This window comes from Burkholderia sp. NLJ2, from assembly GCF_049487195.1.
In the GTDB taxonomy this organism is placed as follows: domain Bacteria; phylum Pseudomonadota; class Gammaproteobacteria; order Burkholderiales; family Burkholderiaceae; genus Burkholderia; species Burkholderia pyrrocinia.
Genome location: NZ_CP137809.1, coordinates 1,032,632 through 1,089,744, shown reverse-complemented (window position 1 = coordinate 1,089,744; position 57,113 = coordinate 1,032,632). Strand labels below are relative to the sequence as shown.

Below are 57,113 nucleotides of genomic sequence, written 5' to 3'. Positions count from 1 at the left end.
TGCCGTCGCCGAGTGTCCGGCCGAACAGCTTCGTGTACAGGCTCAGCTTCACGTCGGCCGGCAACGCCGGATCGATCGCCCGCATGGCTGCGAGGACTTCGTCGCTGTACGCCGCCACCGCTTCCAGCACGAGATCGTCCTTCGACGGGAAGTAGTAGTGGATGCTCGACGTCTTCACGCCCACCAGGTCGGACAGGTCTCGATAGCTGAAGCCGTTGTAACCGCGCAGCATCATCAGCGTGATCGCGTGGTCGAGAATCTGTTCGCGGACGGTCGGTTTCGTTTCCATGGATCGAACTTTATCTACTCATAGATAGACAGTCAAGGACTTTTTTTGGGGGCGGGATGCGCCACCTATCCGCGCTCGTCTGGCTATCGCCGTCGCAGGCGCTCGCCCGGATGGTGTAACGCTCGAATCGCGTCATGCCGGCGCCACCGAGCTCACTGCGACCTCAGCATCCGCTGAATGATCGTCCGCAACATCGCGCGGTGTGCGCGCGGCTTGAACCCCGGCTCGAACACGACGCGCCCGACCGCGCCTTCGGCAAGCGCGAGCAGCCATGTCGCGACCAGGTCGGGCTTCAGGCTCCCGTCTATCCGCCCTTGCGCGATGCCGCGCTTGATCAGTGCGACCATCCGCCCCTTCACCTGCGCCTCGTTCGCCGCGAACAGCGCGGCGACTTCCGGATTGCGCGTCGCCTCCGCCGCAGTCTCGATGCTGATGCGCGCATAGACGGGATCGCTCGACAGCTCCATCAACGCCAGCGCGATCTCCTCGATCGCGACCAGCGCGTCGTCCGCTTGAGCGTGCTGCGCGAACAGTTCGGCCATCTCGCGCTGGTCTTCCTGCGCAACCGCCTCGATGATCGCCGCCTTCGTCGGGAAATAGTGAAACAGGTTGCCGGGGCTCATGCCGGCCGCCTTGCATATCGCGGCCGTGGACGTCGCATGGAAGCCGTCGCGCGCAAAACAGTCGATCGCGGCATCCAGGATCTGGCGCCGCTTCGCTTCCACTCTTTCAGGATCGATCTTTCTCAACGGGAACTCCAGGCTCGACGATGGCTCAAATATTTATTAGACTGATCAGTCGATCTATTATCATCGTGATGTCCCGTTGGCGTCAAGGCGCGGTGCTCAAGCACGTGCCGCCAGCGGGTTCGCATTGTCCGCTTCACACCACCGGTCAGAAGGCCCCTTGAAACGAATCGTCATCACCAGCATCGCACTCGTCCTGCTCGTGCTCGTCGCGCTCACCGCGCTTGTGCTGCGCGGCCTGTCCGATTTCGAGCTGAGGAGTGCAAGCGTGTCGACGCTCACATTCCACGCCGGCGGCGCCGATCTCGTCGGCACGCTCGCGCTGCCGGCCCATGCACCCGACGCGCCGATCGTGCTGCTCGTCCACGGCGACGGGCCGCGCACGCGCTTCTCGGACGACGCGATGCTGCCGCTCGTCAACAGCCTGCTCGACGCCGGCATCGGTGTGTTCGCGTGGGACAAACAGGGCACCGGCCGCAGCGGCGGCGACTGGCTCACACAATCGATGCAGGACCGCGCGAACGAAACGATCGCGGCGATGGCGCGTGTGAGCGCGGCCGCCGGCCCCGCGCACAAGGTCGGCCTGCTCGGCTTCTCGCAGGGCGGCTGGGTCATTCCGCGCGTCGCCAATGCGGTGCGGCCCGCGTTCTCGGTGATCGTCGGCGGCGCCGTCAGCTGGCGCCGACAAGGCACCTACCTGACGCGGCAGCAGCTCCAGGCAACCGGCCTGCAGCCGGATCGAATCGATGCGACACTGGCCGCCGAGCGACGCGACAACGACGCAATCTTCGGCCGGGCGGACGTGCCGGCCGATCCGGGCCGGCGGCCCGACGTCGAGCCGCGTCGCTTCGGCTTCATCGCGCGCAACTATCTGGAAGACGCGTCGCAGGCGCTCGCGACGATGCAAGGGCCCGTGCTGGCAGTGTGGGGCGCGATGGACCGCAATGTCGATCCGGTCGACGAGGCCAACACCTATGCGCACGCGTTCGCGAACCGGCCCGACCGGCGCGTCGTGGTCGTGCCCGGTGCGACGCACGCGTTGCTGCGCGCCGGCTGGTTCGACTACCAGCTCGAGTCCGACTGGCCGAAGTGGAAGACGTGGCTGTACGTGGCGCTCGGGCGCCACGCGTATGCGCCGGGAACGCTCGACCCGATCGAGGCCTGGATCCGGTCGCAATGAACACGCGTGCAGCACGGCCGCGACGCGGATCGCGCCGCGCATGAAACAGGCAATAACGGCCACGCCGATCGGCGCGGCCGCATCAAGGAGAAGTTCCAATGTACTCGTGGTTTGAACGGCGCCTGCCGACTTTCCCGCTCGAAGATCCCGTCACGCCGCCGAGGGGATTCTTCTCGTTCGTCTGGGCGTGCACGAAAGGCGCGCGAAGCTGGATCCTGCTGATCGCGCTGACGTCCGCCGCGCTGGCCGCATACGAAGCCGCGCTGTTCGCGATGATGGGGCGCGTGGTCGACTGGCTGTCGTCGGCGACGCCGGCGGAGTTCGGCGGCCGCCACGTCGGCACGCTTGCCGGCTTCGCGGCGATCCTCGCCGGCAGCGCGCTGCTGATCGCGCTGCATACGATGGTCAAGCACCAGGTGCTCGCGATCAACTTCCCGATGCGGCTGCGCTGGCTGTTTCACCGGCTGATGCTCGACCAGAGCCTGTCGTTCTATGCGAACGAGTTCGCGGGCCGCGTGACGACCAAGATCATGCAGACCGCGCTCGCCGTGCGCGACGCGTTGTTCATGTCGGTCGACGTCGTGATCGGCGTCGCCGCGTACCTGATCGGCGTCCTCGCGCTCGCGGCGAGCTTCAACTGGCGGCTGATGATTCCGCTCGCGTTGTGGGCGCTCGGTTACGGCGCGGCGTGCGCGTTTTTCGTGCCGCGCCTGGGCGCCGTCGGCAGCCGGCAGGCCGACGCGCGCGCGCTGATGACGGGCCGCATCACCGACGCGTATTCGAACATCACGACCGTGAAGCTGTTCTCGCATACGCGACGGGAAGCCGATCACGCACGTCGTGCGATGGAAGCGTTCAAGGCGACCGGCGATGCGCAGATGCGGCTCGTCAGCGCGTTCGAGATCGCCAATCACCTGCTGTCGACGCTGCTGCTGATCGGTTCGACCGGCCTCGCGCTGTATCTGTGGATGCAAGGCGAGGTGAGCGCGGGCGTCGTCGCGGCCGTGATCGCGATGGCGCTGCGCCTGTCGAGCTATTCGCACTGGATCATGTGGGAGATGACCGAGCTGTTCGAGAACGTCGGCACGATCCAGGACGGCATCAACACGCTGACGAAGGTGCGCAGCGTGGTCGACGCGCCCGATGCGAAGCCGCTCGCGGTGCAGCGCGGCGGAATCGTGTTCGACAACGTGCAGTTCGCGCACGAGGACAATGATCGCGCGGTGTTCGACGGGCTGAACCTGACGATCCGGCCGGGCGAGCGGATCGGGCTGATCGGCCGCTCGGGCGCCGGCAAGTCGACGCTCGTGAACCTGCTGCTGCGTTTCTACGACGTGGGCGGCGGCACGATCCGGATCGACGGGCAGGACATCGCGCACGTGACACAGGACAGCCTGCGCAGCGCGATCGGGATGGTCACGCAGGATACGTCGCTGCTGCACCGGACGATGCGCGAGAACCTGCTGTACGGTCGCCCCGATGCAACCGAGCGCGACATGCAGGACGCGGCCGTGCGCGCGGAAGCGTCCGAGTTCATCGACCGGCTGCGCGACCGCCACGGGCGCAGCGGCTACGACGTCGAGGTCGGCGAGCGCGGCGTGAAGCTGTCGGGCGGCCAGCGGCAGCGCGTCGCGATCGCGCGCGTGATGCTCAAGGACGCGCCGATCCTCGTGCTCGACGAAGCGACCAGCGCGCTCGATTCCGAAGTCGAAGTCGCGATCCAGCGCAGCCTCGACAGCCTGATGAGCGGCAAGACGGTGATCGCGATCGCGCACCGGCTGTCGACGATCGCGGCGATGGACCGGCTGATCGTGCTCGACGAAGGGCGCATCGTCGAGGAAGGCACGCACCAGCAACTGCTGCAGGCGGGTGGCATCTATGCGGCGCTGTGGGCGCACCAGAGCGGCGGGTTCCTCGGCGAAACGGCGGAGGCGGAAGGCGCGGAGCAGTAGGCCGCTCGTCAGGACGTGTGCGGCGCGCAGCCTCGTTGCGGAGGCCGCGCACCGCGCCGGACGCTACAACCGCACAACCGTCGATTTCAGCTCGGTGTATTTGTCGAGCGCATGCAGCGACTTGTCGCGCCCGTTGCCCGACTGCTTGTAGCCGCCGAACGGGAAGTTCAGGTCGTCGCTGCCGTCGCCATAGCAGTTGACCCACACGGTGCCCGCGCGCAGTCGCCGCGCAACCTGGTGCGCCGTCGCGAGATCGCCCGACCATACGGCCGCGGCCAGCCCGTACTCGGTGTCATTGGCAATGCGAACGGCCTCGTCGACATCGTCGAACACGATCACCGACAGCACGGGCCCGAAGATCTCCTCGCGCGCGAGCGTTGCGTCGGGCTGCACCTCGAACACCGTCGGTTCGACGTAGAACCCGCCCGTCTCCTCCCGTACACGCGCGCCGCCCGTCACGAGGCGACCTTCGTCACGCCCGAGGCCGATATAACCCATCACGCGATCGAGCTGCACGCGATCGACGATCGCGCCCATCGTTACCGAAGGATCGAGCGGATGCCCGGGCGCGAAACGCCGCGACGCGTCGACCATCTTCGCGACGAATACATCCTTGATGTCGCGATGCACGAGCAGGCGCGAGCCGGCCGTACACACTTCGCCCATGTTGAAGAAGATCGCATCGGCCGCCGCCTGCGCGGCACGGTCGAGATCGGGGCAATCGGGCAGCACGATGTTCGGCGACTTGCCGCCCAGTTCGAGCCACACGCGCTTCAGGTTCGACTGCGCGGCGCACGCCATGATCTGCTGCCCGGTGCGCGTCGACCCGGTAAACGCGATGCAGTCGACGTCGCGATGCAGCGCCAGCGCCCTGCCCGGCTCCGCGCCACCCGGCACGACGCTAAACACGCCGGGCGGCACGCCGGCGTCGCACGCGAGCTGCGCGACGCGGATCGCGGTCAGCGGCGATTTCTCCGACGGTTTCAGCACGACGCTGTTGCCGGCGGCGAGCGCCGGCGCGAACTTCCATGCGGCCATCAGCAGCGGGAAATTCCATGGAACGACCGCCGCGACGACGCCGATCGGCTCGCGCGTGACGAACCCGACGAGATGATGGTCCGCCGGCACGACCTCGCCGCCGACCTTGTCGATCGCTTCCGCATACCATTCGACGCAATGTGCGGCCGCCGGCACGTCGATCGCCGTGGTGTCGGCGATCGGCTTGCCGGTGTCGAGCGTCTCGAGCAGCGCGAGTTCGTCGAGATGCTCGCGCATCAGCGCGGCCCAGCGTTGCAAAACGGCCTTGCGGGCGCGCGGGTTCATGCCGGCCCAGACCTGCGCGTCGAACGCGCGGCGCGCAGCCGCGACCGCAGCGTCGACATCGTCGCCGCCGCAATCGGCCACGTGCGCGAGCACGCAGCCATCGATCGGGCTCACGCAGGCGAAGCTCGCGCCGGCGTGCGCGTGGCGCGCTTCGCCGTCGATGAACGCGCGCCCTTCGATCCGCAGCACGGCCGCGCGGGCCTGCCAGTCTTCGAATGTCCGTTGATTCATTTGGATTCCTGTAAAATTTTTCGCATCATGATCCGATAACCGGATCGATCGGCGTGAAGATGCCCGCGCGCGCCTCGATCGCCTCGCCCGCGGCGAGACACAGCGCCTCCTGGAAGCGTCCGGCGACGAGCTGCACGCCGGTCGGCACGCCGTTGCGAATGCCGGTCGGCACCGACAGCCCCGGCAGCCCGAGCAGCGCCGTCGCGAGCAGCGGCCCCTGCCGGTCGACGATCTCGCGCATCGCGTCGGCGCCGTGCTGGTCGGCGTCGATCGCGAACGGCCGCGCGCACGATACGGGCATCAGCAGCAGCGGATAGCGCGTAAAGTACTGCTGCCAGTCGCGCAGCAGCGCGGTGCGCCGCGCGAGACCGTTCATGTAGCCGGCGAGATCCAGCGGCGCCGCGAGAATGCGCTGGCTCGCGAACGCGGTGCGGATCGCCGCGTCGCCGTGCTGCATGATCACGTCGCCGAGCCCGCTGCGCGCTTCGTTGGTCACGAGGTCGAGCCACAGTTCGCACGCTTCGGCGATCCGCGGCGGTTCCGCTTCCTCGACGATGCAGCCGGCATCCTCGAGCCAGCGCGCGGCCAGCTGGATCGCGTCGACGACCACCGGATCGGACGGCACGCCCGGCAGCGCCGGGCACACGGCCACGCGCGCGGGGAACGCTGCCTCGCGCGCGGCCGGCGCGACCGGCATCCACCATGCGTCGCGCGCGTCGCCGGCCGCCATCGCGTCGAGTGCGAGGCGCAGGTCGCCGACCGTGCGCGCGAGCGGCCCCTGCACGGACGCGAGCTGCACCGCGAGCGTGCGGTCCTTCGCCTGGGTCGGGTTGTACGCGGGGACGCGCCCGGTGCTCGGCCGCAGCCCGGCGACACCGCACGCATACGCCGGGTAGCGGATCGAGCCGCCCAGGTCGTTGCCGTGCGCGATCGCGCCGATGCCGGTGGCCACCGCCGCGGCCGCGCCGCCGCTGGAACCGCCCGGCGTCAGCGCCGGATTCCACGGATTCGACGTGCGGCCATGCAGCTCGTTGTCGGTGAACCAGCGATACGAAAACGCCGGCGCGTTGCTGCGCCCGATCACGATCGCGCCGGCCTTGCGCAGGTTCGCGGTCACCGGGCTGTCCTCGTGCGCGATCAGGTCCGAAAACGCGCGCACGCCGTTGGTCGTCGCGCATCCGGCCGTGTCGACGTTGATCTTCACGGTCACCGGCACACCGTGCAGCGGGCCGAGCGGCGCGCCGCGCGCGATCGCTGCATCGGCGACGGACGCCGCCTGTAACGCGCTGTCGGCCAGCACGTCGACGATCGCGTTGATGACGGGGTTCACCTGTTCGAGCCGCCGCAGGCAGCTACGCGTGAGTTCCGTCGCCGACACGTCGCGCCGCGCGACATGCACGGCCATCTCGGCCGCGCTGAGACGCCACAATTCCTGGGTCATGGGTTGCTCCTCGTTGATCTCGATGGTTGGATTGATCCGGCCTCGCACTACGCGCTCAACGGTCCGGCCTGCGGGGCGTGCGACGCATAGATCTTGCGGCACGTTTCGACGACTTCCCACGTGCCGCGAAAACCCGGCGGGATCACGAACCGGTCGCCGGCGCGCAACACGCGTTCGTGGCCGTCCGCATCGCGCACGATCGCGACGCCGCTCAGCATCTCGCAATACTCCGACTCGTCGTACTCGATCGTCCAGCGGCCGGGCGTGCATTCCCAGATCCCGCAACTGAACTGCCCGCACGGGCTGATGTAGTGATGCGACAGCGTCTGCATCGGGTTGCCGTCGAGCAGCAGGCCGCTCGGCACGCGGCTCTGCGTGAGCTTCGCCGGCGCCCGCATCAGGTCGACAAGATTCGTGATGTCGGTCATGTGTGCCTCCAGGGCATGAGTGGTTCGAAACGTTTCGGTGCCGCGCGGCCGTGCGAGCCGGCCCGCACGGGTCAGAGCAGGTCCATCGTCCGGTGCCACGCCATCGCGAGCGCCAGCATCGGCGTGCGCAACAGGCGTCCGCCCGGGAAGTCGCGATGGCGAATCCGGCCGAACAGGTCGAAGCGCGCGGCCTGCGTGTCGATCGCTTCCGCGATCAGCCGCCCCGCGAGGCCGGTCACGTTGACGCCGTGCCCGGAGAAGCCCTGCGCGAAATACACGGTCGGCTCGAGCCGGCCGAAATGCGGCGCGCGATTCATCGTCGCGTCGATCAGGCCGCCCCACGCGTAGTCGACCCGCACGTCGGCAAGCTGCGGAAACGTCTTCAGCATGTCGCGCCGCATCGCGGCTGCGAGGTCGCGCGGCGTGTTGGTCGAGCTGCTGGCCTTGCCGCCCCACAGCAGCCGGCGGTCGCGCGTCAGCCGGAAATAGTCGAGCGCCGAATTGCTGTCGCAGACCGCCGCGTCGGCCGGCATCGTCTCGGCCGCGCGCGTGTCGCCGAGCGGCTCCGTCGCGATCAGGTAGGTCGCCACCGGGATGATCTTGCGCGCGAGCGCCGGCGCAAGCTGCCCGAGGTACGCATTGCCTGCCAGCACGACATAGCGGGCGTCCACATGCCCGCTCGCGCACCTGACGCGGTGGTGCGGCGCGGCGCGATCGAGCGCAAGCGCGGGCGTGTCCTCGTGGATCGTCACGCCGGCCTCGCGTGCCGCCCGCGCGAGGCCGAGCGTGTAGTTCAGCGGATGCAGGTGGCCGCTGCCGTCGTGACGCAGGCCGCCGACGTAACGGTCCGACGCGACGAAGTGCTGCATGTCGGCACGCTCGACGATCTCGTAGCCGCGATAGCCGAAGCGGCTCGCCGCGGTATCGCGCCACTTGCGCAGCCCGTCGAGATGGCGCGGCTTGTTCGCGGCGGTCAGGTAGCCGAACGTCAGGTCGCAATCGATGCCGTGCCGCTCGACCCGCTGCCTGACGATATCGACCGACTCCAGCCCCATCGCCCACACGCGCCGCACGTCGTCGTCCGACAGGTACGCCGAGAACGTATCGATGTCGCACGCGTACCCGGCAATCAACTGGCCGCCGTTGCGGCCGCTCGCGCCCCAGCCGATCTTCGACGCCTCGACGAGCACGACCGAATGGCCGCGCTCGGCGAGATCGAGCGCCGCGGACAGGCCGGTGAGCCCGCCGCCGATCACGCAGACATCGGCGGTAACGGCGCCGTCGAGCGACGGGTGACGCACCCGGTTGTTGGCCGTCACTGCATAGTATGACTGAACATGTTGCTGGTTTTTGAACTTGAGCATGAGTGAGACTCGCGAACGGCGTCGCGTCAGAATGCGTAGATGAGCTGGGTCGCGAGCAGGTCGTTCGACTTCGCATACGACCCGTCGTGACGCAGGAAGACCTTGTTGCTCGCCCAGTCGTGCCGGTATTCGACCTTCACCGTCACCTGCTGGGTCGGGTAGAACAGCAGGTCGAACGCGGCGGCCTGCCGTGTCGCGCCCTTGCACTCGAAGCCGACGCCGCCGTTCGACTTCGACAGCGCGAGGCAGTCCGCGTCGATGCCGAAGCCGTTGTTCGGATCCATCCCGTTGCCGTTCAGGCCGATCGACGAACCACCGCCGCCGTTCTTCCGGTTCACGAGCAGGTCGTAGCGCAGCGTCGCGCCCATCCGGCCGACCACCGGCGCGTTGAACTTGCGGTGCGCGAGCAGCGACAGCCCGAACCACTGCGCGAGCCCGCCGTTGAACGCGCCGTGCTGCTGCTGGCCGTAATCGATCTCGGCGTTGTACTGCGCGTCGGCGAGCGTGTAGGTTGCGTCGGCTTCGCCGAAGAAGAACGCGCCGTACGCGCTCGGCGCGTTGCCGCCGACGCCGTAGCGCACGTTGCCGGTCGCCGGATCGATCGCGCTCGGCAACGTCTGGCGGCCGATGTTGATCGAACCGCCGATATCGAGCGCGCTGCCGTGCATATAGTCGACGCGCGCGGTAAAGGTCGGCACCTTGTTGCTCGTCGTGATCGGGTCGCCGAGCGCGTTGACGCCCGTCTGCGTGACCGCGCCCGCGCTGCGGAACTGCTCGTTGCCGACGAAGAACTTCCACGCCCAGTGGCCGTCCGCGCTCTGGTAGTTGATACCCGCGCCGATCGACGAACCGGGATCGGAGAAGTCGTACAGCAGGTTGTGCGTGAGCGTGAGCATCTGGTTCGACTGCTGGTACTCGTAGCCGCCGAAGCCGAGCACGAGCCCGCCGACAAACGCCGTCGTGCCCGACAGCGGCACCGTGACGACCGCCGTGTTCACGATGTCGAGCCCGCTCGCGCCGCTGCCCGTCATCATCGACAAACCCGCCCCGCGGTTCGGCATCAGCGTGATTTCCGCGGACGGCGCGGTCGGGCCGACGCCGAACGTCTTCTTGATGTCGAGGAATACGTCGCCGAACGTGCTGTTGTAATAGGTGTACGCGTTCTCATGGTTCGCGAACTGGAACGACGACGTGCCGCCGCCCCGGTTGTACAGGTAGGTCGGGTCGAGGTAGCCGGTCACCGACAGCCCTGCGATCGGGCCCGTACGCGCGGCATCGGTCAGCGAATCGACCTTCAGTTGCTGGTTCGCGACCTGCTGGCGGATTTCCGTCACGTCGTCGTTGGTCAGCACGGCCGGCGCCCGACCGTAGCCGGGCGCCGACGTATCAGCCGCGGCCGTGCCGGTCGCCGCGTTCGACGCAGCCGGCACGGCCACCGGTTTCGCGGCAAGTTGCGATTGCACCGCGCTCATCTGTCGCTGCAGCACGGCAAGCTGCTGCTGCAACGCCTTGATCTGGTCGGCGCTCGAGTTCGCGGCGGCGAGCCCCGGCAGCGCACCGGCGATCAGCGCGCAGAGATACTTCTTCTTCATGGAAAGTCTCCTTGGCGTTCTTCACTTCACGGGATGCGGTGCGGGGGTGTGCCTGGGGTGCGCGGCCGACGGGCGCGCGGGCGGCAAAGCGGACGGTGAAGCAGGTGCATCCGGCGCGGACGCCGCATGCCACGCACGCGCATCGCGCGCCTGCCGCCGCTCGCGGGCCAGCATCGCGCGGTTCACGACGACGACGCCGATCGTCACGACCGTGATGAACACCGTTGCGAACGCATTCATTTCCGGATTCAGACCGAGCCGCACGCGCGAGAACACGACGAGCGGCAGCGTTGTCGAACCGGGGCCCGACAGGAACGCGGACAGGATCACGTCGTCGATCGACACGGTGAACGCGAGCAGCCAGCCGGACACCAGCGCCTGCGCGATCAGCGGCAGCGTGATCACGAAGAACACTTTCCACGGCCTCGCGCCGAGGTCGAGCGCGGCTTCCTCGATCGAGCGGTCGAGTTCCTTCACGCGCGACTGCACGATCACCGCGACGAACGACAGGCACAGCATCACGTGGCCGATCCAGATCGTCAGCCAGCCGCGCCCGGCCGGCCAGCCGAAGGTCTGCTGCATCGCGACGAACAGCAGCAGCAGCGAGATGCCCTGGATCACTTCCGGAATCACGAGCGGCGCGTTGATCATCGCGGCATAAAGCGTGAAGCCGCGAAAGCGGCCCATGCGAGCCAGCACGAAGCCCGCCCACGTGCCGATCGCGACCGACGCGGTCGCCGTCAGCAGCGCGATCTTCAGCGACAGCCACGCGGCCGCAAGCAGTTCGCCGTCGTGCAGCAGCGCGCCGTACCACTTCAGCGAGAAGCCCGACCACACCGTCACCAGCTTCGACTCGTTGAACGAATAGACGACGAGACTGACGATCGGCACGTACAGGAACAGGAAGCCCGCGCCCAGCACGCACGCGGACAGGATGCGATTCACGCGCGTCATTTCTGCGCCTCCGCTTCGGTCTGGCTGTAATGGAGCAACGCCATCGGCACGAGCAGCAGCAGCACCATCGTCACCGTCACCGCGGACGCCATCGGCCAGTCCATGTTGTTGAAGAACTCGTCCCACATCACGCGACCGAGCATCAGCGTGTTCGCGCCGCCGAGCAACTCGGGGATCACGTATTCGCCCACTGCCGGGATGAACACCAGCAGGCTGCCCGCGACGATGCCGTTGCGCGACAGCGGCAGCGTGATGCGCCAGAACGCGGACCACGGCGTTGCGCCGAGATCGTTGGCGGCCTCCAGCAGCGTGAGGTCCATCTTCACGAGGTGCGCGTACAGCGGCATCACCATGAACGGGAGATACGAATAGACCATCCCGATATAGACGCCCGCGTCGGTGTGATACAGGCGCAGCGGCGTCGCGATCACGCCGAGCGCCGCCAGCGCGTGATTCAGCAGCCCGTCATCCTTCATGATCCCGACCCACGCATACACGCGGATCAGGAACGAGGTCCAGAACGGCAGCATTACGGCCATCATCAGCAGGTTGCGACGGACCGGCGCCGAGCGCGCGATGCAATACGCGATCGGATAGCCGGCCAGCAGGCACATCAGCGTCGACGCGGCGGCCATCTTCAGCGAGCTGACGTAGGTGTTCAGGTACAGGTCGTCCTGCAGCAGCAGCGCGTAATGCTTCAGCGACAGCACGAACTGCACCGTGCCGGCCTCCAGCCGCGCGAGCGCGGTGTACGGCGGAATACCGAGCATCTGGTCGGCGAAGCTGATCTTCAGCACCAGCACGAACGGCAGCGCGAAGAAGACTGCGAGCCACAGGAACGGCACGCCGATCGCGACGTTGCGGCCCGACGGCAGGAACCGCGACAGCGCGGCAAAGCGGCCCGGGCGGGTCCGGCCGGCGCCGGTGCTCGCGGCGCCCGGCGACACCGGCGTGGACGGAGTGGAAGCAGAGGTTCTCATCGTGTCGTCCTCATTGCGTCAGCACGACGCCGCTGGCCGGCGACCACGACACGAACACGTCGTCGTTCCACGCCGGGGCCGCGTCGCTCATCAGGTGCGAGCTCGACAGGTTCGACACGACCGTCTTCCCGCTCGGCAGGCGCACGTGATACAGCGAGTAGCTGCCCATGTACGCGATGTCGGTCACGACGCCGCGCGCCCAGTTGTGCTTCGAACCCGGCTTCTCGCGCGACACGTGCACGCGCTCGGGGCGCACCGAGATGCCGACCGGCATCCCGAGCGGGCCCGTCACGCCGTGGCTCACGTACATGCGTGCTTCGAGATCGTCGCTTTCGACGAAGATGTGATCAGGCTCGTCCTCGACGACGCGGCCCTCGAACAAGTTGGTCGAGCCGATGAATTCGGCCGAGAAGCGGCTGTTCGGAAACTCGTATACCTCGCCCGGCGCGCCGATCTGCACGATCTTGCCTTCGCTCATCACCGCGAGGCGGCTGGCCATCGTCATCGCTTCTTCCTGGTCGTGCGTGACCATCACGCAGGTCACGTCGACCTTCTCGATGATGTTCACGAGTTCGAGCTGGGTCTTCTGGCGGATCTTCTTGTCGAGCGCCGACATCGGCTCGTCGAGCAGCAGCAGCTTCGGGCGCTTGACCAGCGAACGCGCGAGCGCGACGCGCTGCTGCTGGCCGCCGGAGAGTTGATGCGGCTTGCGCTGCGCGTACTTGCTCATCTGCACGAGCGCGAGCGCGTCGGCCACGCGTTCCTTGATCTCGTTTTTCGGTGTGCCTTCCTGCTTCAGGCCGAACGCGACGTTCGATTCGACCGACATGTGCGGGAACAGCGCGTACGACTGGAACATCATGTTGACCGGGCGGCGGTACGGCGGCAGCGACGCGAGGTCCTCGCCGTCGACGAAGATCTTGCCGGAGGTCGCCGTTTCCAGCCCGGCGAGCATGCGCAGCAACGTCGACTTGCCGCAGCCCGAGCTGCCGAGCAGTGCGAACAACTCGTTCTTCGCGATCGTCAGGTTCACGTTGTCGACGGCCGTGCTGTCGCCGAATTTCTTCACGACGTTTTCGATGCGCACGAACGCGTCGTGGCGCGCGCCGGCCGCGGCCGGCGCATCCGGGAGGAGTTGAATCATCGTCGTCGCCCTCAACCGCCCGACTTCAGTTGCAGCCACAGACGGTTCTGCATCCGCGCGATGTCGGCACTTCGCGGCATCGCAAGCGACGTCTTCGCGAGCGTGCCGTCAGGCAGGTAGACGTTCGAATCCTGTGCGATCGCCGGCGTCACGAACACGCGCGCGGCCTTGTTCGCGCTCGGATAGAAAATCTCGTTCGTGATCGCCGCGTTGGTCTTCGGGTCCTCGATATAGTTGATCCACTTCAGCGCGGCTTCCGGGTGTGGCGCATCCTTCGGGATCGCCATCACGTCGAACCACAGCAGGCCGCCTTCCTTCGGATTCACATAGCGGATTTCGTACGAACGCTTCGCGTCCTGCGTGCGCCGCCGCGCGATGCTGACGTCGCCCGACCAGCCGAGCACGACGCACACATCGTTGTTCGCGAGATCGTCCGCGTAGCCGGCCGAGCTGAACTGCGTCACGTACGGGCGGATCTTCTTCAGCACATCGTAGGCCGCCTGGTAGTCGGCCGGGTTCTTGCTCTCCGGATCCTTGCCCATGTACTGCAGCGCCGCCGCGAACGCGGCGTCCGGCGCATCGAGCAACGAGATGCCGCAGCCTTTCAGCTTCGCCGCATTCGCCGGGTCGAACAGCAACGCCCAACTGTCGGTCGGCGCGGCGTCGCCGAGCCGCTTGCGGACCGCCTCGACGTTGTAGCCGATGCCCGTCGTGCCCCACGCCCACGGCACGCCATACTGGTTGCCCGGGTCGGCCTTCGCCATCATCTTCATCAGCGCGGGGTCGAGATTCGCGAGATTCGGCAGCTTCGACTTGTCGAGCTTCTGGTACACGCCGGCCTGGATCTGCTGCGCGAGATAGTTCGACGTCGGCACGACGATGTCGTAGCCCGAGCTGCCGGCAAGCAGCTTGGTCTGCAGCGTATCGTCGCTGTCATAGCTGTCGTAGCGGACCTTGATGCCCGTCTGCTTCTCGAAGTTGGGCACCGTGTCCTTCGCGACGTACTCCGACCAGTTGTACACGTTCAGGTTGGACTCGCCAGCGTGGGCGGACAGGCTGGCCGCGAGGGCGAGCCCCGCCGAGGTGGCGAGCGCGGCGCGGAAGGCCGGACGACGGCGAATACGGATACGCATGGGGATTCTCCTTGTGATGGGATCGGCCGTTGCGCCCGGTCCGGTCCGGACTCGCGTCAACGCCGTCGAGCGGTGTTCAGCACAAGGGTCAATGTAGAGATCGCGGCCTGCACCGTCAGTCCCGAAAACCGGGACAAACGGCGACGCCGCTCGGAGCCGTTTGGGTAGATTCCCGCGTAGGCAGTCGAAAATATTCGTGATACCTGTAGCGCCACCTGAAATCTTCGAAACCCGACGCCATGAGCGCTGCGCTTCCCGCCCCCGATCTCCCGCTGAGCCACGTCGCATTCGTGACGGAAACGCTCGGCGACATCGCGCAAGCCGTCGGTACGCCGCAGTTCATGCGCGCTGTCTACGACACCCTCGTGCGCTATGTCGACTTCGACGCCGTGCATCTCGACTACGAGCGCAGTGCATCGTCGGGCCGGCGCAGCGTCGGCTGGATCGGCAGCTTCGGACGCGAGCCCGAGCTGGTCGCGCAGGTGATGCGCCACTACTACCGCAGCTACGCGAGCGACGACGCCACGTACGCGGCGATCGAAACCGAAAGCGACGTGCAGTTGCTGCAGGTATCGTCGCAGCGCGTCGCGAGCGAGCTCCGGCATCTGTTCTTCGATGCCGGCGACATTCACGACGAATGCGTCATTGCGGGTGTAACGGGCGGCACGCGCTACTCGATCTCGATCGCGCGTTCGCGGCGGCTGCCACCGTTTTCGCTGAAGGAACTGAGCCTGCTGAAACATCTGTCGCAGGTCGTGCTGCCGATGGCGTCCACGCACAAGCGCCTGCTCGGCGCAATCTCCGCCGACGAAGGGCAACGCGACGAACTCGATCTCGACCTCGTCGCGCAATGGCTGCCGGAATGGCAGGAACGGTTGACCGCACGCGAGATGCATGTGTGCGCGTCGTTCATCCAGGGCATGACGTCGGCCGCGATCGCGCAGGCGATGGGCCTCAAGACGTCCACCATCGACACGTATGCGAAACGCGCATTCGCGAAGCTCGGCGTCGAGTCGCGCAGGCAACTGATGACGCTCGTGCTGAGAAACGCGTCGCGGCGGCACGACGCGTAGGTTCCCCGCGCGCCGGGCGCCGATCGCCGGCTCGTTGCGCGCGCATCCATCTTCGCGCCGCCTCATAACGATTCGAAAATTTGTTGGTTCCCTTGACGATGCGCCGTCCGTATCGTTCACCGACTCGTCAGACAAATCGACCAACGGGGGAATCCGACCATGCAACGAATCCGCTCATTCGCACTGCTCGCGCTGCCGGCCGCGCTCTGCGCCGCCGGCGCGCACGCGCAAAGCAGCGTCACGCTGTACGGCATCGCCGACGCGGGTATCGCATACGTGCACAATGCGCAGAACGCGAGCGGCGGCAACGCGTCGAGCCTCGTCAAGTTCAGCAGCGGCAACCTGTCCGGCAGCCGCTGGGGGCTGCGCGGCATCGAGGATCTCGGCAGCGGCCTGTCCGCGCTGTTCCAGCTCGAGAACGGCTTCAACATCGGCACCGGCGCGCTCGGCCAGGGCCAGCGCGAATTCGGCCGCAAGGCCGTCGTCGGCCTCGCGAGCAGCACGTACGGCACCGTGACGCTCGGCCGCCAGTACGATCCGGTCGTCGATCTCGTGCAGGGCCTCACGCAGGACAACTACTTCGGCGGCGTATTCGCGACGCCGGGCGACCTCGACAACTACGACAACAGCCTGCGCGTCAGCAACTCGGTGAAATACACGAGCCCGCTGATCTCGGGCTTCCAGTTCGCGGCGCTGTACGGCTTCGGCGGCGTCGCGGGCGCCACCGGCAACGGCCGCACGTACAGCTTCGGCGCGAGCTACGCGAACGGCCCGCTGTCGCTCGGCGCGGGCTTCTTCTACGCGAACGGCGGCTCGACGGTCGCGAATGGCGTGCGCACGTGGTCGAGCAGTTCGGACACGCTGTTCAACACCGTGATCAACCAGGGCTTCTCGAGCGCGAAGTCGATCCAGATCGTGCGCGTGGCCGGCCAGTACGTGGCCGGGCCGGCGACCTTCGGCCTCGCGTATTCGAACACGCAGTACGGCGCGGACACGCTGTCGGCGTTCAGCCAGAACGCGAAGTTCAACAACGGTTCGGCGTTCTTCAACTGGCAGTTCTCGCCGGCACTGCGCGCGGGCGTCGGCTACAACTACACGTCGCTGACGGGCCCGGCTTCCGCGCACTACAACCAGGTGAACCTCGGCGCGGACTACGCGCTGTCGAAGCGCACCGACCTGTATGCGCTGTTCGGCTATCAGAAGGCGAGCGGCAACACGCTCAACGCGAGCGGTGCGACTGTGAAGGCCGCCGCGTCGGTCGGCTCGTACGGCGTGAACTCCGGCACCGATACGCAGGAACTCGCGATCGTCGGGATTCGCCACAAGTTCTGATCGCGAAGTCGCATCGCGAGAACCACGCAGGCGCGCACCAGGGTGCGCGCCTGCGCCGTTTACGCTGTCGCGTTCCCGCTCAAGGCGTTCAGATCGACCTGGCGTTCGAACCCGGCAACGTGGTTGCCGAAGGTCGAAACGCCGGCCTAATGCCGCCGCATTCCGCCACCCCCGCTCATGCCACCGAATGGATGCATGCCGCCGAACCCGTGGCCCCCGCCGCCGATGAACGGGCCACGGTGAAAGCCCGCCCCCACCGGCATGCCGAAGTGGCGATGATCCATCCGGTTGAAGTGATTGAAGTGATCGAAGTGATTGAAGTGGTGGAAATGATGGAAACGATCGACGAAGATGAAGCTCACGCCCGCGCCGATGAAAAGCGGCGGCCCCCAATACCACGGGTCGGGATACGGATAGGCCGCCGCCGGGTACCACAACACGCTGCCGTCGTCACTTTGCACGATCCGCCATGTGCCATCGCTTTGCAGGCACGCCCGCCCCACGATTTGCTGCTCCGTGCCGTCGATGTTCGCCTGCGCGACGACCGCGCGGCAGTTTGTGCCGTAGTCCGGCAATTCGTCATCCATTTGCGCAAGGACAGGCGCGGAAAGGCAAAGACAGACGATGCCTATCCCGAATCGAAACATGTTGTACATGATCGGCTCCTGCATTGTTGCCCCCGACCATTTCACCTTTGTCGCCACTGGCGGCGTCCGGCACATCGATTTGCTTGCGCAAGATTCGTCACGCGGCGGTAACGGCACGCCGCTTCGTATCGGGTCTCCTGACGGCTAAACGAAGCAGCCCGCCCGGTTATTCCAGGGGTCGGGATGCGAATGACGGAAGCGGGAACCGCCGGCAATCGTTGCCGCGGTCAGCGTCTGACCGGGCGTTTGACGACGTGGTAGACAGCCGTTGCCGTGACCCCGAATACCAGATGGGCCACCAGCGTGATCGCGCCGCGAACCGGAATGAACCACGGAAAAATCGCCGTGAAGGCGTGCAGGTTGACGCCGTACAGGATGAGGCCGAACGCGCCGCCTGCGAGAAGTGCAGCCCCGAGCGACATGTTCCGGACGACCTTCGCCAGCACGGCCGCATAGCCAAGCGAGAGCGCGGCATGCACGAGTGTCGCGACACCCATGACGATCGGATCGAAGCCGGCGGACGGGCCGAGCACGCTGCGCCCCATCACGATGGCTGCCGTCAGGCGCGCGTCGCGAAACAGGTTCCGGATGGCGTCATCGCCGGCGATCGACCAGAGCAGCAGCTCGATGACGGTCGACCCGACCGCCGCGCCAAACGCTGACCAGAGAATCGGGACCGGACAAGTTCGTTTCAATTGGCGCCCCCATGGCGACCGGCCGATGCATCGAAGCGGAGTGCGGCCCATCCGCCGCGATTACGATCGGGCAACGTATGCCCGCGATACCGAACCGGGCCACCACGCAACGTTACGACGCCCCTTCGCAGTCCGTCCAGTACGCAAACGGATCGCGATGTTTGGGATAGTTCTCGTCAAGCCATTTCAGCAACGTCGCGCGGGCATTGTCCATATCGGCCTTCAACGACGAGGTCGTCAATTCGTGCACTTCGATGGACTTTTCCCGATCGATCACGAAGCAGTTCCAGTCGGGGCCATCGAGATCCGGATCGTCGGACGCCTTCGACGACTTTCCCCAGCCGAACCCCTTGCGGGCGTCGATGTAGTATCGCGGGTTCACTTTCAGATACGACATCTCGCCGCCCTGCAGGCTGCTCTCCGCGCGCAGCACATCGTGTCCGTCGACGATCTGCGTGACTTCCGGAAGCCGGCGCGATCGCCATCCGGCAGGCAGCTTCGCGATGGCCTGAACGCTGTCATACGTCCCCCACTCGAGGCCCCACGCTTCGGCCATGCGCTTCATGAACGCATCCGCCCCCGGATAGCCGCGCAACTGGATTCTGGTCGACAACGTCACTTCAACCCGGCCGCTGGCGTCAGCGGACACGTCGTCTCCCGCCGCATCGAAAGGATTGCCCGGGCGTGACGCGCTCTTCGCGTCCGCGGGCGCAATGCCCGAGAACAACTGATCGAGCGCGGCACGCGCTTTCGACGACTTGTCTGGTCTGTTCATCGTGTACCTCCTGTGCATCCGAACGGCTGCAAAATTGCTCGATTTACGTTCATCTCTCCAACCTCATCGTTTTCCGCGGTCGCATTGTCGACGATCCCGCGGCCCATCTGTATGACCGCACGCACCGGCCCCGAGCGCGCTGCCGAAGCAGGCCCCGACGCCCCCACAACCTAACGCTGTTCCCCCAACGCTGCCCGCATCCGCTCCATCAACGCGAGCACCTCCGGCCGATTCTCCCCCTTCGCATGCACGAAGTGATACCGGAGCTGCGAATCGACCTCATGGCGGCTCACTCGAACGAGCGCGCTGCGCTTCAGGTACGCGTCCGCGAGCGGCGTCCGCGCCAGCGCCACGCCGAGCCCCGCTTCGGCTGCCGCCAGCACCAGGTTGTAATCCTCGAAACGGCGATCCTGCGCCCGCGGCTTGAACGGAATGCCCAGCGCGGCGAACCAGGTGCGCCATCCGGTCACGTCGGAATCGTGCAGCAGCGGCATCTCGAGCAGCGCGGCGTCGCCGCGCCGGCGGCGCACCTTTGCCAGTTGCGCGGCGAGCCGCGGATGCGCGACCGGATAAAGCCGCTCCGGCATGAACGCGCGGGTTTCGAGCTGACGCCAGTTGCCGCGCCCATACCGGATCGACAGATCCGCTTCACCGCCGGCGATATCGACGTTGCGAACATCGATGCCGAGCTCGATGCGCAACGCGGGTGCCTCGCTCTCGAGCGCATGCTGCCGCTCGAACAGCCACAGCTGCGCGAATGCCGGCACCACGCTCATCCTGACCAGCCGCGGCGTACGCGGCGAACGCCACTGATCGGCCGCGCTGTCGATGATCGCGAACGCCTGTTCGATCCGGCCGACGAAGCGCTGCCCGTCCGGCGTCAGGCGCACGCCGCGCGCATGACGTTCGAACAGCGCCATGCCCAGCCAGTTTTCCACGGCGGCCACCCGCCGGCTGATCGCGCCGTGCGTCACGCCGGAGACGTCGGCGGCCGCCAGGAACGAGCCCTGACGCGCAACCGTACACACGGTCTCCAGGCTGGCGAGCGGCGGCCGCGGGCCAGGCGCCGACGCTGCATCCGGCAGCGCATCCATAACCTGACGCGCTCGCGCCGGACTATCGGCTCGCCGCCGAACCGAGCTGTGAGCCATAGTCATATCCGGATGTTGATCTGTGCGCTAGCTTAACATCTCGCCACATCGCACCATTGCCGCATGAATACCCTTTCCTCACCGTCGTCGCGCGGCGCGCGACAACCGCTTGTCGCGGCAGGCGCGGTCGCGTTCACGATCGTGTCGTGGGCTTCCGCATTCCCGTTCATCCGGATCGGCCTGCACGGCCTGGCGCCCCTGCAACTCGCGGCGGCGCGCTTTGCTACCGCCGCGTTGCTCGTGATCGCGTGGCTTGCGTGGCGACGGCCTCCGAGGCCCGCGAAACGCGATGCGTTGCGCTTCCTGGCCTGCGGTTTCCTCGGCATCGCGCTCTATAACGCACTGCTCAATACCGGCGAGCAAACCGTGTCGGCCGGCGCGGCGAGTTTCATCGTGAACACGCTGCCGATCTTTACCGCGCTGCTTGCCGCGGTGTTTCTCGGCGAACGATTCAATCTCCGGGGATGGCTCGGTTCGCTGGTCAGCCTGGCCGGCATCGGCGTGATTGCGCATGGGCAGCCGGGCGGGCTTGTCCTCGGCTCGGGGAGCACGCTGATTCTCGGCGCGGCCCTGTGTTCGGCCAGCTATTTCGTGTTGCAGCGGCGGCTGATTCCCGTGTACGGCGCGCTGCCCTGCGCCGCGTACACGCTGTTGGCCGGCGCGCTGCTGCTCACGCCCTGGTTGCCCGGCGCGCTCGGCTCGCTCGGCTCGCTCGGCGGCGCGTCGCACGACACGACGCTGGCAGTATTGATCCTCGGCGTATTTCCCGCGGCACTCGGCTACGCGACCTGGACCTTCGCACTCGGCTACTTCGGTGCGGCGCGCGCCGCCAACTTCCTTTATCTGACGCCAGCGGTTGCGACAGCCCTGTCGATGGTGCTGACGGGCGAACGGCCGGGCATCGAGACGGTGTGCGGCGGCCTGCTGGCGATTGCAGGCGTGATCTTCGTCGCATTGCGCGGCCGTTCGTAGGATCGCGGTCGCATCGGATGACGTTACCTACCCGACGATCCGGAAGCGGGCCGGTCCAGGCGAGCCTCGGCATGTGCAAAGCCGAATGCATTGTACCGGCTGTCGACCTGCGCCAATTCGTCGGTGCTACCGGGCTTGACCGTTAGTTGCATGTGACGGATATCGCGCTCGATGAAGCTTTTCCATGAACCCGGCGGCGCGATGGCGAGTGTCCAAACTGTGCAGACAAATCGACCGAACAGTTCCCGACTGACCGCGCATCAGTGTGCATGGCTTCGCCCCGGCGACCGGCCGAATAATGGATGCGGACGTAAGGCCATCGACAGCGAACTGCAGCCTGTGGCCCGCTGCGGCGCACGATTTCCGGCATCCGGAACCCTCGAAATCCGGGCGCAAACCGTGCCGTGCTCGCCCCTTTGCGCGATTCGCCGCAGCGCGCAAAATCGGCTTCGGATATATTCATACGAATTGCATGGCGTCAGGCGACAGGCCTCCCGCTCGCCCGGGCGGCCCGTCACACGGCCGGGCGCGATGCAAGTGAAGCCCATGATGGGTATGGAGACTCGTCCGATCGCCCCGGCCCGCAGCCGGCCGGTCGAGACGTCATTAGAAAGACATTCAATTCGGAGATGGCAGATGGAACGAAGCACTGTCGGCATGCGCTGCAAACCCCTGATCACCGTCGCACTGGCCGCCGCCGCATTCGCGGCCGCGTCGAGCGCAATGGCCGACCAGGTCGTGAAGATCGGCAGCGTCGAACCGACGACGGGTGGCATCTCGCACCTCGGCAAGGACAACGAGAACGGTGCGCGCCTCGCGGTCGAGGAAATCAACGCGAAGGGGCTGACGATCGGCGGCAAGAAGGTCACGCTGCAGCTCGACGCGCAGGATGACGCGGCCGACCCGCGCCAGGCCACGCAGGTCGCGCAGAAGCTCGTCGACGACAAGGTCGTCGCCGTCATCGGCCACCTGAACTCGGGCACGTCGATCCCGGCCTCGAAGATCTACAGCGATGCCGGCATCGTGCAGATCTCGCCGTCGGCCACGAACCCGACCTACACGCAGCAAGGCTTCAAGACGACCTACCGCGTCGTCGCGACCGACGCGCAGCAAGGCCCGGCGCTCGCGAGCTACGCGCAGTCGAAGGGCGTGAAGAGCGTGGCGGTGATCGACGATTCGACCGCCTACGGCCAGGGTCTCGCGAACGAGTTCGAGAAGAAGGCGAAAGCGCTCGGCCTGAAGGTGCTGTCGCACGACGCGACCAACGACAAGGCGGTCGACTTCCGCGCGATTCTGACGAAGGTCAAGGGTGAGAACCCCGACGCGATCATGTACGGCGGCATGGACGCCACCGGCGGCCCGCTCGCGAAGCAGGCGAAGCAGCTCGGCCTGCGCGCGAGGATCCTGTCCGGCGACGGCGTGTGCACCGACTCGCTGGCCGAACTGGCCGGCCCCGCGGCCGACAACGTGCTGTGCTCGCAGGCCGGCGCCGCGCTCGAGAAGATGCCGGGCGGCGCGGCATTCGTTGCGAAGTACGAGAAGCGCTTCAACCAGGGCATCAAGTTCGATGCGCCGTTCGCGTACGACGCGGTCTACATCGCCGTCGACGCGATGAAGCGCGCGAACTCGACGGATCCGGCGAAGATCCTCGCGGCGATGCCGGCGACGAAGTACGACGGCGTGATCGGCACGACGACCTTCGACGCGAAGGGCGACCTGACGCACGGGATCATCTCGATCTACGGCTACAAGGGCGGCAAGAAGTCCTTCCTCGACCAGGTCAAGATGTAACCCGCCAGCGCGCCGGCACGACGGGAACGCCACCCGTCGGCGCCGGCGCCGCGCGGGCCGATTTCTGAATCACGGAGACGAAGCAACATGTGTGCAATGGCGTATACCGAATTTCAGCAGGAGTTGAGAAAAGCGCAACTGACGTCGCGCGAGTTCGCCCGTCTGATCCGGATGAACGAAAGCTCGATCACGAACTATTCGAGCAAGGGCACGGTGCCCTCCCACCTCGCGGTCATCGCAAAGCTGATCGGCGCGCTGGCCGCGCACGAGATCGACTTCCGGCGCGTGATCCGGCAAATGCGGATCGAACCGAAACGGCCGCGCGGTGTCGGCGCGTTTCCCGCGGCCGACAAGCCGCGTGCGCGGAAAGCCGCGAAACCCGATTCCTGACTGACCCTTTCGCATGCGTCGATGGCGGCACGGAGATTGCCGCTCGGCGCGCGATGTCGTCACACGGGCAGCGCGGCGCACGCCGCCCGAACGTCACCCCGCCGCACGAACGTGATCGAGCAGCGCCTGCAGCGGATGGCGCAACTGCGTCGACGACATGCGCTTCACCTGGCTGCGACATGAATACCCGGTCGCCAGCGCTTCGCGTTGATCCTCCGGCGCATCGACGTGCGCAGCCCACGACTGCGAATAGATCGTCTTCGACGTCTGCAGGTTGCGCGCCTCGTGCCCATACGTACCGGACATCCCGCAACACCCGGTCGCCTGAACCTGCAACCGCAGCCCGCGCCGCGCGAACACCTGTTCCCATTGCTTGCCGCTGTCGGGCGCATTGGTCTTCTCGGTACAGTGCGGCAGCAACCGGTACGCCCCGGACACACCGCCCGCGCCGGCTTCCGGCAGCGCCTGCAGCAGCCATTCCTGCGGCAGCGCGACCTTCGGCACGTCGGTGAGCCCCGTCACCTTCAGGTATTCCTGCCGATACGTGAGCGTCATCGCGGGATCGAGGCCGACCAGCGCGACGCCCGACCGCGCGAGCGCGGCAAGCTGCGTGGCGTTGCGGATCGCAGCCCTCTCGAACGCCTGAAGAAAACCCTGCACATGCAGCGCCTTGCCGTTCGGCGCGAGCGGCGCAAGCCACACCTGAAAGCCCACGCGCGCCGCCAGCTCGATCATCGTCGCCAGTTGCTCGGTATCGAAATAGCGCGTGAACGTGTCCTGCACGATGACGACGCTGCGCGCGCGCTGCGCGTCGGTCAACGCCGCGAGCGCGTGCGGGTCGGCCGGCTTCACGCGCCATTGCCGGATCACGGCCGCGAGATCGAAGCGGCTCAACAGCGGGCTGTCGACCATGCCGACCTGCCGCGCCAGCAGCGTGCGCACCCACCCCGCGCGCATCAGCCCGTTGTACAGCGCGGGCACCCGCGCCATCCACGGCATCGTGAACTCGAGCGAGCCGATCAGGTAGTCGCGCAGCGGCCGCTGATAGCGACGGTGATACAGCTCGAGAAAACGCGAACGGAACTCGGGCACGTTGACCTTGACCGGGCACTGCCCCGCGCACGACTTGCACGCGAGGCACCCGGCCATCGCGTCGTACACCTCGTGCGAGAAATCGACCGCGCCGTTGCGCGCGGCGCGGCTGTTGCGCCAGCGAGCGGCAAGGCCGCTCAGGAACGGCTGCCGCGCGCGCGCCGCCGCGACGACGTCGACGCCGGCCTGCCCTTGCAGGCGCAACCATTCGCGCATCAGCGACGCACGCCCCTTCGGCGAATGCACGCGTTCGCGCGTCGCTTTCCACGACGGGCACATCGCATCGTCCGGATCGAAGTTGTAGCACGCGCCGTTGCCGTTGCAGTGCATCGCGGTGCCGTAGCTCTGCCACACGCGCTCGTCGATCTGCCGGTCGTGATCGCCGCGCGTCGGCACTTCGTCGATCTTCAGCAGCCGCATCGTGTTCTCCGGCGGCGTCGCGATCTTGCCCGGGTTGAACTGGTTGTGCGGATCGAACGCGGCCTTCAATTGCTGCAGCGACGGATACAGCTCGCCGAAAAAGGCCGGCGCATATTCGGAGCGCACGCCCTTGCCGTGCTCGCCCCACAGCAGGCCGCCATGACGCTGCGTCAGCTCGGCCACCGCATCCGACACGGGCCGCACCAGCGCGGCCTGCCGCGGATCCTTCATGTCGAGCGCCGGGCGCACGTGCAGCACGCCGGCGTCGACATGGCCGAACATCCCGTACTGCAGCCCGTGGCCGTCGAGCAGCGCGCGGAATTCGGCGATGTACGCGGCGAGGTTCTCGGGCGGCACCGCGGTATCCTCGACGAACGGCTGCGGTCGCGCCTCGCCCTGCACGTTGCCGAGCAGGCCGACCGCGCGCTTGCGCATCGCATAGACGCGCTTCACCGCCTCGTCGCCGGCCGCGAGCGTATGGCCGAGGCGCTCCACGCTCGTATCGGTGCGCAGGTGGTCGACGAACGCGCGCACGCGCGCATCGACGTCGGCTGCATCGTCGCCGCTGAATTCGATCAGGTTGATGCCGAGCGTCGGCCGCCGGTCATCCTGCGGAAAATACTCGGCCACGCTGCTCCACACGAAGTCCTTCATCGCGAGCATCAGCACCTTCGAGTCGACCGTCTCGATCGACAGCGGCTTGTGCTCGACCAGCGCGCGCGCATCGCGCAACGCATCCATGAAGCCGGCGTAGCGCACGTTGACCAGCACCGAATACTTCGGGATCGGCAGCACGTTGAGCTTCGCCTCGACGACGAAGCCGAGCGAGCCCTCGGCGCCGCACAGCACGCTGTTCAGGTTGAAGCGGCCGTCGGGTTCGCGCAGGTGCGCGAGGTCATAGCCGGTCAGGCAGCGATTGAGCTTCGGAAACTTCGCTTCGATCAGTGCCGCCTTGTCGTCGCTGATGCGTCGCGCGGTGCGGTAGACCTTGCCGATGCGGTCCTGCCGCGCACAGCGGCGTTCCAGTTCGTCGCTCGCGAGCGCGTCGCTGTGCAATTGCTCGCCGCCCATCAGCACGAAGTCCAGCTCGAGCACGTGATCGCGCGTCTTGCCGTACGTGCAGCTGCCCTGCCCGCTCGCGTCGGTGTTGATCATCCCGCCGACGGTCGCACGGTTCGACGTCGACAGCTCCGGCGCGAAAAACAGCCCGTGCGGCTTCAGCGCCGCATTGAGCTGATCCTTGACGACGCCGGCCTGCACGCGCACCCAACGCTGCTCGACATCGATTTCCAGGATCCGGTTCATGTTCCGCGACAGGTCGACGACCACGCCGTCGGTCAGCGACTGCCCGTTGGTGCCCGTGCCGCCGCCGCGCGCGGCCACCGCGACATCGCGATGCGCGGGTTCCGCGAGCAGCCGGGCCAGCAGCCGGACGTCGTCGGCATGCGCGGGACAGATCACCGCTTGCGGCAGGCGCTGGTAGATCGAGTTGTCGGTGGCCTGGACCGTCCGGTTCGCATGGTCCGCGCGGATTTCCCCGGCGAACCCGGCGGCCTGCAGCGCGGCGAGAAAGTCACGGTACGCGTTCGCGGGCGGGCTGGCGGGGCGGGGCAACGGGGCGATCGACATGGGGTAAAAGCGCAAGGTGGGTGAACCGGTTTGTTCGCATGCTCTGAAACATGAGTTTTGAGCAAGTTTCCATGCAACCGGGAATTCCAGTATCTTTGTAAATTCCACGAGAAACAAACGAATTCTCGCCCGGCGAATATTGCATAAAACTCATGAATTACCGTCGCCTCACTCCGTCGATGTCGCTGCTGCTCGTGTTCGAGGCCGCTGCGCGGCATGAAAGCTACACGCGCGCGGCCGAGGAACTGTCGCTGAGCCAGAGCGCGATCAGCCGGCAGGTTCAGACGCTCGAGGATCAACTCGGCGTGGCGCTGTTCCGGCGCGAGGGCCGTTCCGTGAAGCTGACCGAAGTCGGGCGCCGCTACTTCGTCGAACTGAGCGGCGCACTGGGGCGCATCCGCGGCGCGACGCTGCAGGCGATGTCGCATCAGGCCGGCGCCGGCACGCTGCGGCTCGCGACGTTGCCGACGTTCGGCTCGAAATGGCTGCTGCCGCACCTGCACGACTTCTACGCCGCGCATCCGGGCGTGACCGTGCACCTTCATTCGCGGATCGGCGCGATCGATTTCCTCAACGACGACCTCGACGCGGCCATCACCGTCGGCGCGGACGACTGGCCCGGCCTGCACGCGCATCGGCTGTACAACGAGTTCCTGATCGCGATCGCGAGCCCCGACGCGGGCAGCCGTCGCAAGGCCGCAGCACGCACGCCGGCCTGGGCCGCGCAGCAAACGCTGCTGGGTGTGACGAGCAACCAGCAGGCGTGGGCCGAGTGGTTCTCGCACTATCGGCTCGATCATCGCCAGATGCGCATCGGCCCGAGCTTCGAGCTGACGTCGCACCTGATCCAGGCCGTCCGGGCCGGGATGGGGATCGGGCTGGTGCCGAAGGTGCTGGTGGAAGACGAATTGAGCCGCCACGAGCTCGTGTCGATCGGCGACGCGATCACCAGCCAGCGCAGCTATTACCTCGTCTACCCGCCGGGGAACGAAACGCTGCCGTCGCTCGTCGCGTTCCGCGAATGGTTGCTGAAGTCGTGCTGAAACACGGCCGCCGGCGGGCCGCTCGGGTTCAGGTACGCCATTCGCCGAGAATCTGCTCGGCCAGGTAGTCGCACGGCGGGCGGGCGGACTGCGCGCTACGCGCGAGCACGACCTCGAGTTCGCCCAGCGGAGGCAGCCCGTGGCTTTCCGACAGTTGCACGAGATGATCGGGAATGCAGCAGCGCGCCAGCGGCGCGACCGCGAGCCCGGCCTCCACCATGCTAAGGAGGCCGAGATGGCTCGGGCTTTCGTACGACATCCGGTACGGGATCTTCCGCCGGTTCAGCGCCTTGACCGCCTGATCGCGCGCCATGCTGCCGCCGTGCGTGAAGAAGGCAACCGGCAGCGGCCGCTCCTCCCATACGTTGCGTTTCGGCGACCCGACCCAGACGAGCGGTTCGAGCCGGATCAGCTCGCCGGTCACGCCCTTGATCCGCGTGAGACACGCGAGGTCGACCGTGTTGTCCTTCAGCATCGGCACGAGCGCGCTGCTCGGCTGGCCGATCACGCGCACTTCCACGCGCGGATGCATCGCGGCGAATTTGCCGAGCACCTGCGGCAGCAGCGACGAAATGTAGTCGTCGGGCACGCCGATCGTCACGCGGCCGCGAATCTCCGGGCGCACCACCGACGCCCACGCCTCGTCGCGCATCGCCAGCATCCGGCGGCCGTATTCGGCGAGCGTCCTGCCGTCGTCGGTGGCCGTCACGTTGCGCGTATCGCGGATGAAAAGCGGTTTGCCGAGCGCGTCTTCCAGCGCCTTGATCTGCATGCTCACCGCCGACGGCGACCGATGCACGGCCTGCGCGCCCTGCGCGAACGATCCGGATTCCGCGACCGCCACCACCATCGCCAGCACATCGAGGTCGAGCTTTTTCATTTCATTCAGAAAATCTGATCAATCGATTCAGTTTATCCCGTTTTACTGTTCACCTCCACGGTCGGACAATGAATCCCGTCAACACTCGTTGCAGGAAGCGGAAAACATGCATACATCCGGATCGCTTTACGGATTTCTCGCCATCGGCGGCATGCTCGCGGTCACGCCGGGGCCGAACATGGTCTACGTGATGTCGCGCTCGATCGCGCAAGGGCGCGCGGCCGGGCTCATTTCGCTGGCCGGCGTGATGATCGGTTACCTGTTCTACATGTTCGCCGCGGCGTTCGGCATCACGACGCTGTTCATGAGCGTGCCCTATGCGGGCAGCGTGCTGGGCGCGGTCGGTGCGGCCTACCTGCTGACCCTCGCATGGCAGGCGGTCAGGCCCGGCGGCCGTTCGCCGTTCGAGGTGCGGACGCTGCCGAACGAGCAGCCGCTGCGGCTGCTGGCGATGGGCGCGACGACCAGCGTGCTGAATCCGAAGCTCGCGATGCTGTTCGTGTCGCTGCTTCCGCAGTTCATCGACTACCGGCAAGGCAGCGTGTTCGGCCAGTCGCTGTTTCTCGGTTCACTGTTGATCGCCGCGTTCGCGTCGGCAAACGGGTTGGTGGCGATCTGCTCGAGCAGCATCGCGACGTTCCTGCACGGGCGCCCGACGCTGCTGCTTGCGCAGCGCTGGGCGATGGGCCTCATCCTCGGCGGACTCGGCGTGCAGATGGTTGTCGATGCATCGAAGATGGCGGGCGTGGCGTGAGTGTCGCGCTGGCGCGGCGCGGGCTCACGCAATCGCGAGCCGCGCGCCGGCCGGCATCCATCACGCGGCGACTGCCTGCCGCTGCGCCTCGAGTTCGCGCACGAGCGGCAGCACGCGCTGGCCGAAGTACTCGACTTCCTCGATGAAATGCAGGAATCCCGCGAGCACGAGATCGACGCCGATCGCCTTCAGCGCGACGATCCGCTCGGCGATCTGTTGCGGCGTGCCGATCAGGTTCGTGCGGAAGCCGTCGTTGTACTGCACGAGATCCTCGAACGTGGATTTCGCCCAGTTGCCCTCGCCTTCCGGCGACGCCTTGCCGGCCTCCTTCACCGCATCGCCGAACGCATGCACGGCCTCGACGTGCGCGTGCCGGACGATGTCGTCGAGCACGGCCCGCGCCTCTTCCTCGGTGTCGCGCGCGATCACGAACGCGTTGACGCCGATGCGCACGCGATGGTTGTTCGCGGCCGCCTTCGCGCGGATGTCGTCGATCTGCGCCTTCAGGTTCTCCGGCGTATTGCCGTTCGTGAAATACCAGTCCGACACGCTCGCCGCGTTGTCGCGCGCCGCGCGCGAGCTGCCGCCCTGGAAGATCTCCGGATGCGGTTTCTGCACCGGCTTCGGGCTCAGCGTGTAGTCGTTGAAACGGTAGAAATCGCCCTTGAACGTGAAGTTGTCCTGCGTCCAGATGCCCTTCAGCGCCTGGATGAATTCCTTCGAGCGCCGATAGCGTTCGTCGTGCTCGAGCCACGGCTCGCCGATCGCGGCGAATTCGCCCTTGAACCAGCCGCTCACGACGTTGATCGCGATGCGCCCGTTCGAAATATGGTCGATCGTCGCGAGCTGCTTCGCGACCACGGCCGGATGCCACGGCCCCGGCAGGATCGCGGCGAGCACCTTGAGCTTCGTCGTCGCATGCAGCAGCGCCTGGCTGAACGACACCGATTCGTGCTGGTATTCGGCGCCGTAGCCGGCCGTGAAGCGGATCTGGCTCAGCGCATAGTCGAAGCCGGCCGCCTCGGCCGTGCGCGCGAGCTGCTGGTTGTATTCGAGGCTCCAGTCGGTGCGCTGCTCGATCGTGCTGACGACGAGGCCGCCGCTGACGTTCGGCACCCAGTAAGCGAATTTGACGCCATCGGCGGAAGGGTCGGTAAGGCTCATGACGATGTCCTGGTCGAAGGGGAAACGGAAGCGGCCTACGCGGCCGCGGCGGAAAGCGCATGCGGACGCAGTTGCGGCACGGCGCGACCCACGGCGAGCGCGATGCGCGCCCGCAGCGCCTGGTTCGCGATTTCGTATCGGTCGAAATCGCTTTCTGACGCGTACACGCCGATCGGCAGCGTGCGCGCCTGGAAGAAGCTGAAGAGCGGGCGGAGCTGGTGGTCGATCACGAGCGCATGACGCTCGCTGCCGCCGGTTGCGGCGAGCAGCACGGGCACGTCGACGAGCGCGCCGTGATGCACGAGGTCGAACAGGTGCTTGAAGAGGCCCGTGTATGACGCGCGATACACGGGGCTCGCGACGACGAGTGCATCGGCCGTCTCGATCGCGCGAATCTGCGCTTCGAGGTCGGCCGGCACCTGTGCGCGCGTCAGCGCACCGGCCAGCCGGCCGCCGATCTTGCCGAGTTCGATCAGCCGCGTATCGATCGGCAGCGCGGCGCCGAGCGCCGCGACGATCGCGTCGGTCAGCGCCAGCGTGCGCGACGGCCGTTGCAGGCCGCCCGATATCGCGACCACGTTGATGGCATGGCTCATCGTTGCATTCCCATTGTCGAGTCGGGCGCCAACGCACCCGTCACGCCATGGTTCCGCAAGGAGCGTGCCAATGCTGAGATCGCCATGAAAATCAATCGTCTGCATGACGAAATGCATCGCGATCGATGGCCTGTCGCGGTGTTTTCGCCGATCGCCGCATATCGATAAGCGTGCCAGCCGGCGCATCACAACCATATTCCGCAGCGAGATGAACTGTGGGAAGCAGTCGTGCTGATTCGCTGCTGCCTGATCAGCAGCGCGGCGTATGTCGAAGGCGTCCTTCCGTTTCAGCGTGGAATCCGCAACGCACGCGGCACCCGTTCGCCGCGATCGCGCGCCGACGCAACGCGATGCATCGCTGCAGCAGTGTCGAAGAAGCTGCTTAGTCGACATCCGCACGATGCATTTCGCTTTACCGAACGACATCGCGTTACGCAACTGCGTCCAGCGCAGCAATCCGGCATTGGTTATCAGAAATCGATGTTTCCCGCGTTGCGCAAAACGTTGAACACTTTGCTGATCACGCAGCACCCTGTCAGCAACATCCATCATGGCCTGACCGAACCGTGCAGCGACCCGATACCTACACAGCCATGACATCCATTTCCGTATCGCCACGCGCGGCCGACCTGCGCGTCGTCGCACCGTCCCGCGAAGAACCGGGCCCTCCGGACGCCCTGCAAACGGCCGAGCGCCTTGCGCCCGTCCTCACGCTGCCCGACAGGCCCGCGCTCGCGACGTCGATCCGCGCCCGTGCGCAGGTGTTCGTCGATCCGCGCTCGGTCGCGCTGCTCGAACGGATTCGCCTCGTCGCGCCGAGCGACGCGAACGTGCTGATCGTCGGCGAAACGGGCACCGGCAAGGAACTGATCGCGCGCCACGTGCACAGCCTCAGCCGCCGCAACAACGGGCCGTTCGTTGCCGTGAACTGCGGCGCGTTCTCCGAAACGCTGGTCGAGAGCGAACTGTTCGGCCACGAGAAAGGGGCGTTTACGGGTGCATTCAGCGCGAAGCCGGGCTGGTTCGAAGCCGCGAACGGCGGCACGCTGTTTCTCGACGAGATCGGCGACCTGCCGCTGTCGATGCAGGTCAAGCTGCTGCGCGTGCTGCAGGAGCGCGAGGTCGTGCGGCTCGGTTCGCGCACGGGCATGCCGATCGACGTGCGCGTGGTCGCCGCGACCAACGTCGACCTGCAGCAGGCGGTCGCGACCGGGCATTTTCGCGGCGACCTGTTCTACCGGCTCAACGTCGTGCAGCTCGCCGTGCCGACGCTGCGCGAACGCCCGGGCGACATCCTGCCGCTCGCACGCCACTTCTTCGACGACTACCGCAGCCGCCTCGGCTACGGGCCGCGCAGCATCGATCCGCGCGCCGAGCGCAAGCTCGAGGCGCATGGCTGGCCCGGCAATATCCGCGAACTGGAGAACGTGATCCATCACGCGCTGCTCGTGAGCCGTCACGATTCGCTGCAGGACTCCGACCTGCACATCGCGTCGCCACGCGCGTCGGCCGCCGCCGCGCGTGCGCCGGAGCCGGCCGCCGGCGCGCAGGCCGCGCTCGAACGGGCGCTGCGCGACCTGTTCGACGAGGATCACGGCAACCTGTTCGAACGGATCGAGGACACCGTGATGCGCGTCGCGTTCGAATTCAGCCACCGCAACCAGATCCAGGCCGCGCGGCTGCTCGGCATCAGCCGCAACGTGCTGCGTGCGCGGCTGATTCGCGCAAAGGAAATCGCGGCGGCGAAGTAGCAGCATCCGGGGCGGGCCCCCGCCCCGGCACGGCACGATCGCGCCCGCGATCCGTGCGACGACGTCCAGTCCTGATGTATCGTGGTGCGAAGCGCGCGCCCGTCGCCGCGTGCGGCCGGCGATACCGACCCTGCCTGCGACAGGGCGCCCGCACGACCATCCGTTACACGAAAGCCGTCCGGCGCCTGCGCGGGCCGGGCGAGCCCCGTTCAACCGTCTGGAACCGTCGCCATGAAAAAGCTTGTGAACCACCCGTCCGATGTCGTGCGGGAGATGCTGGAAGGCATCGCGCGGCAGTCGCCGCATCTCGCGATCCTCGGCGACGAGCACGTGCTCGTCCGCCAGCCGCTGCCCGAGCCGGCGCAACGGCCCGTCGCCGTTCTCTCCGGCGGCGGCAGCGGCCACGAGCCCGCGCACGGCGGCTACGTCGGCGAAGGGATGCTGAGTGCGGCCGTGTGCGGCGAAGTCTTCACGTCGCCGTCCACCGACGCCGTGCTTGCCGCGATTCGCGCAAGCGCCGGCCCGAACGGCGCGCTGCTGATCGTGAAGAACTACACGGGCGACCGGCTCAATTTCGGGCTCGCCGCCGAGCTCGCGCGAGCGGAAGGCATTCCGGTCGAGACCGTCATCGTCGCCGACGACGTGTCGCTGCGCGGCCGTGTCGAGCGCGGCCAGCGCCGCGGGATCGCCGGCACCGTGCTGATCCACAAGCTCGCCGGCGCGGCGGCCGCGCGCGGGCTGCCGCTCGCCCGTGTCGCCGCGATCGCGCGCGACGCGGCGGCCGAGCTCGGCACGATGGGCGTCGCGCTCGACGGCTGCACGATCCCGGGCGCCGACAAGTCGGGCTTCAGCCTGGCCGATCACGAGATCGAGCTCGGCCTCGGCATCCACGGCGAGAAGGGCGTCGAACGCCGCGCGCCGCTGCCCGCCGACGCGCTGGTCGACACGTTGCTGTCGAGCATCGTCGCCGATCTCGTGCTCGACAGCGGCGAACGCGTCGCACTGTTCGTCAACGGTCTCGGCGCGACGCCGGACATGGAACTCGCGATCGTGCTGCGCGACGCGTACGACAACCTGAGCCGGCGCGGCATCGTCGTCGCACGTGCGTGGGCCGGCACGTTCCTGTCGGCGCTGAACATGCCCGGCTGCTCGATCTCGGTGCTGCGGCTGAACGAAGAACGCGCGGCGCTGCTCGACGCGCCGACGCAGGCGCGCGCATGGCCGGGCGGCGGCGCCGTGAATGCGCACATCCGCGTGGCCGCCGCCGACTCGCACGACGCACCGCTGCCGCCGCTCGACGCGGCCGGCCGCGCGTGGGCCGCGCGCCTGCAGCCGGCACTGCACGCGGTCGCGCAGACGCTGATCGATCACGAGCAGACACTGACCGACCTCGATGCGGCGGCCGGCGACGGCGATCTCGGCGCGAGCATGCTGCGTGCCGCGCACGCGATCCTCGACCTGCCGGAAACTGCGTACGGCACGCCGGCCGGTACGCTCGCGGCGCTCGGCGCCGCGTTGCGCCGTGCCATTGCCGGCAGTTCGGGACCGTTCTATGCGACCGCGCTGCTGCGCGCGTCGCGCCGGCTGGCCGATATCGCCGAGCCGTCGGCGCGCGACTGGGCCGCGGCGTTCCGACACGCGGTGGATTCGATCAGCGAACTCGGCGGCGCGCACGCCGGCGACCGGACGATGCTCGATGCGCTGGTGCCGGCTGCCGATGCGTTCGACCGTGCACTCGACAGCGATCGCGATCCCGCGAGTGCATGGGCGGCAGCCGTCGAGGCCGCCGAACATGGCGCACAGGAAACGGCGCGCATGACGCCGCGCGCGGGGCGCGCGAGTTATCTCGGCGAGCGTGCGATCGGCACGCCGGATGGTGGCGCGGTTGCGGTGTCGTACTGGTTGCGTGCGTTGCAGCCGCACGTGCGATAAGCGGCGGCGGCGCGCGCAATGCGCGCCGCCCGCATCAACCTGCCGCGCGCGTTTTCGTCCGCCCGGGCAACAACATGGCGCCGACCAGCGCGGCGCCGAAACTCGCGAGCCAGCACCAGTAGCCGATCGCATCGAGATGAACCGGCTCGACCCCGCCGCCTTCGTTGACGACGATCTGATGCTGCGTCAGGAAGCTCGATCCGAACAGCAGCGCCAGCGCGGCCAGCACGACCGCCTGCGCGCGCAGGCGCTTCACGGTCAGCAACCAGGCCGCGAACACGAGCGGGTTCGCGAGCCACGCAACGATGCCGAAGAACACGCCCATCCAGCCGGTCAGCAGCACCTGCCAACCGTCGGCCCACGGATGCGGATCCGGCGCGCCCGTACGGAACGGTGCGGTGGCCATCGCGACGAGATAGAACAGCACGCTGATCGCCAGCAGCGACGTGGCGGCACGGCCCATCGGCGGCCGGACGGAGTCAGGGGACGAAGTCGTCGTGTTCATCATGCGTCACGCGTCGCATCGCATCGCATCGCATTGAAAGAAACGCCCGAAGCGTCGCGTTCAAACGCCCTCGACCAGCACCGCGCGATAACGCGCGCCCTTGAAGCGGTGCTGAACGACGGCCTGGTATTCGGGGCCGTGATACCACGCGTGCGCGGCTTCCTTCGACGGAAACTCGACGATCACGACACCCTCCGGCCCTTCGCCTTCCAGCGTTTCCTGCGGGCCATAGGCGGCGAGCACCTTGACCGGATGTCCGCCAAGCGTCGGGCCGACCTTGCTGTGATAGACGTCGAGTTCGTGCTGGTCCTGCGTGCTTTCCCGCGTAAACACGATGTAGGTTGCCAAGATGCATACCCCTTGTGAGATGGGAGGAAGATCGGACGCAGGTCGCCGTTCCGCCGGCTGCATGCGCCGTCCCGGGCGTGGTCACGTGCCGCGCGGCCGGTTGTGCGGATTATAGATGCCAGCCGGTGAATGCGCTGACGGCCTACCCGCGCAGGATGCGTCGCGCCTTCAGGATCACGGGCGCGTCGACCATTTTCCCGTCGAGGGCGACCGCCGCACCGGCACTCGCCGCCACCGCTTCGAGCACGCGCCGCGCCCATGCCTGCTCGGCCTCACTCCATGCATACGCGCGATGCACCGCGTCGAGCTGCTTCGGATGAATGCACAGCTTGCCGCCGAACCCGAACCGCCGCGCGTAACGCGCATGCCGTTCGATCGCGTCGGAAGCGTCGATGACCGTCGACACGCCGTCGACCGGCGGCGCGATGCCCGCGAGCCGCGACGCGAGCACGATCCGCGAGCGGAACGCGTCGAGTTCCTCCCCGTCGCCGTCGATTCCGAGATCGACCTGGAAATCGAGCGTGCCGAACGCAACGCGCGCGACGCGCGGCGCCGTGCACACTTCATCGAGCCCCGCGATGCCGGCCGCCGTCTCGATGATCGGCAGCAGTTCGAGCGAACGATGCGCATGCGCGAGCACCGCGTCGACCTGGGCGCGCGCCTCGCACTTCGGCAGCATCACGCCGGCCGTGCCCGGATGCACTGCAATCGCCGCGATGTCGTCGGCGAACCATCCGGTATCGGCCGCGTTCACGCGCACCCACGCGGGCCTCGCGGCATCGAGGTGCGCGACGACCGTTTCGCGCGCCGCCGGCTTGTCGTCCGGCGGCACCGCATCCTCGAGATCGAAGATCACCGCGTCGGCGCCGGCCGTGCGCGCCTTCTCGAAGCGCTCCGGGCGATTACCGGGAACGAACAGCCACGAACGTGCGGATGCGGCCGTCATGCCGATGCCTCCTGAAACGGTATGCCGATCGCATGGCGCGACGCGAACATCGCGAGCGTGACGTCGGGAGCGGGAATCGTGTTCCTCATCATTGGTCGTGCAAGCGCAATCAGATCGTGCCGCTCGTACGCAGCGCATCGATACGCACGCGGTCGTAGCCGCGTTCGGCGAGGATCGCGTCCGTGTGCTGGCCGAGCGCCGGCTGCCGCAACACCTGCTCGCAGAATGGAAGAGAACATTGCGCGTGCGCTATGCGAGCGTCGCGGTGGCCTGCATCGTCAACCAGCCGTCGCGATCCTTCGTCCATAGCTCGATCGTGCCACCGTCTTCCGACGGCTTGCCGCACAGCGTGAACGGCTGCCCGTCGAAGGTCGGACGCACCGCGCGGAACGCGAAGCTCGCGAGCGTCGCGTCGGGCCGTTCACGGTGCACGAGATCGACGAGCAGCGTCGCGATCAGCGGGCCGTGCACGACGAGGCCCGGATAACCTTCCTCCTGCGTCACATAGCTGCGGTCGTAGTGGATGCGGTGACCGTTGAACGTCAGCGCCGAATAGCGGAACAGCATCACGGCGTCGGCGGTGACGATGCGCGACCACGTTTCGCCGGTGGGCGCTGCAACCGGCTTCGGCACAGGTGCGCCAGGCTGCGGCGCGTCGCGATAGACGATGTCGTGCTCTTCCTCGACGCACAGCTCGCCGTCACACTCGATCCGGTGCTGCACCGTTACGAACACGAGCCGGCCGCTGCGGCCCGTCTTGTCCTCGATGTTCGCGATCGTCGATTCGCGCGTCGCGCGGCGCCCCGCGCGCAGCGGCGCATGGAACGTCAGGCGGCCGCCGGCCCACATCCGGTTCGGCAACGGCACGGGCGGCAGGAAGCCGCCGCGCCTGGGGTGGCCGTCGGGGCCGACTTCGGCCATCGGCGCGACCGGCAGGAAGTAGAGCCAGTGCCACAGCGGCGGCACGACGTCGCCGGGCGACGCGCGGTCGAGCGTGGCGGCCAGCGCGTTCAGCGGGAATGCGGTGATGTCGTCGCCGAGCGTTTCGATCTTGCCGAGCCACGCGTCGATCGACGGCGCGTCGGCGGGCTGCGAGGATGAGGTTGACACGTGCGAAGTCTCCGATGCGATTGCAATGGTCCTAATATGCACGCCGCACGCCGTTTCGCGAAGTCGGCTTTCCCGAACCCCTGCTCCGCATTTTCCTGATGCACGGCCCGGCCCTGCCCGACGATTTTCGTCTGACCATTCAATATAGTCGCCGCGCGGCCGCATGCGGCTCCCGGACACCAACCTTACAGCTTGACCATCGCCGGCACGCCGCCTAAATTGCTTCAAACGGCCCGGCCGGGGCACGCGCGACATGACACGCGGGTGACAAAAATCGATAGTTTGCTATCGAATGTTTTTGCCCCTATCATCTCGCCCATGACCAATCTGCACGATCTCCGTCTCGCCGTCAGCAGCCTGCTCGTGCTGTCCGCGCGCAAGTGGCGCCGTACCAGCGACGGCGTGCTGAACGCGTACAACGTGTCCGAGGCCTGCGCGACGCCGCTGCTGATCGCCGGCCGTCTCGGCGAAGGCGTGCGGCAGGGCACGCTCGCCGAACACGTCGGCATCGAGGGGCCCTCGCTCGTGCGCCTGCTCGACCAGCTGTGTGCGGCCGGCCTCGCGCGCCGCGACGAGGATCCGCATGACCGCCGCGCGAAAACGATTTCGCTGACGGCCGCCGGCCGCGCGGTCACCGCGAAGATGGAGGAAGACCTGCGCGTGCTGCGCGCGCAAGTGCTCAAGGGCGTCACGCGCGCCGATCTCGAAACGACGTTACGCGTGCTGAACGCATTCAACGCGTCCGACGCGGCGCCCCCGCCCCACGCTGCCGATTCCGCGCCATGACCTACCCGAGCCTTCGCGACTGGCTGTTCTCGGGCAAAACGTTCGCCGCGTCGATGCTGGCGCTGTACCTCGGCCTGTATTTCCAGTTGCCGCGCCCGTACTGGGCGATGGCGAGCGTCTACATCGTGTCGAACCCGTTCGTCGGCGCGACGCGCTCGAAGGCGCTGTATCGCGCGCTCGGCACCGCGCTCGGCGCGGCCGCCGCGATCCTCTTCGTGCCGCCGTTCGTCGAGACGCCGCTGCTGTTCGCGATCATCGTCGCCACCTGGTGCGGCACGCTGCTGTACCTCGCGATCTCCGATCGCACCGCGCGCAGCTACGTGTTCATGCTCGCCGGCTACACGATGCCGCTGATCGCGCTGCCCACCGTGACCGATCCGTCCACGGTATTCGACGTCGCGATCGCGCGCACCGAGGAAATCGTGCTCGGCATCGTGTGCGCGAGCATGGTCGGCAGCGCCGTGTTCCCGAACCGGCTCGCGCCGACGCTGATCGAGCGCACCGACGCATGGTTCAAGGACGCCGCGTTCTACGGCCGCGAAACGCTGTCCGGTCACATCGCCGGCAAGGCGCTGTCGGCGTGCCGGCAGCGCCTCGCGATGACGATCAACGGCCTCGAGTTCCTGCTGAGCCAGTTGAGCTACGACCATGCGCATCCGCGCATCCTCGCGCGCGCGCAGGCACTCGCGGGCCGGATGCAGTTGTTCCTGCCGCTGATGTCGTCGCTCGCCGATCCGCTGATCGCGCTGATGCGCGACCTGCACGTGCGCCCGCCCGCGCTCGACGCGCTGCTGGCCGACGCCGCGAAGTGGTTCGACGCGCCGCTGCCGGCCGTGAAATCCGGCACCGACGGCGACATGGCGCACGACCCGATCGCGGACAACCTGCGCGAACGCATCGCCGCGCTGCAGCCCGCCGACAGCGCGCTGGCGAGCTGGGACGGCGCGCTGCTGTCGAATGCGCTGTGGCGGCTGCGCCAGGTCATCGACATCTGGCAGGACTGCCGTTCGCTGCGTGCGCTGATCGCGAACGAGTCGGGCATCTGGCAGCCGCGCTACCGGCACTGGCGGCTCGGCGGCACCGAACGCTTCTTCGATCGCGGGATGATGCTGTTCTCGACGCTGACCGTGATGCTCGCCATCGTGTTCGCGTGCTGGCTGTGGATCTCGTCCGGCTGGCATGACGGCGCGGCCGCCGTCACGCTCGTGGCCGTGTCGTGCAGCTTCTTCGCCGCACTCGACGAGCCCGCACCGCTGGTATTCAAGTTCTTCCTGTCGACGGCCGCGAGCGTCGTGTTCGCGGGCCTGTACCTGTTCGTCGTGCTGCCGCACGTGCACGACTTCGCGATGCTCGTGCTGATGTTCGCGGGCCCGTTCATCCTGATCGGCACGCTGCTGCCGCGCCCGCAGTTCAACATGGTGACGATGCTCGTCGCGGTGAACACGGCCACCTTCATCAGCATCCAGAGTGCCTATGAAGCCGACTTCTTCGTGTTCCTGAACAGCAACCTCGCCGGCGTGGCCGGGCTGCTGTTCGCGTACCTGTGGACGCGCGCGACGCGGCCATTCGGCGCGGAACTCGCGGTGCGGCGCCTGCTGCGCTCGGGCTGGGAAGACGTCGCGCGCTCCGCATCGACGCAGCCGCTCGACGACCAGCGCAACCACGCATCGCGGATGCTCGATCGCGTCACGCAACTGCTGCCGCGTCTGGGCGCGTCCGACGACCACCGTCACCCGTCGATCGAAAGCTTCCGCGACCTGCGCATCGCTCTGAACGCGCTCGACCTGCGCCGCGCGCGCCGCCGGTTGTCGGGCGACGTGCCCGACGCGATCGACCGCGTACTGGCCGGCGTCACCGACCACTACGCACGCTGCGCGGCCGCGAACGCGCGCCAGCCCGCGCCACCGGCGCTGCTCGCGTCGATCGACGACGCACTGCACCGCGTGGCCGGCCGCAACCTGCCGGACGCCGCACCCACCGGCGGCGACGCGGCACCCGCAGCGCCTGCCACACCCGCGACGCACCGCCGGCTGCGCGACACGCTGCACGCGCTCGTCGGCCTGCGGCTGTCGCTGTATCCGGCCGCGGCCGCGCAAGCACCGCAGACACCGGACGGAGCACGCGCATGATGCGGCTTTCCAACCTGTCTTTCCGACCGCGACCATGATCGGCGAAATCGACATCTTCGGCGTATTCGTGCCGGCTCCGCTCGTGCTGATGCTGATCGCCTACCTGATCAACATCGTCGTGCGCGCGGCGCTCGAGCGCGTCGGCTTCTACCGCCTCGTCTGGCACCGTTCGATCTTCGACCTCGGCATCTACGTGTTCGTGTTCGCCGCCGTCGTGATCGTTTCCCACCATCTCGTGGCTACCTAACGTGAAAAAATCCTGGCTTTCGGCAGGACAAATCCTGCTCACCCTGATCGTCGTCGTCGTGGCCGGCCTCGTGCTGTGGCGAATCATCAACTACTACATGTTCTCGCCGTGGACGCGCGACGGGCACGTGCGCGCCGACGTGATCCAGGTCGCACCGGACGTGTCGGGCCTCATCACGTCGGTACAGGTCGCCGACAACCAGGAGGTCAGGCGCGGCCAGGCGCTGTTCGTGATCGACCAGGCCCGCTACACGCTCGCGGAGCGCCTCGCCGAAGCGACACTCGCGCAGCGCCGCGCGACGCTCGCCCAGGCGAAGCGCGAATACGCGCGCAACCTGCAGCTCGGCAATCTCGTCGCGAGCGAACAGGTCGAGGAAAGCCGCACGCGCGTCGAACAGGGCGAAGCCGCCGTCGCCGATGCGCAGGTATCGCTCGACACCGCGAAACTGAACCTGCAGCGCACGACGATCGTCAGTCCCGTAGACGGCTACCTGAACGACCGCGCGCCGCGCGTCGGCGAATACGTGCCGGCCGGCCGCGCGGTGCTGTCGGTCGTCGACCGCGATTCGTTCCGCGTCGACGGCTACTTCGAGGAAACCAAGCTGCGCGGCATCCATATCGGCCAGCCGGTCGACATCATCGTGATGGGTGAGCCGCATGCGCTGCGCGGGCACGTGCAGAGCATCGTCGCCGCGATCGAGGATCGCGACCGCACGCAGGGCGCGAACCTGCTGCCGAACGTGAACCCGGCATTCAGCTGGGTGCGGCTGGCGCAGCGCGTGCCGGTGCGCGTCGTACTCGACGAGGTGCCCGACGACTTCCGGATGATCGCAGGCCGCACCGCGACGGTTTCGATGCGCGAATCCGATACGCGCCGCCACGACAACGCGAAGCCGGCAGCCGCCAGCGCGACGTCCGCAGTCACGCCGGTAGCGACGGCTTCCGGTGCGGCCGCCAGCACGGCGGGGGCATCGCAATGAAATGGCACGGTCTGCGCCTCGCGGCGGCGCTCGCGCCGCTCGCGCTCGCCCTCGGCGCGTGCAAGTCCGTCGGCCCCGATTACATGCTGCCGCAACAGGCATACGTGAATGCGCCGCTCACGAACCATGCGCTCGACGACGCGAACGGCACGCTCGTATCGCGTGACGCCGTGCCCGGCAACTGGTGGCAGCTATACGACGATCCCGTACTCGACGAACTCGTGCGCAGCGCGCTGAAGTCGAACACCGACCTGCGCGTCGCCGCAGCCAACCTCGCGCGCTCGCGCGCGGCGCTGGAAGTCGCGAACCAACAGGGCGGATTCTCGGGCGGCGCGGAAGCGGCCGTGCAACGCGCGCAGGAATCGGCTGAACAGTACCTGCTCGAAAACAAGCTGCCGGTCGTCAACGAAGGCGCGGTCGGCATCAACGTGTCGTACGAGATCGACCTGTTCGGCAAGCTGCGGCGCGGCGTCGAAGCCGCGCGCGCAGACAGCGAGGCCGTCAGGGCAGCCGGAGACCTGGCGCGCATCACGGTCGTCGCCGACGTCGTGCGCGCGTACGTCGAATCGTGCTCGGCCGGCGACGAACTGGCGATCGCGAAGCAGTCGCTCGCGCTGCAGAAGCAGCGCGTGGCGCTGTCGCAGCGGTTGCGCGATGCCGGGCGCGGCAACCAGACCGACGTAACGCGCGGCGTGACGCAGGTACGCACGCTCGCCGCCGACATCCCGCGCTTCGAAGGCCGACGCAAGGTCGCGCAATACCAGCTCGCCGCGCTGCTCGCGCGCGCGCCGGCCGACCTGCCGAAGGCCGTCGCCGAATGCGAACGCCTGCCGAAGCTGCGCCAGCCGATTCCGATCGGCGACGGCGCCGCGCTGCTGCGCCGCCGCCCCGACGTTCGCGAAGCCGAGCGGCAGCTCGCTGCCGCAACCGCGCGAATCGGCGTGGCAACCGCCGCGCTGTACCCGTCGGTCAGCATCGGCGCGTCGGCCGGCTCGGTCGGCCTCGCCGCCGACCTGTTTTCGTCCACGACCAATCGCTGGTCGTTCGGACCGCTGATCAGTTGGTCATTCCCCGTCAACGGCCAGCGTGCGCGTGTACGCGAAGCCGAGGCTGCGACCGGCGGCGCACTCGCGCACTTCGACGGTGTCGTGCTGAACGCGCTGCGCGAAACGCAGTCGAGTCTCGCGACCTATGCCGCCGACGTGCAGCGCACCGATGCGCTGCGCACGGCCTACGAATCGGCGCGCAATTCCGCCGACGAAACGCATCGTCTCTATGCGGCCGGCCGCGAGTCGTTCATCTCCGACCTCGACGCGACGCGCACGCTGACGAGCGTGCAGGCGCAGGTCGCGGCCGCCGAGGGACAGGTCGCGGCCGATCAGGTGCGGCTCTTTCTCGCACTCGGTGGCGGATGGGAGCCCGACAGCGCAGCGACCGCTCAGGATGCCCGTCCCGCCGCGACGCGTGCTGCCACGGCATCCGCAGCCAGCGAGTAAGCGCCGCAGCGTTATCACCTTCGCCACATAACGCGAACCTGGCGAAACGCGCTGTGCCAGCGGGTTTTTCTGATTCGCGCCATAGCATCCGGAGGACGACGGACGCCCGCGTTGACGGTAAACTGGCCGATGCACTTCCATTCATCTTCCGCTGCCGATCCGGCAGCGGCATCCACTCGGAGAGTCATCATGCGAACCAGCGCACGCAACCATTTCGCCGGCCAGGTCAGCGCCGTCAAGCCCGGTGCCGTCAACGACGAAATCACGCTCCGCACGCAGGACGGCCTCGACATCGTCGCGGTGATCACCCACGGCAGCGCGGCTTCGCTGGGCCTCGCGGCCGGCTCGAAGGCGTTCGCACTCGTCAAGGCATCGTCGGTCATCGTGATGGTCGACGTCGACAGCAGCAAGGTGTCGGCCCGCAACTGCGTCGCGGGCACCGTGTCGTCGGTCGCAAAGGGCGCGGTCAATTCGGAAGTCGTGATCAAGGCCGCGGGCGGCACCGAGATCGTCGCGATCGTCACCAACGACAGCGTCGATCGTCTGGGCCTCGCGAGCGGCAACGCCGCGTCCGCGATCTTCAAGGCATCGAGCGTGATCGTCGGCGTCGAGTGATCGCATGACGCGCGCCGCGATCGCGATCCGGTTTGCGCCGCGCATTCGCGCGGATCGTGTCATCCTGCTGTCGCGCGGGTGCGCACGATGACCGCCGCACTCGATCGCGCCGATCCGTCCTCGCATGAACCCGCGGTGCAGTCGCTGCTGCTCGCGGCGGCCAACGCCGACACCCCCGACGCACGCCTGTTCGGCGCCCTCGTTGCGGCACGCGCGTGCCGCAACGAACTCGCGCTGCTCGGCCTGTCTCATGGTCAACTGGCCGGGATGCTTGCCCGGCAGTTTCCACACCTGCCTTCCGTCGATGCCGCCGCACTCGTGTCGACGGTTGCGATCGCGCTGCTGCCATCCACCCACGCGGCATTCGTCGCGACGCTGCATGCACGGCTGATGGACGACGCGAATCCCGCCGCTACCCGCGACGACGCCGACTGTCTCGCGTCGATCATCGCGCATGCGTGCCTGCGCCCCGATCATCTGTGGCGCGACCTCGGGCTCGACGGGCGCGACGCGGTATCGGCGATGCTCGATCGCTATTTCCCCGCGCTCGCCGCGCGCAATGTCGCTCACCTGCGCTGGAAAAAATTCCTCGCACAGGAAATCGCGGCATCGCTCGGCATGCCGCCGGGCCCCGCACCCGGATGCCCGGGCTGCGAAGATTTCGGCTTCTGCTTTCCTCACACGCGATAGCCAGCGCGGCGGCTGCGCTGCCCGCGCGTTGCATCGCATCGCCAACCGGAGAAACCGCCTTGACCGACATTGCGAGCCCCAACCTGCCGTCGCGCGATTTCGAGACCACGTCCCGCTTCTACGAAAAACTGGGGTTCGTCGAAACGTGGCGCGACGACGGCTGGATGATCCTCAAACGCGGCGACCTGTTGCTGGAATTTTTTCCGCACCCCGAACTCGATCCGGCCACGAGCTGGTTCAGTTGCTGTTTCCGGCTCGCGGATGTCGGCGCGTTCTTCGACGACGTGCTCGCCGCCGGCATTCCGGAGCAAGCGACCGGCTGGCCGCGCGCACACCGGCCGACACGCGAAGCGTGGGGCGGCACGGTCGGCGCACTGATCGATCCGGACGGTTCGCTGATCCGGTTGATTCAGACGGAAGACTAGGCTTGCCCCCTCTGTCGCCGCTGCGATCGAGCGGCGATGGAAATGCATGAGCACGCGATGCGACGCACGCCCCATAAACGGTCACCTTGCGATGCGCGTCACAAGTGGCCTGGCCGTTCACCGTTCACGGCGCAGTCAATGCCGATGCCGGTGATGAATGTCCGGGAAATGTGCGTGACTATGCGTGATCGGCAGATGCACATGCGGATGCGTGTGCGGTTCGTCACCGTCGTACGCGAAGTCGTGCGCATGCTGGTGATGTTCGTCGTGTCGATGCCGGTGCGTGTGCTCGAGCCGTTCGTGCGCATGCGTGTGTTCGTGCCGTTCGCGCACGTGCAGCCAGATGCCGAACGCCATCAGCGCGGCGGCGATCCAGAACGTCGCGGGCGGCAGCGCGGGCCAGATCAGCAGCGACAGCACGACGCCGAACAGCGGCGCGATTGAAAAATACGCGCCCGTCCGCGCGCTGCCGAGATGACGCAGCGCGACGACGAACAGCACGAGGCTGATCCCGTAGCCGCCGAGCCCCGTCAGCATCGCGGCAGCCGTGACCGGCACGGCGGGCAGCGTGGCTCCGGTCGCCAGCGCGATGCCGATATTCACGGGTCCGGCGATCAGTCCTTTCATACACGCGATGACCATCGCGTCGTTCGCGGCGACCTTGCGGGTCAGGTTGTTGTCGATCGCCCAGCACAGGCATGCGCCGACGATCAGCAGCGCGCCGACCGGCACGCCGGCCCGGCCCGGCGCCCACGACAGCAGCGTGCCGCCCGCGACGATCGCGATCATCCCGAGGAACACCTGCGTATCCACGTTTTCGCGAAACACGACCCACGCGATGACGGCCGTCAACACACCTTCGAGATTGAGCAGCAGCGCGCTCGTCGCCGCCGGCGTGCTCGACAGCCCGAGCATCAGCAACGCCGGGCCGGCCACGCCGCCCGCCGCGATCGCGCCGGCCAGCCACGGCAGGTCGGCGCGCTGCAGCGGCGCGGCTGCCGCGGCCGGTGCGCGACGGTTGTGCAGCCCGCGCAGCAGGATCCCGATGCCAAGCCCGACGCCGCTGCCGAGATAGAACAGGCCGGCGACCATGAACGGCGACATCGCGCCGATCAGCGCCTTGGCGAGCGGTGTCGCGGCGCCGAACAGCGCGGCCGCGGTGAGCGCGACGAGAATCGCGGAATGTCTCGAGTTCATGATCCGGTTTGGGTGGATGTTGAAAGGCGGTGGCTTCGGGTCGGGTCGTATCGGATCAAGCCTCCCGCACCTTTCGAAATGCAAGCTGCATCGCGCCGGACAACCTGCCCGTGGTCTGACGATCCAGCCGGGATTATCGCGCGTCATCGCGTCACGATGGCCGGGCGTGATCGGTCACATGCCGATCGACGATCGCCGATATCACTATTTTAGGAAACCGAATTATCAGATTGAAACGTCATTGCAATCAGGCATGCGTACTGGCCATGCGCAATCCTCAACGTCGACGCATCGCGCATGCTGTCTCGATCGACGGACTTTCTTCGTCCGGTTGCGTTGTCTGTCTGGCGTTGGAGGAGGGAGTGCCGGCAGGTCAACCGCCGGTGGAGGCCGTCCTGACCTGCCCCTATCGAGGCAGGTCAGTCTGTCGTGTGATTCGCCGCATGCGACGCGCATGTGGGCGAGCGCCGTGCAATCGACGGCGGCGCGGTGTGTGTTACTCGTTTCCTGCCGTTTGCCGCTCGACTTGCTGCTCGACTTGCTGCTCGACTTGCTGCTCGACTTGCTGCTCGACTTGCTGCTCGATCTGCGGCGCGACGTCGATCTGCGCTTCCGCGTTTGCCGGTTCCGGCGCGACGGCAGCCTCGGCCTGCTGCTCGGCCTTCGGCGGCTGCGGCGCACCCTTGGCCGATTGCGCGGCACCCTTGCCGGGGCGGCGTGCCTTAAGCCGGCGCGCCCGTGCTGCGTCGTCATGCGTCACGCGCCCTGCTTCGTTGCCCTGCAGATCGACCCGCACCGCGTCTTCGACGAGGCAAGACCAGTAGCGATTGCCGCGGCACCACGTCGACATCGCTTCGCGCAGTTCGGCTTCGTTGAGACCCACGGCCTGTGCCTCGCGTGCGAGGTCGTCCCAGATACCGACCTTGAGCGGTACTTTCGGGGCCGGATTCTTCGGGAACGCGCGCGGAAACTTCCGCTGCAGTTTGCCGATCGCAACGATGACCGGATCGACCGGCGTCGACGGCTTCGCCGACGCGGGCTTCGCGCGATGCTGCGCTTTGGCGCCGGCACCCGGTTTGGCCCCGCGAGCCGGCCGGTCGCCGGACTTCGGTTTCGCGCCGGCGTCCGTCGGCGCTGCCGGCTGCTTCGCGTTGCGCTCCTGCTTGGCCTTCGCTGCGAGCTGCGCCCGCAATTCGGCAAGTTGTTCAAAACCCATAAATTCAATCCACCAGGAATATAAGGTGTGGTTCGTGCGGCCATTCCGCGCGGCACAAAAGCTTCGCCGCCACGCGTGCGACCCGTCTGCCGCCGATGCGGAACACTACGGGGCCGCATCGCGCACGCCACTCTGTTTTCAGGCACCCGGCCACGATGCCGGACAAGGCAGGAGTGGAAGTATACCGGTACGCGCGGCGGTCGGCTGACTCGCCGGTCTGCGTTTGCCCGATTCGGGGAACGGGAAATGCGTCCGCGCGGTCGTGTTGCGCATTATATGGATACGTTTCCGGAAGTCACGTCGTTCACAGCCGTCGTCGGAAATCGGGACAGCTTCGCGCGATACGATCGGCCCGGCGGCGGCACCGATCGAAGCCCGACGCGAGGTGTTCCGCCTTTCGGAGTCGAAAGCGATCGTACCGCGCGAGCGCGCCGCTGGCCACGGCGGCGATTCCGGATCGCGAACGGTGCCGGCGACCACATGCGAGTCAACGACCGTGACGACGTGAGGCATACGGCGGGAAATCAACGCAACGTGCCGCGACCTGTCGGTCTGCCCATCGAATGCCCCGGTGCCCGTACCCGACTCGTTGCGTCCGCATCGATCGCGTGGCGGACGAAGATGCCGGAAAGTGCGTAGTATGGCCGGGTCAACGTCGTCGGCAGCGTACCTCGCCTGTTTCGCTGCGCACCCGGTCAGCCGGCGACATCCGTCTTGCCTGCCAAAAGAACCGGTTGTACGAAACGGAGCGGATACATGGTCCCCCACGCGACATCCCGCACGACGGCATTACGCGCGAGGAAATTCACCATCGGCAGATCGACATGCGCGGCTATCGGCGCAGCGACGGCCTGTTCGAAGTGACGGCCTGCCTCGCGGACCGCAAGACCAGCGATTTCATGCCACCAGGCGGCACACGAACGGTCGCGGCGCTGTCGCCGATCCACGACCTTGGCGTGACGCTGGTCTTCGATGCCGACATGGTCGTCCGCGCCGTATCGACGTTCATCCGGTCGCATCCGTATGCGCAGTGCCCGGGCGGCGGCGACTCGCTGCAGGCGCTCGTCGGACTGGGCATCGGTGCCGGCTGGAACAGCGAGATCCGCAAGCGCCTGCCGTCCTGCGATACGTGCACGCATCTGAAGGAATTGCTTGGCCCGGTCGCAACTACGGCCTATCAGACGATGGTCGGCGTGCGGCGGTCGTCGCTCGACGCCCGCGACAGCGAAGGCAAGCCGCTCAAGATCGACAGTTGCCATGCGTATGGCGCATCGCGCGATCTCGTGAAGCGTCTTTGGCCGGAATACCACCGGCCTTCGGCGACGGCAAAAATCGGCTAGGGTCTCGGCATTCGGCCGGTTCGGCGTCCGCAGGATCGGCAGCGCACCTGGATGTGTGCGTTGCCTGCGCAGACCGGCGCCGGCGCCACACCGAAAATCAGAAGACACCCAGCGCGAGCCCCGCGGCAAGGCCCGCACCGAGTTCGGCGCAGCGCGCACGATCATCGTCGTCGATCGTCTTTGGCGCGAGGATGCGCTCAGGCGTTTGCGCGTGAGTACAGACGATCAGGCCGGGCGCCACGTTCTTCAATCGCCATCCGGTCGCGATCCGGTCGATCTGGCGCAGCGCGTTCTGTCCGTCGCTTCCCGCGCAAATCATCGCCGCGTACGGACGGCCGTTCACACGATCGAGCGCCGCGTAGTAGCAGCGATCGAAGAAGTCCTTCATCAGCCCGGACATCGCCGCGAGGTTCTCCGGCGTCGCAAACAGGTATGCGTCGGCGGCCAGCACATCGTCTGCGCTCGTCGCGTCCGCGCGTTGCAGCCTGACGTCGACGCCAGGTTGCTCGCGCGCCGCGGCGGCTGCCGCTTCGGCCATCTGTTGCGTGCCTCCGGTCATCGTGTGATAGACGATCAACAGCGTCTTCATTCGTAGTCGCTCGCGTTCGGCTTCAGGTGCACCGGCGGCGTCGCCGGTTTCCGTTGGATGGCCAGTCATCACGTGTGTAGGGGCGGTTCTGCGTTCGCTTTTGCGGATCCGGCGGTTTGCCGGCTCAGCGGTGCCAGGCGTGCGTCGATCGCGTGCATGACATCGATTCGCGCATGATCTTCCTGATATTCGGTCAATCCGGCGCGGTGCGTCGTGATGCGCCGCCGTCGTCCGGACGCGCGTAGTACGCGAGAAACATGTCGGCAGCGGATTCCGCAACTTTCTGTTGCTCGGGCGCCGCGAGCGGCGGCTGGCCCATCGTTACTTGCGGCCAGAACGCGAATGCCTTCACGACACCATGCAACTGATGCGCGGCAAACACCGGATCGGTGACCGACAGGCGGCCGGCCGCCGCTGCCGCACGCACCCAGACCGTCAGGTCTTCCTCGCGCTCGCCGAGGCGTTCGACCATGTCGCGCGCACGCTCCGGCGAATGGATGGCCGCGCCGATCGCAACGCGTGCGAGTACGAGAAACGCTTCGTCGTTCAGCAGGCGCAATTTGCGGCTCAGCAATGCGAGCAGTTGCTCGCGCAGCGGCACGTCGGCGCGATAAGTCGGGGAACTGCCGGTTTGGGTCGTATCCCACAGCTTGTGCAGGATCGCGGCGAACAACGTTTCCTTGCCGGGAAAGTGGTTGTAGACCGTGCGCTTCGACACGTCCGCGCGCGCAGCGATGCGATCCATGCTGGTCGCATCGTAGCCGGCCGCGAGGAATTCCTCGATGGCCGCGTCGATGATGGCCGCACGCTTTCGATCGGTCAGACGCTGGGGGAGAGTGCTGGTATCCATATGGAAATTTTACACCGGGTAGTTTACTTATCCCAGAAATAAACTACACTGTTTAGTGTACTTTATTCTTCGGACGAACCGACATGGCATCGCCTCTCGTTTTGATTCACCGCATTCTGGGTTTTGCGGCCGCCAGGCGCGGCCGCGCGCTGTCCGGCGATTCGCCGCAACATAATGGCGAGCGCTTCAGCAATGTCGCGCCGCGTCCCGCCGAAGGTATCGGCAAAACGCTGGCGATCGCGTGGAACATGCTGGTCAACAAGCCGCGCAATACCGTGCCCGCGGGCGCACTGCCCGTCGATGTGCTGACCCGAGCACAGCTCGACGCGGCGCCCGATCGCAGCCTGTACCGGCTTGGCCATTCGACGCTGCTGTTCAAGCTGCGCGGCGAGTTCTGGCTGACCGATCCGGTGTTTGCCGAACGCGCATCGCCGTTTCGGCGTGTCGGCCCCAAGCGCTTCCATGCACCGCCGATCGCGCTCGACGATCTTCCGCCGCTGCGTGGCGTGATCCTGTCGCACGATCACTACGATCACCTCGACCGCGACACGGTGCTCGCGCTTGCAGCCACCACCGACGTGTTCGTGACAACGCTGGGCGTCGGCGACCGCCTGATCGAATGGGGTATCGATGCAAAGAAGGTCCGTCAGCTCGACTGGTGGCAGAGTGTCGACGTCGCCGGCCTGACGCTGACCGCCACACCCGCACAACATTTCTCCGGGCGCAGCCTGTTCGACGGCAACAGCACGCTGTGGGCGTCGTGGGTCATCGTCGACGACGAACTGCGCGTGTTCTTCAGCGGCGACACGGGCTATTTCGACGGGTTCCGGGCGATCGGCGAACGCCTCGGGCCATTCGACGTGACGCTGATCGAAACGGGCGCATACGATGCGCAATGGCCGTATGTGCACATGCAACCGGAAGAAACCGTTCAGGCGCACATCGATTTGCGCGGGCGCTGGCTGATCCCGATCCATAACGGCACGTTCGATCTCGCGATGCATCGCTGGCAGGAGCCGTTCGAGCGCGTTACGGCGTTGTCGATCGTTCGCGGCATCGAACTGTCGACGCCGAGGATGGGCGAGCGCGTCGACCTCAGCGAGCCGCATCGAGGCGAGCGGTGGTGGCGCACGGTAGACGAGCGCGCGAAGGCAACTGCAACCACGGAATCGCGCCGGTGGCAGTTTTGCGCGACGCAAGCGACGAAGTAGGCTTGCCTGTCGTTGCGCCTTTCATTCGGGAGCGCGGCGATGCCGCGTTTCCGGACATGGCGTCCTCGAGATATCTGCACGTTGGCGGCTGGCCTGCCAACCCGCCTACTTGAATCGGAAATGGTGCACTCGGCGCCGGTCCGATATCTGCATTCGACAAACGGAGCGCGGAGTGACCAACCGCGAGAGTGGGCTTCGATAAATGCTGGTGGATCGCATCTGCAAATTCGGCCGAAAGCGTTGAATGCCTCGCTACTGCCGCTCCGGATTCGGCTTCCATCGAAGGGAAGCGCCGCCCAGCCGATAAGCTGCATGGTCGAATCCGGCTTCAGCCCGGTGGTTCAGGGCGGAACCGGGAAATTCGAAGGCGCTTACCTTATGTCGACCACTTCCACTTCAACCACCCTCTGCTCGACAAGTCGTTACGAGTCGATAAGCTCGCACGCAGATTTGGATTAGCAGTTCGATCTTCCATCATCACTTCCGCCAGATCACCGGTGTGAGTCCGCAGAAGTAGAAATAGATGCGGCTCTGCCGTCCAACCGATTTGCAACGGCAGATGAGCCGTAGATCGGTTCCCGAAAGTTCCACAACCCTATGTGTCGTGCGGTCGGTGAATTGCGTTGTCACGTGACAACTCGCGTTGAACGTTCGTGCCTGACATCAAGATCAGCGACTCTACGGATCATCGTCATGCAGCGGACCGACACTCACGGGCTATTGTCCAGCGTAGCGGCAAGCACGAAACGTATCAAATACCACTAAACACGTATCGAAACATACAAATCACACTCACTGACTGCCTGGAGACGCCACTAGTGCACGGAAAGTTCATGCACCCCTATTTCTCAGTGTGGTCGCGTGTATTTTGCGTGAAACAACATGAAGAATCTCGTGCAAACCATTGCCGGGTAAGGATTTCCAAGAATGCCCCATTTTTCGCCAATGTTTCACGACTTGCCTCGTTTGTATTGGCACGCGACCTTTGACGCCTGGATTTGCCTCGTTCCGGTGTCTTTCGCCGTCACGGCTCCCAATTGATACGACAACGCACCGGGTGTAGCGCTGGATAGACCCGACGAAACCTCGTGCCCCTCCCCTGCCAGAGGACGCTCACATCAAACTGTCGATGTCTATCCAGACAAAATGGGGACATATCATTGCCAGCATCAACTGCCTGAATCAAAACGCGACTCGATAATCGACCGGAAGCATTCGGTCGATATAAGAATGGTTGAGCTTTGCTTCGATGGGTACGGATCGGTTAGGCAATGTTGCCCGGCCATCGTCAAATACAAGTGTTCTTGACGGGTGCAACGGCCGCGAGGGCCATCCTGTCTTTCGTCGTGAGGTCGTGGTTGTCCTTGTTGTCACGTGACAACTCCCCAGCAACCATATGCGCCCACTGAAATTAACAACAAGTGCCGCAATAAATTCGCTCCGCTTTGATCCGCTTGTCGCGCCTTAAGTTTGACCGATCGCAATCGCCCTCCAGAAATTGGCAACGCCGCTCCGTTACACCCTAAGTTGCTTGTCACGTGACAACTCACCCCGCGCCCAAACAATCGAACCTGCCAAGCGCTTGCGTATCAGGCGTTCAGCCACAGCCGCAACCCACATCGCGATCGAATAAATCTATTCCTGTCGATGAACAACATCGATCGCGACCAACTCCTGCCGACTTGTCACGTGACAACCACACGCCTCGATGACATCAGTGACCCAATCAATCAGATTCTCAAGGGATTTTGTCGGGACTAAAGACACCGGTATCCGACCAGCCTCCACTGGCCGAGCATCGTCATCGACGCCAAAGACAGCCGAATTTTCTTCAGATCTTTGTAGATTCTTCGTGACCGGAAACGATAATTTTATTTTTACTCGATCACTAATCAGGAATGATTCGTTGGCCGTTCGGCTTACTTGTCACGTGACAACCACAACGATCACCATGATATGTATCAAATCAAACGCTTTTCTGGACATTTCGATAACATCTGCATATATTACGAAAAACTCCTTGGAGGAATTTAATGGCTTTCAAGATCGCCGTCAGTAATCAAAAAGGTGGGACGGGGAAGACAACCATCTCCGTCAATATCGCGGCAGCGTTCGAGGCCGGCGGCAACAAGGTCGCGCTGATCGATGCCGACCCTCAAGGCACTTCCGTCCGATGGGTAACGAGCGGCGAGAACACGTTGCCGATGACGGTCCTTTCGCTGGCCCCCGCCGGTCGCGGTATCGGCGGCGAGATCAAGAAGCAGGACGCGAACTTCGACGTGATCGTCGTCGACTGTCCCGGCAACCTCGAAGATCCGCGCATCGCGTCCGTGCTCGAAGTAGCCGACTTCTGCCTCGTGCCGCTATCTCCGTCGCCGGCGGACCTGTACAGCACCGTCGCGATGATTCGCATGATCGAATCGATGCGAGCCGTTCGTAACCCGAATCTTTCTTCCGCATTAATGCTGAATAGTGTTAATGGAAAAACTAAAATGCGTGAAGAAATTTTAAAAATTCTAAGAGCTGAAGAAATAGGGGAGCATCTGCTCGACAGCCAGATCGCGCAACGCGAGGTCTACCGTCAGACGTTCGCACTCGGCACCACGATCCATCATCACAATCGATACCTGAAGGGGCTGAAGGAAGCCCGCGCGGAAATCGAAAGGCTGGTCACGGAAATGGCCCAATACATCGCGTCGACGCGCGCTACCGGAGCCGCCCATGGCTAAGGACACATCGAAAGACAAGAAGCCGACCGGCAACCTGCATCTCGCAGCCGGCCTGTTGCGCGGGCTCGCGCAGGAAAACGCTGCGCTGGAAACCCGCTTGCCCGAGCCGCCGGCCGCACCGAACGTCGCAGCCGAAGCGGCACCCGCCGTGCCCCCGGTCGCGGCCGCACCCGCCGGTACATCGGATCTTGGCGCGCCGCAGAAGGTGCTGGTCAAGGACTGCATCCCGAACCCGTTCAACCCGCGCGTGTTCTATTCGGAGTCGAGCCTGCACGAGCTCGCACTGACGTTGAAACGGGAAGGGCAGATCGAGCCGATCAAGGTCACGCGGCTCCCCGAGTTTCCCGGCAAGCTCGTCGTGATCGACGGGCAACGCCGGCTGCGCGCGACGAGCATCAACGGCGATGAAACCATCAACGCCACGTTCCGCACGGACCACACGCCCGAGCAGCTCTATACGATCGCGTACCGGGCGAACCACGATCACGAACGCCAGACGATCTTCGACGATGCGGTTGCGTGGAAGCGTCTCCTCGACGAGAAAGTCTTTCTCGACCAAAACACGCTGGCGGAGAAGATCGGCAAGGACAAGGCGTCGATCAGCAAGACGCTGTCGCTCAACGCACTGCCCAACACGCTGCTGGAGCGGATGGCCAGCGCGAACGACGTGGTCGGCCTGCAGGCCGCGTACTTCCTGAAGCTGATCTTCGAGCGCCTGGGCGAACTGACGGCCGACCGGCTGCTCACTGCCGTGATCGACCGGAAGAAATCGGTCCGCGATCTCGAGAATTTCCTGCGTGCGCAGAGCGACGGCACCAAGAAAGCAGGACGCACGCGTTACAGCGTTCGCCACGACTTCGCGCTCGAATCGCGGGCGATCGGCCAGTTGAAGACCTACCCGGACGGGCGTCTGGACCTGCAGCTCAAGGGCGTCGACACGTCCCACCAGGAAGCGCTCGCCGACAAGCTCAAGACCGTCATCGATGCCTACGTCGCCGAGTTGGCGACGGCCGCGCAAAAGTAACGCGCCAAAGCAAAAGGCCTCGCATCCGCGTTGCGCCGCGATACCGGACGACGAAATCCGGCGCACGACGCACCTCCGGCTGCGAGGCCTTGTTCAGTTGCTTGCGAGACTGCTCTTGAGCAGGAATTCCAGCAGGTCGTCCGAGGTCGGTTCGCCCCAGGTGTCCAGTGCGAGCCATCGGAAAAAGCTGGTCTGCGCGAGCTTGCTCGCTTTCTTCTTCGGCGACAGCGTGAGATCCTTCGAGCCCGCTACCGTCTCGTTGTAGCGCTCGATCAGCTTGGTCTGGTCGTCGATCTCCAACTCGCGGAAATACGCGCCGGCTTCCTCGACCTTGGCCGCCAGATATTTGTCGCGAATCTGCTCCTGCTTGCTCGGCGCGGATTCCTTCGCCGGTGCGGCCGCCTCCGCTCCCTGCCCGTCGGCCAGCGTGTAGCCGTGCGTCAGCGCCTTGCGGAAATACGCGGCCACGTTGTCGATCGGTGCCGCGTTCTTCTTCGTAGTCCGATTGAGCGTGTAGGCAATCGCCGCCTTGATGCGCTGCACGCCGTATTGCGTGATCAGCCGGCGCGCTTCCGAACGCGGAATGCCGAACTTCGCGACCTCCTCGACCAGCGCTTCGTTCTTGACGTCGCCATCTTCGACCGTATCGGCACTCTGCTTGCGCGTCACCTTGAACTGAACGGCTTCCACGCTGCGGCCGGACTTGTGTTCGATCAGCTCGAGCGTGTGATCCGATACTTCGTTCACCTCCTGAATGCACGGCACCAGGACCTTGCTCTTGAACAGCTTGTATTCCTTGTACGATTGCGACGCCTTGTCCTGGCCAAGAATGAGGTCACGGAATTTCGGCAGTGGAATCTTCGCGGTGATGCCGATCCCTTCGTAGCGCACCGTGTTTTCCCACAGCGCGAGCGAGTGCGAGCGCCGGAACTCGCGGGCGATCCGCATATCGATCAGCGCGTAGATTTCCGGATTGAGCAGTTCGCTGCGAATCTGGTCGGAGAAGCTGTACTTCAGCACCGATTGTTCGAGCTCGGCACCCGCGAGCAGGCCCGACGCTTTCCAGACCGTCGAACGATCCGCGGCCAGGTAGTCCCAGTTGACGACGGTACTGATCAGCGAGTTGACCGTGTCCTTCACGTACTTCGTGTTGTTGCTGTTCAGCCCGCTCTCGTGCGAAAGCGACGCAATCGAGATCGAGAAGCTCGTCCGGCCCGGCTCGAATGCCTCCTGCCGAAGCGCGTTCTTGATCAGCGAGCTGAACATCTTGCGCTGCTGCAGACCGATCTTTCCCGACTTGGGTGCGATATGAATCGCCTGGACCGCCTTGCGCAGCAAGTCGGGAGGCTCTGGTGTCTGAAACAGCGAAACCTGCTTGTCGGAGCCTTTGCTTGCGGGCTTGCGCGGCATCGTGATGTCCGGATAAGGTGACCTTGTTGAGAGCGGACTTTATACCTTTTCACGCCGCAGGGCAACGTCCTTACTCCAGCATCACTTGCACTATCGAGGCTAAGCTTCAGATGTAAAAGGGAAAATCCTGATGAAGCGATCTGTACGAAGCCCCATATCCATCTACCTTTTAGCCAAAATACCTCCCAAAAGCCGCTACCTTTCGTGTCCGGGCACAGAAACCCGGCACGAGAATTGCCCCGGGAAGGTACCCATCCATGGGGAGCAAACGAACCGAATCTCGATCCGCGGGCAGATTCGTGGTGCCCTGCAGCACGGGTCTGTTTTCCTCCCATAACGCTCTACCTTCATTGATTCCCATGGAAGGGTACCTGTCGACAGGCAGCGGCATCGTCGATTGCGTTACTTTCGGTCTCGAAGGAAGAAA

The 57,113-nt window shown here is 66.2% G+C and carries 52 protein-coding genes (1 of these 52 cut by a window edge); 24 read left to right on the top strand and 28 right to left on the bottom strand.

The features are described from left to right. Window positions 1-289, bottom strand: the 5' portion of a protein-coding gene (locus R9B84_RS21530; protein ID WP_342312253.1) for a TetR/AcrR family transcriptional regulator. 278 nt of this gene lie to the left of the window's left edge; the window shows 289 of its 567 coding nt (coding positions 1-289); the start codon lies at window positions 287-289; its stop codon lies beyond the left edge, outside the window. Window positions 290-441: 152 nt separating this feature from the next. Next, window positions 442-1,038, bottom strand: coding sequence for a TetR/AcrR family transcriptional regulator (locus tag R9B84_RS21525; protein ID WP_423760360.1), 597 nt, complete (start codon window positions 1,036-1,038; stop codon window positions 442-444). Between the two features lie 157 nt (window positions 1,039-1,195). On the opposite strand from R9B84_RS21525, the gene R9B84_RS21520 reads away from it, so the two are divergent. Continuing rightward, window positions 1,196-2,215, top strand: coding sequence for an alpha/beta hydrolase family protein (locus tag R9B84_RS21520; protein WP_423760359.1), 1,020 nt, complete (start codon window positions 1,196-1,198; stop codon window positions 2,213-2,215). Between the two features lie 98 nt (window positions 2,216-2,313). After that, complete coding sequence (locus tag R9B84_RS21515) at window positions 2,314-4,167, top strand: ABC transporter ATP-binding protein (protein WP_423760358.1); 1,854 nt, start codon at window positions 2,314-2,316, stop codon at window positions 4,165-4,167. Window positions 4,168-4,230: 63 nt separating this feature from the next. Here R9B84_RS21515 and R9B84_RS21510 read toward each other — a convergent pair whose 3' ends face one another. The 9 genes from R9B84_RS21510 to R9B84_RS21470 all read right to left on the bottom strand — a co-directional run bounded on the left by R9B84_RS21510 (window position 4,231) and on the right by R9B84_RS21470 (window position 14,757). Continuing rightward, window positions 4,231-5,721, bottom strand: a complete 1,491-nt coding sequence (locus tag R9B84_RS21510) for an aldehyde dehydrogenase (protein ID WP_423760357.1) — start codon at window positions 5,719-5,721, stop codon at window positions 4,231-4,233. A 25-nt stretch (window positions 5,722-5,746) separates the two neighbouring features. Continuing rightward, window positions 5,747-7,162 (bottom strand): amidase family protein, encoded by a 1,416-nt coding sequence (locus tag R9B84_RS21505; protein ID WP_423760356.1) that lies wholly within the window; start codon window positions 7,160-7,162, stop codon window positions 5,747-5,749. Between the two features lie 47 nt (window positions 7,163-7,209). After that, window positions 7,210-7,590 (bottom strand): cupin domain-containing protein, encoded by a 381-nt coding sequence (locus R9B84_RS21500; RefSeq protein WP_423760355.1) that lies wholly within the window; start codon window positions 7,588-7,590, stop codon window positions 7,210-7,212. A 71-nt stretch (window positions 7,591-7,661) separates the two neighbouring features. Continuing rightward, window positions 7,662-8,954, bottom strand: a complete 1,293-nt coding sequence (locus R9B84_RS21495; protein ID WP_423760354.1) for an NAD(P)/FAD-dependent oxidoreductase — start codon at window positions 8,952-8,954, stop codon at window positions 7,662-7,664. 26 nt (window positions 8,955-8,980) lie between these two features. Then, entirely contained in the window at window positions 8,981-10,546 is a 1,566-nt protein-coding gene (locus R9B84_RS21490; protein WP_423760353.1) for a DUF3138 family protein, read from the bottom strand. Between the two features lie 21 nt (window positions 10,547-10,567). Beyond that, window positions 10,568-11,500 (bottom strand): ABC transporter permease subunit, encoded by a 933-nt coding sequence (locus R9B84_RS21485; RefSeq protein ID WP_423760352.1) that lies wholly within the window; start codon window positions 11,498-11,500, stop codon window positions 10,568-10,570. Further along, window positions 11,497-12,480 (bottom strand): ABC transporter permease subunit, encoded by a 984-nt coding sequence (locus R9B84_RS21480; RefSeq protein ID WP_423760351.1) that lies wholly within the window; start codon window positions 12,478-12,480, stop codon window positions 11,497-11,499. Before R9B84_RS21480 ends, R9B84_RS21485 begins: the two co-directional genes overlap by 4 nt. Window positions 12,481-12,490: 10 nt before the next feature. Then, window positions 12,491-13,624 carry an ABC transporter ATP-binding protein gene (locus R9B84_RS21475; protein WP_423760350.1) on the bottom strand — a complete coding sequence of 378 codons (1,134 nt, stop codon included), beginning with the start codon at window positions 13,622-13,624 and terminating at the stop codon, window positions 12,491-12,493. Window positions 13,625-13,635: 11 nt separating this feature from the next. Next, entirely contained in the window at window positions 13,636-14,757 is a 1,122-nt protein-coding gene (locus R9B84_RS21470) for a polyamine ABC transporter substrate-binding protein (protein WP_423760349.1), read from the bottom strand. 239 nt (window positions 14,758-14,996) lie between these two features. Here R9B84_RS21470 and R9B84_RS21465 point away from each other — a divergent pair, with 239 nt between their 5' ends. Continuing rightward, window positions 14,997-15,830 carry a helix-turn-helix transcriptional regulator gene (locus R9B84_RS21465; protein ID WP_423760348.1) on the top strand — a complete coding sequence of 278 codons (834 nt, stop codon included), beginning with the start codon at window positions 14,997-14,999 and terminating at the stop codon, window positions 15,828-15,830. Window positions 15,831-15,989: 159 nt separating this feature from the next. Beyond that, complete coding sequence (locus tag R9B84_RS21460; protein WP_423760347.1) at window positions 15,990-17,162, top strand: porin; 1,173 nt, start codon at window positions 15,990-15,992, stop codon at window positions 17,160-17,162. 146 nt (window positions 17,163-17,308) lie between these two features. Here the strand turns inward: R9B84_RS21460 and R9B84_RS21455 are convergent, their stop codons facing one another. From R9B84_RS21455 to R9B84_RS21440, 4 genes are all read right to left on the bottom strand, one after another. Beyond that, window positions 17,309-17,818, bottom strand: a complete 510-nt coding sequence (locus R9B84_RS21455) for a hypothetical protein (RefSeq protein WP_423760346.1) — start codon at window positions 17,816-17,818, stop codon at window positions 17,309-17,311. 218 nt (window positions 17,819-18,036) lie between these two features. After that, window positions 18,037-18,504, bottom strand: a complete 468-nt coding sequence (locus R9B84_RS21450; protein WP_423761017.1) for a sodium:proline symporter — start codon at window positions 18,502-18,504, stop codon at window positions 18,037-18,039. A 112-nt stretch (window positions 18,505-18,616) separates the two neighbouring features. Beyond that, a complete protein-coding gene (locus tag R9B84_RS21445; protein WP_423760345.1) occupies window positions 18,617-19,279 on the bottom strand; it encodes a nitroreductase in 663 nt (220 codons plus the stop codon). A 170-nt stretch (window positions 19,280-19,449) separates the two neighbouring features. Beyond that, window positions 19,450-20,436: a LysR substrate-binding domain-containing protein gene (locus R9B84_RS21440; protein ID WP_423760344.1), complete on the bottom strand. Its 987-nt coding sequence runs from the start codon at window positions 20,434-20,436 to the stop codon at window positions 19,450-19,452. Window positions 20,437-20,493: 57 nt separating this feature from the next. On the opposite strand from R9B84_RS21440, the gene R9B84_RS21435 reads away from it, so the two are divergent. The 3 genes from R9B84_RS21435 (at window position 20,494) to R9B84_RS21425 (ending at window position 23,583) form a co-directional block, all read left to right on the top strand. Continuing rightward, window positions 20,494-21,402, top strand: coding sequence for a DMT family transporter (locus R9B84_RS21435; RefSeq protein ID WP_423760343.1), 909 nt, complete (start codon window positions 20,494-20,496; stop codon window positions 21,400-21,402). 636 nt (window positions 21,403-22,038) lie between these two features. Then, window positions 22,039-23,193, top strand: a complete 1,155-nt coding sequence (locus tag R9B84_RS21430; RefSeq protein WP_423760342.1) for a branched-chain amino acid ABC transporter substrate-binding protein — start codon at window positions 22,039-22,041, stop codon at window positions 23,191-23,193. 87 nt (window positions 23,194-23,280) lie between these two features. After that, entirely contained in the window at window positions 23,281-23,583 is a 303-nt protein-coding gene (locus tag R9B84_RS21425; RefSeq protein WP_423760341.1) for an XRE family transcriptional regulator, read from the top strand. 93 nt (window positions 23,584-23,676) lie between these two features. Here the strand turns inward: R9B84_RS21425 and ydiJ are convergent, their stop codons facing one another. After that, entirely contained in the window at window positions 23,677-26,724 is a 3,048-nt protein-coding gene (gene ydiJ / locus R9B84_RS21420; RefSeq protein ID WP_423760340.1) for a D-2-hydroxyglutarate dehydrogenase YdiJ, read from the bottom strand. A gap of 152 nt (window positions 26,725-26,876) precedes the next feature. Here ydiJ and R9B84_RS21415 point away from each other — a divergent pair, with 152 nt between their 5' ends. Next, a complete protein-coding gene (locus R9B84_RS21415; protein WP_423760339.1) occupies window positions 26,877-27,767 on the top strand; it encodes a LysR substrate-binding domain-containing protein in 891 nt (296 codons plus the stop codon). A gap of 28 nt (window positions 27,768-27,795) precedes the next feature. Here the strand turns inward: R9B84_RS21415 and R9B84_RS21410 are convergent, their stop codons facing one another. Beyond that, a complete protein-coding gene (locus tag R9B84_RS21410) occupies window positions 27,796-28,647 on the bottom strand; it encodes a LysR substrate-binding domain-containing protein (RefSeq protein ID WP_423760338.1) in 852 nt (283 codons plus the stop codon). A gap of 106 nt (window positions 28,648-28,753) precedes the next feature. On the opposite strand from R9B84_RS21410, the gene R9B84_RS21405 reads away from it, so the two are divergent. Continuing rightward, a complete protein-coding gene (locus tag R9B84_RS21405) occupies window positions 28,754-29,401 on the top strand; it encodes a LysE family translocator (RefSeq protein WP_423760337.1) in 648 nt (215 codons plus the stop codon). Window positions 29,402-29,461: 60 nt separating this feature from the next. On the opposite strand, the gene sfnG is transcribed toward R9B84_RS21405, so the two are convergent. Continuing rightward, complete coding sequence (sfnG, locus tag R9B84_RS21400) at window positions 29,462-30,565, bottom strand: dimethylsulfone monooxygenase SfnG (protein ID WP_423760336.1); 1,104 nt, start codon at window positions 30,563-30,565, stop codon at window positions 29,462-29,464. 35 nt (window positions 30,566-30,600) lie between these two features. Then, a complete protein-coding gene (gene msuE / locus R9B84_RS21395; RefSeq protein WP_423760335.1) occupies window positions 30,601-31,161 on the bottom strand; it encodes an FMN reductase in 561 nt (186 codons plus the stop codon). A gap of 228 nt (window positions 31,162-31,389) precedes the next feature. Here msuE and R9B84_RS21390 point away from each other — a divergent pair, with 228 nt between their 5' ends. The 3 genes from R9B84_RS21390 (at window position 31,390) to R9B84_RS21380 (ending at window position 34,844) form a co-directional block, all read left to right on the top strand. After that, window positions 31,390-31,758: a hypothetical protein gene (locus R9B84_RS21390; protein ID WP_423760334.1), complete on the top strand. Its 369-nt coding sequence runs from the start codon at window positions 31,390-31,392 to the stop codon at window positions 31,756-31,758. Next, window positions 31,755-32,912: a sigma-54 interaction domain-containing protein gene (locus R9B84_RS21385; RefSeq protein WP_423760333.1), complete on the top strand. Its 1,158-nt coding sequence runs from the start codon at window positions 31,755-31,757 to the stop codon at window positions 32,910-32,912. The genes R9B84_RS21390 and R9B84_RS21385 overlap by 4 nt, the downstream gene beginning before the upstream one ends. 231 nt (window positions 32,913-33,143) lie before the next feature. Further along, window positions 33,144-34,844 (top strand): dihydroxyacetone kinase family protein, encoded by a 1,701-nt coding sequence (locus tag R9B84_RS21380; RefSeq protein ID WP_423760332.1) that lies wholly within the window; start codon window positions 33,144-33,146, stop codon window positions 34,842-34,844. Between the two features lie 34 nt (window positions 34,845-34,878). Here the strand turns inward: R9B84_RS21380 and R9B84_RS21375 are convergent, their stop codons facing one another. From R9B84_RS21375 to R9B84_RS21360, 4 genes are all read right to left on the bottom strand, one after another. Continuing rightward, window positions 34,879-35,352, bottom strand: a complete 474-nt coding sequence (locus R9B84_RS21375) for a hypothetical protein (protein WP_423760331.1) — start codon at window positions 35,350-35,352, stop codon at window positions 34,879-34,881. 57 nt (window positions 35,353-35,409) lie between these two features. Then, window positions 35,410-35,697 (bottom strand): DUF1330 domain-containing protein, encoded by a 288-nt coding sequence (locus R9B84_RS21370; protein WP_423760330.1) that lies wholly within the window; start codon window positions 35,695-35,697, stop codon window positions 35,410-35,412. Window positions 35,698-35,839: 142 nt separating this feature from the next. Next, window positions 35,840-36,643, bottom strand: a complete 804-nt coding sequence (locus R9B84_RS21365; RefSeq protein ID WP_423760329.1) for an HpcH/HpaI aldolase/citrate lyase family protein — start codon at window positions 36,641-36,643, stop codon at window positions 35,840-35,842. Window positions 36,644-36,892: 249 nt separating this feature from the next. Further along, window positions 36,893-37,753 (bottom strand): FAS1-like dehydratase domain-containing protein, encoded by an 861-nt coding sequence (locus tag R9B84_RS21360; RefSeq protein ID WP_423760328.1) that lies wholly within the window; start codon window positions 37,751-37,753, stop codon window positions 36,893-36,895. Window positions 37,754-38,071: 318 nt separating this feature from the next. On the opposite strand from R9B84_RS21360, the gene R9B84_RS21355 reads away from it, so the two are divergent. The 8 genes from R9B84_RS21355 to R9B84_RS21320 all read left to right on the top strand — a co-directional run bounded on the left by R9B84_RS21355 (window position 38,072) and on the right by R9B84_RS21320 (window position 45,120). Then, a complete protein-coding gene (locus tag R9B84_RS21355; RefSeq protein WP_423760327.1) occupies window positions 38,072-38,539 on the top strand; it encodes a MarR family winged helix-turn-helix transcriptional regulator in 468 nt (155 codons plus the stop codon). Beyond that, window positions 38,536-40,668 carry an FUSC family protein gene (locus R9B84_RS21350; protein ID WP_423760326.1) on the top strand — a complete coding sequence of 711 codons (2,133 nt, stop codon included), beginning with the start codon at window positions 38,536-38,538 and terminating at the stop codon, window positions 40,666-40,668. The genes R9B84_RS21355 and R9B84_RS21350 overlap by 4 nt, the downstream gene beginning before the upstream one ends. A gap of 34 nt (window positions 40,669-40,702) precedes the next feature. Continuing rightward, a complete protein-coding gene (locus R9B84_RS21345; protein WP_423760325.1) occupies window positions 40,703-40,915 on the top strand; it encodes a DUF1656 domain-containing protein in 213 nt (70 codons plus the stop codon). 1 nt (window position 40,916) lies between these two features. Continuing rightward, window positions 40,917-41,894 carry an efflux RND transporter periplasmic adaptor subunit gene (locus tag R9B84_RS21340; RefSeq protein WP_423760324.1) on the top strand — a complete coding sequence of 326 codons (978 nt, stop codon included), beginning with the start codon at window positions 40,917-40,919 and terminating at the stop codon, window positions 41,892-41,894. Further along, entirely contained in the window at window positions 41,891-43,390 is a 1,500-nt protein-coding gene (locus R9B84_RS21335) for an efflux transporter outer membrane subunit (RefSeq protein ID WP_423760323.1), read from the top strand. Before R9B84_RS21340 ends, R9B84_RS21335 begins: the two co-directional genes overlap by 4 nt. Before the next feature lie 189 nt (window positions 43,391-43,579). Further along, window positions 43,580-44,005, top strand: a complete 426-nt coding sequence (locus R9B84_RS21330; RefSeq protein ID WP_423760322.1) for a TOBE domain-containing protein — start codon at window positions 43,580-43,582, stop codon at window positions 44,003-44,005. An 87-nt stretch (window positions 44,006-44,092) separates the two neighbouring features. Further along, window positions 44,093-44,695 (top strand): nitrogen fixation protein NifQ, encoded by a 603-nt coding sequence (locus tag R9B84_RS21325; protein WP_423760321.1) that lies wholly within the window; start codon window positions 44,093-44,095, stop codon window positions 44,693-44,695. A gap of 59 nt (window positions 44,696-44,754) precedes the next feature. Then, entirely contained in the window at window positions 44,755-45,120 is a 366-nt protein-coding gene (locus R9B84_RS21320; RefSeq protein WP_423760320.1) for a bleomycin resistance protein, read from the top strand. A gap of 135 nt (window positions 45,121-45,255) precedes the next feature. Here the strand turns inward: R9B84_RS21320 and R9B84_RS21315 are convergent, their stop codons facing one another. Both R9B84_RS21315 and R9B84_RS21310 read right to left on the bottom strand, forming a co-directional pair. Beyond that, window positions 45,256-46,317, bottom strand: coding sequence for a DMT family transporter (locus R9B84_RS21315; RefSeq protein ID WP_423760319.1), 1,062 nt, complete (start codon window positions 46,315-46,317; stop codon window positions 45,256-45,258). Window positions 46,318-46,813: 496 nt separating this feature from the next. Continuing rightward, a complete protein-coding gene (locus R9B84_RS21310) occupies window positions 46,814-47,533 on the bottom strand; it encodes a ProQ/FINO family protein (RefSeq protein WP_423760318.1) in 720 nt (239 codons plus the stop codon). Window positions 47,534-48,285: 752 nt separating this feature from the next. Between R9B84_RS21310 and R9B84_RS21305 the strand changes: the two genes are divergently transcribed. Continuing rightward, the gene (locus tag R9B84_RS21305) at window positions 48,286-48,873 is read left to right on the top strand and encodes a DUF2889 domain-containing protein (protein ID WP_423761016.1); all 588 of its coding nucleotides are present in this window, start codon (window positions 48,286-48,288) and stop codon (window positions 48,871-48,873) included. Between the two features lie 97 nt (window positions 48,874-48,970). Here R9B84_RS21305 and R9B84_RS21300 read toward each other — a convergent pair whose 3' ends face one another. Together R9B84_RS21300 and R9B84_RS21295 are read right to left on the bottom strand one after the other, a co-directional pair. Beyond that, window positions 48,971-49,462 (bottom strand): flavodoxin family protein, encoded by a 492-nt coding sequence (locus R9B84_RS21300; protein ID WP_065503858.1) that lies wholly within the window; start codon window positions 49,460-49,462, stop codon window positions 48,971-48,973. Window positions 49,463-49,655: 193 nt separating this feature from the next. Then, window positions 49,656-50,312: a TetR/AcrR family transcriptional regulator gene (locus tag R9B84_RS21295; RefSeq protein ID WP_423760317.1), complete on the bottom strand. Its 657-nt coding sequence runs from the start codon at window positions 50,310-50,312 to the stop codon at window positions 49,656-49,658. A gap of 83 nt (window positions 50,313-50,395) precedes the next feature. Here R9B84_RS21295 and R9B84_RS21290 point away from each other — a divergent pair, with 83 nt between their 5' ends. From R9B84_RS21290 to R9B84_RS21280, 3 genes are all read left to right on the top strand, one after another. Next, complete coding sequence (locus R9B84_RS21290; protein WP_423760316.1) at window positions 50,396-51,523, top strand: MBL fold metallo-hydrolase; 1,128 nt, start codon at window positions 50,396-50,398, stop codon at window positions 51,521-51,523. 2,033 nt (window positions 51,524-53,556) lie between these two features. Further along, the gene (locus tag R9B84_RS21285) at window positions 53,557-54,252 is read left to right on the top strand and encodes a ParA family protein (RefSeq protein WP_006759638.1); all 696 of its coding nucleotides are present in this window, start codon (window positions 53,557-53,559) and stop codon (window positions 54,250-54,252) included. Next, entirely contained in the window at window positions 54,245-55,276 is a 1,032-nt protein-coding gene (locus R9B84_RS21280) for a ParB/RepB/Spo0J family partition protein (RefSeq protein WP_423760315.1), read from the top strand. Before R9B84_RS21285 ends, R9B84_RS21280 begins: the two co-directional genes overlap by 8 nt. 93 nt (window positions 55,277-55,369) lie before the next feature. Here the strand turns inward: R9B84_RS21280 and R9B84_RS21275 are convergent, their stop codons facing one another. Continuing rightward, window positions 55,370-56,686 (bottom strand): replication initiation protein, encoded by a 1,317-nt coding sequence (locus R9B84_RS21275; protein WP_423760314.1) that lies wholly within the window; start codon window positions 56,684-56,686, stop codon window positions 55,370-55,372. Between the last annotated feature and the right edge of the window lie 427 nt (window positions 56,687-57,113).

Coding starts and splice junctions, on each gene's coding strand:
- R9B84_RS21515 (WP_423760358.1), top strand. CDS start 2,314: ATGTACTCGTGGTTTGAACGGCGCCTGCCGACTTTCCCGCTCGAAGAT.
- R9B84_RS21510 (WP_423760357.1), bottom strand. CDS start 5,721: ATGAATCAACGGACATTCGAAGACTGGCAGGCCCGCGCGGCCGTGCTG.
- R9B84_RS21505 (WP_423760356.1), bottom strand. CDS start 7,162: ATGACCCAGGAATTGTGGCGTCTCAGCGCGGCCGAGATGGCCGTGCAT.
- R9B84_RS21500 (WP_423760355.1), bottom strand. CDS start 7,590: ATGACCGACATCACGAATCTTGTCGACCTGATGCGGGCGCCGGCGAAG.
- R9B84_RS21495 (WP_423760354.1), bottom strand. CDS start 8,954: ATGCTCAAGTTCAAAAACCAGCAACATGTTCAGTCATACTATGCAGTG.
- R9B84_RS21490 (WP_423760353.1), bottom strand. CDS start 10,546: ATGAAGAAGAAGTATCTCTGCGCGCTGATCGCCGGTGCGCTGCCGGGG.
- R9B84_RS21485 (WP_423760352.1), bottom strand. CDS start 11,500: ATGACGCGCGTGAATCGCATCCTGTCCGCGTGCGTGCTGGGCGCGGGC.
- R9B84_RS21480 (WP_423760351.1), bottom strand. CDS start 12,480: ATGAGAACCTCTGCTTCCACTCCGTCCACGCCGGTGTCGCCGGGCGCC.
- R9B84_RS21475 (WP_423760350.1), bottom strand. CDS start 13,624: ATGATTCAACTCCTCCCGGATGCGCCGGCCGCGGCCGGCGCGCGCCAC.
- R9B84_RS21470 (WP_423760349.1), bottom strand. CDS start 14,757: ATGCGTATCCGTATTCGCCGTCGTCCGGCCTTCCGCGCCGCGCTCGCC.
- R9B84_RS21465 (WP_423760348.1), top strand. CDS start 14,997: ATGAGCGCTGCGCTTCCCGCCCCCGATCTCCCGCTGAGCCACGTCGCA.
- R9B84_RS21460 (WP_423760347.1), top strand. CDS start 15,990: ATGCAACGAATCCGCTCATTCGCACTGCTCGCGCTGCCGGCCGCGCTC.
- R9B84_RS21455 (WP_423760346.1), bottom strand. CDS start 17,818: ATGTACAACATGTTTCGATTCGGGATAGGCATCGTCTGTCTTTGCCTT.
- R9B84_RS21445 (WP_423760345.1), bottom strand. CDS start 19,279: ATGAACAGACCAGACAAGTCGTCGAAAGCGCGTGCCGCGCTCGATCAG.
- R9B84_RS21440 (WP_423760344.1), bottom strand. CDS start 20,436: ATGACTATGGCTCACAGCTCGGTTCGGCGGCGAGCCGATAGTCCGGCG.
- R9B84_RS21435 (WP_423760343.1), top strand. CDS start 20,494: ATGAATACCCTTTCCTCACCGTCGTCGCGCGGCGCGCGACAACCGCTT.
- R9B84_RS21430 (WP_423760342.1), top strand. CDS start 22,039: ATGGAACGAAGCACTGTCGGCATGCGCTGCAAACCCCTGATCACCGTC.
- R9B84_RS21425 (WP_423760341.1), top strand. CDS start 23,281: ATGTGTGCAATGGCGTATACCGAATTTCAGCAGGAGTTGAGAAAAGCG.
- ydiJ (WP_423760340.1), bottom strand. CDS start 26,724: ATGTCGATCGCCCCGTTGCCCCGCCCCGCCAGCCCGCCCGCGAACGCG.
- R9B84_RS21415 (WP_423760339.1), top strand. CDS start 26,877: ATGAATTACCGTCGCCTCACTCCGTCGATGTCGCTGCTGCTCGTGTTC.
- R9B84_RS21410 (WP_423760338.1), bottom strand. CDS start 28,647: ATGAAAAAGCTCGACCTCGATGTGCTGGCGATGGTGGTGGCGGTCGCG.
- R9B84_RS21405 (WP_423760337.1), top strand. CDS start 28,754: ATGCATACATCCGGATCGCTTTACGGATTTCTCGCCATCGGCGGCATG.
- sfnG (WP_423760336.1), bottom strand. CDS start 30,565: ATGAGCCTTACCGACCCTTCCGCCGATGGCGTCAAATTCGCTTACTGG.
- msuE (WP_423760335.1), bottom strand. CDS start 31,161: ATGAGCCATGCCATCAACGTGGTCGCGATATCGGGCGGCCTGCAACGG.
- R9B84_RS21385 (WP_423760333.1), top strand. CDS start 31,755: ATGACATCCATTTCCGTATCGCCACGCGCGGCCGACCTGCGCGTCGTC.
- R9B84_RS21380 (WP_423760332.1), top strand. CDS start 33,144: ATGAAAAAGCTTGTGAACCACCCGTCCGATGTCGTGCGGGAGATGCTG.
- R9B84_RS21375 (WP_423760331.1), bottom strand. CDS start 35,352: ATGATGAACACGACGACTTCGTCCCCTGACTCCGTCCGGCCGCCGATG.
- R9B84_RS21365 (WP_423760329.1), bottom strand. CDS start 36,643: ATGACGGCCGCATCCGCACGTTCGTGGCTGTTCGTTCCCGGTAATCGC.
- R9B84_RS21355 (WP_423760327.1), top strand. CDS start 38,072: ATGACCAATCTGCACGATCTCCGTCTCGCCGTCAGCAGCCTGCTCGTG.
- R9B84_RS21350 (WP_423760326.1), top strand. CDS start 38,536: ATGACCTACCCGAGCCTTCGCGACTGGCTGTTCTCGGGCAAAACGTTC.
- R9B84_RS21345 (WP_423760325.1), top strand. CDS start 40,703: ATGATCGGCGAAATCGACATCTTCGGCGTATTCGTGCCGGCTCCGCTC.
- R9B84_RS21335 (WP_423760323.1), top strand. CDS start 41,891: ATGAAATGGCACGGTCTGCGCCTCGCGGCGGCGCTCGCGCCGCTCGCG.
- R9B84_RS21330 (WP_423760322.1), top strand. CDS start 43,580: ATGCGAACCAGCGCACGCAACCATTTCGCCGGCCAGGTCAGCGCCGTC.
- R9B84_RS21325 (WP_423760321.1), top strand. CDS start 44,093: ATGACCGCCGCACTCGATCGCGCCGATCCGTCCTCGCATGAACCCGCG.
- R9B84_RS21315 (WP_423760319.1), bottom strand. CDS start 46,317: ATGAACTCGAGACATTCCGCGATTCTCGTCGCGCTCACCGCGGCCGCG.
- R9B84_RS21310 (WP_423760318.1), bottom strand. CDS start 47,533: ATGGGTTTTGAACAACTTGCCGAATTGCGGGCGCAGCTCGCAGCGAAG.
- R9B84_RS21300 (WP_065503858.1), bottom strand. CDS start 49,462: ATGAAGACGCTGTTGATCGTCTATCACACGATGACCGGAGGCACGCAA.
- R9B84_RS21295 (WP_423760317.1), bottom strand. CDS start 50,312: ATGGATACCAGCACTCTCCCCCAGCGTCTGACCGATCGAAAGCGTGCG.
- R9B84_RS21290 (WP_423760316.1), top strand. CDS start 50,396: ATGGCATCGCCTCTCGTTTTGATTCACCGCATTCTGGGTTTTGCGGCC.
- R9B84_RS21285 (WP_006759638.1), top strand. CDS start 53,557: ATGGCTTTCAAGATCGCCGTCAGTAATCAAAAAGGTGGGACGGGGAAG.
- R9B84_RS21280 (WP_423760315.1), top strand. CDS start 54,245: ATGGCTAAGGACACATCGAAAGACAAGAAGCCGACCGGCAACCTGCAT.
- R9B84_RS21275 (WP_423760314.1), bottom strand. CDS start 56,686: ATGCCGCGCAAGCCCGCAAGCAAAGGCTCCGACAAGCAGGTTTCGCTG.